Origin of the sequence: Mycobacterium sp. IEC1808 (genome assembly GCF_002101935.1) — a bacterium.
Classification (GTDB): domain Bacteria; phylum Actinomycetota; class Actinomycetes; order Mycobacteriales; family Mycobacteriaceae; genus Mycobacterium.
Genome location: NZ_LQPV01000009.1, coordinates 1 through 57,671, shown reverse-complemented (window position 1 = coordinate 57,671; position 57,671 = coordinate 1). Strand labels below are relative to the sequence as shown.

Here is a 57,671-nt window from a genome sequence, read left to right as displayed (position 1 = left end):
CACGGGCCCGATTTCGGCGATCTTTCCCGACTCGAGCACCAGCACCCGATCGGCCAGGGTGAACACGTCCAGCAGCTCGTGGGTGATCAGGATGACCGCGCAGCCGGATCGAGTGGCGACGTCGCGCAGCGCCGCACGGATGCCTGCGGCCGCGGCGACGTCGAGCCCGGCCAGTGGCTCGTCGAGCAGCAACACGTCGGGTTCGGCTGCCAGTGCGCGGGCGATCGCAACCCGCTGGGCCTGGCCCCCGGACAGCTCTCGGGGTTTGCGGTCGGCGAAGCGCTCGGCGTCCACCTCGCGCAGCCAGCGCAGCGCCGTCGCCTTCTTGTCGGCACGGGCGAGACGGAACCGGCCCCGGCGGCTGTGTGGCCCGAATGCCACGTTGGCGGCGACGCTCAGGTGCGGGAACAGCAGCGGGTCCTGCAGCAGCAACCCGACTCGGCGATCGTGGGTCGCCACGTGCACGCCGGCCGCGGTGTCGGTCAGCACCCGATCCCCCAGCCGCACGACGCCCTCGTCGGGCCGAAGCAGCCCGGCGATGACGTGCAGGGCGGTCGACTTGCCGGCGCCGTTGGGTCCGAGGACCGCGAGCACCTCGCCCGCGGACACCGAGAACTCCACATCCAGGCCGCGTTCGGCGACGACGGCGCGCAGTAGCAACTCGCTCATGCGGATACCCCGGTCAGCCGGCGCGCACCCAGGCCCAGCACCACCACCGCGGCCACCGCCACCAGCAGGATGGACAGCGCCACGGCCGCGTTTTCGTCGCTCACCCGCTGCAGGTAGATCTCCAGCGGCAGGGTTCGGGTGACCCCCTGACGGGACCCGGCGAATGTCAGCGTCGCCCCGAACTCCCCCAGCGACCGGGCGAACGCGAGCACCGCCCCCGACGTCAACCCGGGCAGCAAGAGCGGCAGGGTCACCCGCCACCAGATCGTGCTCGGTCGCGCCCCCAGCGTCGCGGCGACCACCTCGTAGTCGGCGCCCGCGGTGCGCGCGGCGCCCTCGAGGGAAATCACCAGGAACGGCAGCGAGACGAAGGTCTGCGCCAGCACCACCGCGGTCGTGCTGAAGGCGATGCTCATCCCGGCGGCCTCGAGGTATCGCCCGATCAGTCCGAGCCGGCCGAACGCATAGAGCAACGCGATGCCCCCCACCACCGGCGGCAGCACCAAGGGCAGCAGGATCAGCGGCCGCAGCAGCCGGACGACGCGCGCCGTGCTGCGGGCCAGCACCAGCGCCATCGGGACGCCCAGCAGCACGCACAGTGCGGTGCTGGCGGCGGCGGTCTTGAGGCTCAGCAGCAGCGCCGTCCGCGACGACGGGCTGGTGATCAGCGACCAGAAGTTCGGCCAGTCCACCTTGATCGCGATCGCGATCAGCGGCACCACCACGAACGCGGTCCCCGCGGCGGCGGGGATGTACACCCACCGGGGCAGAGCCGTAGGCCGGTGCACGGCTCAGGGTTTGGCGAAGCCCGACTGGGCCAGGATGTTCTGACCGATGTCACCGATCACCATGGCCACGAACTTTTGCGCGAGCGTCGCCTGCGCGGCGTTCTTCAACACCGCGATCGGATAGACATTGACCGCGCCGGCGGCCTCCGGAAAGTTCACCGTCGCGACCTTGTTCCCGGCGCTGTGGGCATCGGTGACGTAGACCAGTCCGGCGTCGGCCTGTCCGGTGGTGACCTTGTTGAGGACGTCAGTCACGTTGAGTTCCTCGCTGACCGGGTTGAGGCGCACGCCGGTGCTGTCCTCGACGCGCTGGGTCGCCGATCCGCACGGCACCGGCTTTTGGCAGATCACCACGCTCAGCCCCGGCTTGGCAAGGTCCGCGAAGGATCCGACCTGCTTCGGGTTTCCCGGCGCCGTCACGATGACGAGCGTGTTCGACGCGAAGTTCGTCGGGCTGCCCGCCAGCAGCCCCGCCTTGGCGACCGTGTCCATCTGCGCGGTGTCCGCCGACGCGAAGACGTCGGCCGTCGCGCCCTGAGTCAGCTGCTTGGCGAGCTCGGACGAACCCGCGAACTCGAAATCCACGGTGCTGCCGGGGTTTTGGGCCTTGAACTGGTCACTGATCTGGCCGAACACCGGCTTCAGCGACGCCGCGGCGAAGACGACGACCTTCCCGGCGGGCTGGGCCGGCTGAGGGGATGATGACGACGGCGTTTTCGAGCTGCACCCGATCAGGCCCCCCAGCAAGATCGTCGAAACCAGCCCGGCCAAGATTCCGATCCGCCGCATGGGTGCACCGTAGTCCGCCGACGATGCGGTCGCGCGGCGGCCAAATCGTCGCAAACACGTGGCGACCGAATAGTTATGCAAATGATCCCGCGCGTCGCGGCGCCCGGAGTTTCGCGTACTAGCTACCGTCCAGTAACATCTTCTTAGATTTATGCCATAAACGCGCTGAGGTCCCAGGCAGCTTCTGGGTTCAACGTTGAACACGAGGAGGTCATGGCAGTGGAGGTTCTGGTCACCGGGGGCGACACGGACTTGGGACGCACAGTGGCCGAGGGCTTCCGCGACGGCGGTCACAAGGTGACCCTCGTGGGCGCGCGCCGCAGCGATCTCGAGGTCGCCGCGAAGGAACTGGACGTCGACGCCATCGTCTGCGACACCTGCGACCCGGCCAGCCTGGCCGAGGCGCGCGGGCTGTTCCCCCATCACCTCGACACCATCGTCAACGTGCCGGCGCCGGCCTGGGACCCGGGCGACCCGCGCACCTACTCGCTGGCCGACACGGCCAAAGCCTGGCGTAACGCCCTCGACGCGACGGTGTTGTCCGCGGCGCTGACCGTGCAGGCGGTGGGCGATCACCTGCGCTCGGGCGGCTCGATCATCAGCGTGGTGGCGGAGAACCCGCCCGCCGGAAGCATCGACGCAGCGATCAAGGCGACGCTGTCGAATTGGACCGCGGGACAGGCGGAAGCCTTCGGCACCCGCGGGATCACCGTCAACACGGTCGCCAGCGGGCGCAGCGCCCAGGCCGGCTACGACGGGCTGTCGCGCACCCCGCCGACGGTCGCCGCGGAGGTCGCCCGCCTGGCGCTGTTTCTCACTACCCCGGCGGCTCGCCACATCACCGGCCAGACGCTGCACGTGAGCCACGGCGCGCTGGCGAGTTTCGCCTGAGGCTGAATCGCGAACCCTGGTTCTGATACCAGGCCGGTGGCTACGGTGAATGACGTGGCTATCCGACTTGGTTTGCAGATTCCCAACTTTTCCTACAACACCGGGGTGGACAAGCTCTTCCCCACGGTTATCGCGCAGGCTCAAGAAGCCGAAGCGGCCGGATTCGACTCGGTCTTCGTCATGGACCACTTCTACCAACTGCCCATGCTGGGCGATCCCGACCAGCCGATGCTGGAGGCCTACACGGCGCTGGGCGCCCTGGCCACCGCGACCGAACGGGTGCAGCTGGGCACCCTGGTGACCGGCAACACCTACCGCAACCCGACGCTGCTCGCCAAGATCATCACGACGCTGGACGTGGTGAGCCAGGGCCGGGCGATCCTCGGCATCGGCACCGGCTGGTTCGAGCTCGAGCACGACCAGCTGGGCTTCGAATTCGGCACCTTCACCGACAGGTTCAACCGGCTCGAGGAGGCGCTGCAGATCATCCTCCCGATGATCAAGGGCGAGCGGCCGACCTTCTCCGGTAAGTGGTATCAGGCCAAGGAGGCGGTGGCGAATCCCCGCTTCCGCGACCACATTCCGCTGATGATCGGCGGCAGCGGCGAGAAGAAGACGATCCCGCTCGCCGCGCGCCACTTCGACCACCTCAACGTCATCGCCGGGTTCGACGAGCTGCCCGCCAAGCTGAAGGTCGTGCGGGAGCGGTGCGAGGAGATCGGCCGCGACCCGGCCACGCTGGAGACCAGCACGCTGACCACCGCGGTCGTCGACGAGAACTTCAACGCCGACCAGATCCCCGCCGAGATGACCCAGCGCGCGGTGGTCGGCAGCGCCGAGTCGGTCGCCGACCAGCTCAAGACGAAGGTGCTCGACGCCGGGATCGATGGGGTGATCATCAACATGCCGTTCTACACACCCGGCACCATCGCCGCGGTCGGCGAAGCCCTGCGCCCGATCGTGGGGCTGTAACGGAAAACGCATCGCGCATCGGGCATGACGAGTATCACGTCCACTCGACCAGCCCCGATGCGTGATGTGGTTCATTACACATGCTTACGATCTGGGTTTCGGGGTATCGCGTTCACTAGCGTGGTAGCTAACTGGAATCGCGCGTCCAGCGACCCCGATCAGGAGCAACCCGAACATGAGCACGCAGGCAGAAACCACTGCTGCACCCGACCGTCGTCATCAAGTCGTCATCATCGGATCGGGATTCGGCGGGCTCAACGCGGCAAAGAAGCTCAAGCACGCCAACGTTGACATCAAACTGATCGCGCGCACCACTCACCACCTGTTCCAGCCGCTGCTGTACCAGGTGGCCACCGGCATCGTGTCCGAAGGCGACATCGCCCCGCCCACCCGCGTGATCCTGCGCCGGCAGCGCAACGTTCAGGTGCTGCTCGGCGACGTCACGCACATCGACCTCGAGGGGCAGTTCGTCGTTTCGGATCTGCTCGGCCACACCTACGAAACCCCTTACGACACACTGATTGTCGCGGCCGGCGCCGGCCAGTCCTATTTCGGCAATGACCAGTTCGCCGAGTTCGCGCCGGGCATGAAATCGATCGACGACGCGCTGGAGGTGCGGGGGCGAATCCTGAGCGCCTTCGAGCAGGCCGAACGGTCCCGCGACCCGGAGCGACGGGCCAAGCTGTTGACGTTCACCGTCATCGGCGCCGGTCCCACCGGTGTCGAAATGGCCGGGCAGATCGCCGAATTGGCCAATCACACCCTCAAGGGGTCGTTCCGGGGCATCGATTCCACCCGGGCGCGGGTGATCCTGCTCGACGCCGCCCCCGCGGTGCTGCCGCCGTTCGGCGAGAAGCTCGGGGAACGCGCGGCCGCGCGGCTGGAGAAGATGGGCGTGGAGATCCAGCTGGGGGCGATGGTCACCGACGTCGACCGCAACGGCATCACGGTCAAGGATTCCGACGGCACCACTCGGCGCATCGAATCCGCCTGCAAGGTGTGGTCGGCCGGGGTTCAGGCCAGCGGGCTGGGCATGGACCTCGCCGAGCAGTCGTCGGTCGAAGTCGACCGCGCCGGACGGGTCAAGGTGCTGCCCGACCTGTCCATCCCCGGGCACCCGAACGTGTTTGTCATCGGCGACATGGCCGCCGTCGAGGGCGTGCCGGGGGTTGCGCAGGGAGCCATCCAGGGCGCCAAGTACGTCGCCTCCACGCTGAAGGCGGAACTCAACGGCGCCGACCCGGCCGAGCGCGAGCCGTTCCAATACTTCGACAAGGGCTCGATGGCCACGGTGTCGCGGTTTTCCGCGGTGGCCAAGATCGGCCCGCTGGAGTTCAGCGGCTTCATCGCCTGGCTGATGTGGCTGGTGCTGCACCTGGTGTACCTGGTCGGGTTCAAGACCAAGATCAGCACGCTGCTGTCGTGGACGGTCACCTTCCTGAGCACCCGGCGTGGCCAGCTCACCATCACCGAACAGCAGGCGTTCGCCCGCACCCGCCTCGAACAACTGGCGGTGGCGGCTGCCGAGGCCAAGCGCCCGGCCAGGCGGGCCAGCTAACCGTCCGGCCGGTCGGATCGAGGGGTGCCGACCGGCTCGGCAAGGGGATTCTTTTGCGGCACAGCGGCTTTCGGTCCGAATTGGGCCTGTCTGGGCTAGGCGCAGTATTCGAACGTTGGGTGTGAATCGTCGGCGTTGCGAGTGCGCCCTGGGCGGGAAAAACGCCGAAACCCCGCCCTGCACACACATTGAAAACCGCCACTGCACACTCAAAGCCCTGGGCGGGCGTCCGGCTCAACTAAGCCTCGAGGTTCTGCAGCCGCACCTGACCCCGGGCCACCACCCGATCGTCGTCGTCGGTGATGGTGACCAGCCACAGCTGCTGGCGCCGGCCGCGGTGGATCGGCTCGCCAGTGCCGTACACCATCCCGGAGCTGATCGAGCGCAGAAAATCGGTGTTGTTGTTGACGCCGACCACGTTGCCGCCGTCGCCCTTGGCGTTCAGCCAGGTGTAGGCAGCCACGCTGGCCATGCTCTCGATCACCGAGCAGTAGACGCCGCCGTGCACGAGGCCCATGGGCTGCAACAGCTTCGGCGTGACCTCTAGCTGCGCCCGGACGCGGTCCGGGGTGAGTTCGGTGTACTGCAGCCCCAGTTCGCCGTCAAACGGCGCGGTGAAGTTCGGGGGCAACGGCGCATCGGGTGGCGGTGGCACGCTCATTTGTCTACACCATCGGCGATCCGGGCCGTCGGCGCGCGAGCGCCTTGGCCCCGCAAAACGGGCGAGCCCCGCGCTGGGCGCGGGGCTCGCCGATCGAGTAGACCGGGGGTCGCTGCAGCCCTCAGGACTCGCCGCGGTCATGTCGCTCGACCGCCATCAGCATAGGCAAGGCTGCCCTAATTTCGCAAGGTATGGTTTCGCTGTGTACGGGGGGCGTCGTGCCCAGATAGATACGACGGCCAGTAGTAAGCGAGTACGCTGGCTTTGACGCTCAGGAGATGAACGCACTATGGCCAAGTTGACCCGGCTAGGGGATCTGGAACGCGCGGTGATGGACCATCTGTGGTCCACGCCGGAGCCCCAGACCGTCCGTCAAGTCCACGACGCGTTGTCGGCGCGGCGCGACCTCGCCTACACCACGATCATGACCGTGCTGCAGCGGCTGGCCAAGAAGAACCTGGTCTCCCAGATCCGCGACGACCGCGCCCACCGCTACGCGCCGGTGCACGGCCGCGACGAGCTCGTTGCCGGGCTGATGGTGGACGCGCTGGCTCAGGCCGAGGACTCAGGGGGCCGGCAGGCCGCCCTGGTGCATTTCGTCGAGCGCGTCGGCGCCGACGAGGCGGAGGCGCTGCGGCGCGCGCTGGCCGAACTGGAAGCCAATCCGCGCAACCAAGCGCCGTCGGCTGGCGCGCCAGCGCAGGACTGAGGGAGACTGGCAGCGTGTCCGCGCTGGCCTTCTCCATCCTCGCGGTGCTGTTGGTTGGTCCGGCACCCGCTTTGTTGGCACGCGCGACGTGGCCGCTGCGCGCCCCGCGTGCCGCGATGGTGTTGTGGCAGGCCGTCGCCCTCGCCGCCGTCCTCTCGGCGTTCAGCGCCGGCATCGCGATCGCCAGCCGGGTGCTGGTGCCCGGCCCCGACGGGCGGCCGACCGCCAGCGTCATGGGCGCCCCGGACCGGCTGGGCTGGCCGCTGTGGGCGGCATACATCGCCGTCTTCGCGCTGACCGTCTCGGTCGGCGTCCGGTTGATGGTCGCGGTCGCGCGGGTGGCCATCGCCAATCGGCGGCGGCGGGCCCACCACCGCATGGTCGTCGACCTGGTCGGGGTCGGCCACGGCGCGGCCCTCGCCCAGCCCTGCGCCAACACCCGCGATCTGCGCGTCCTGGACGTCGCGCAACCGCTCGCCTACTGCCTGCCGGGCGTGCGCAGCCGCGTGGTGGTCAGCGAGGGAACGCTGAAGACGCTCGGCGACGCGGAGGTCTCGGCCATCCTCACCCACGAGCGCGCCCATCTGCGCGCCCGCCATGATTTGGTGCTGGAGGCTTTCACCGCGGCGCATGCAGCCTTCCCGCGGTTCGTCCGCAGCGCCAACGCGTTACGAGCGGTGCAACTGCTCGTCGAGCTTCTGGCCGACGACGCCGCGGTGCGCGCCACCGGGCGCACTCCCCTGGCCCGGGCCTTGGTCGCCTGCGCCTCGGGTCGGGCGCCGTCGGGCGCGCTGGCGATGGGCGGTACCAGCACGGTGGTGCGGGTACGCCGGCTGTCGGGCCGCGGCAACAGCCTGATGCTGGCGGCCACCGCGTACCTGGCCGCGGCCGCGGTATTCGTGGTACCCACCGTGGCGCTGGTGGTGCCATGGCTCATCGAGCTGCGCCGGCTGTTCAACGTCTAGCGTCGGAGTGGGCCAACACCCTGGGATGCCGCTCGGAGTCGGCTGTGCCACAGTGTGATCCGACAGCTTGTCGGAAGAGTTCTGCGACCTGAGAGGCCAAGCCATGAGTTCGTCGAGTCCACAGACTGGTACCGCGCAGATCGGCGTCACCGGCCTCGCCGTGATGGGTTCGAACATCGCCCGCAATTTCGCCCACCACGGCTACACCGTGGCGCTGCACAACCGGTCCGTCGCCAAGACCGACGCTCTGCTGAAAGAGCACGGCGACGAGGGCAAGTTCGTGCGCTCGGAGACCATCGAAGAATTCCTCGACGCGCTGGAGAAGCCCCGGCGGGTGCTGATCATGGTCAAGGCCGGCGACCCGACCGACGCCGTCATAAACGAGCTCGCCGACGCCATGGAGGAAGGCGACATCATCATCGACGGCGGCAACGCCCTCTACACCGACACCATCCGCCGGGAGAAGGCGATGCGCGAGCGCGGCCTGCACTTCGTCGGCGCCGGCATCTCCGGCGGTGAGGAGGGGGCGCTCAACGGGCCGTCGATCATGCCGGGCGGCCCGGCCGAGTCCTACACGTCGCTGGGCCCGCTGCTCGAGGAGATCTCCGCACACGTCGACGGCGTCCCGTGCTGCACCCACATCGGCCCCGACGGCGCCGGTCACTTCGTCAAGATGGTGCACAACGGCATCGAGTACTCCGACATGCAGCTGATCGGCGAGGCCTACCAGCTGCTGCGCGACGGGCTCGGCAAGACCGCCGACGAGATCGCCGACGTCTTCGACGAGTGGAACAAGGGCGACCTGGACAGCTTCCTCGTCGAGATCACCGCGAAGGTCCTGCGCCAGAAGGACGCCAAGACCGGCAAGCCGCTCGTCGACGTGATCCTCGACGAGGCCGAGCAGAAGGGCACCGGGCGCTGGACGGTGAAGTCGGCGCTGGACCTGGGGGTCCCCGTCACCGGCATCGCCGAGGCGGTGTTCGCCCGCGCCCTGTCGGGGTCCGTCACCCAGCGCAAGGCCACCACCGGGCTGGCGTCCGGTCAGCTGGGTGAAAAGCCAACCGACGCAACGCAATTCGTCGAAGACGTTCGGCAGGCCCTGTACGCGTCGAAGATCATCGCGTACGCCCAGGGGTTCAACCAGATTCAGGCCGGCAGCGCCGAATACGACTGGAGCATCACGCCGGGCGACCTGGCCACCATCTGGCGCGGCGGCTGCATCATCCGGGCGAAGTTCCTCAACCGCATCAAGGAGGCGTTCGACGAGGACGCCGACCTGCCGACGCTGATCGTCGCGCCGTACTTCCGCGCCGCGATCGAGGCCGCGATCGACGGCTGGCGCCGCGTCGTGGTGACCGCCACCCAGCTGGGCATCCCGATCCCGGGCTTCTCCTCGGCGCTGTCCTACTACGACGCGCTGCGCACCGAGCGCCTGCCGGCGGCGCTCACCCAGGGGCTGCGGGACTTCTTCGGCGCGCACACCTACGGCCGCATCGACGACGACCCGGACAAGCGCTTCCACACCCTGTGGAGCGGGGACCGCAGCGAAGTGCCCGCGTAGCGGCCTGCGTGTAGAAGGGACCAAAGGGGGCAAGCCCAATCACATGAGGTTTCTCGACGGGCATCGACCCGGGTACGACCTGACGTACAACGACGTCTTCATTGTGCCGAACCGCTCCGATGTGGCGTCGCGCTTCGACGTCGACCTGTCCACCACGGACGGCTCCGGCACCACCATCCCGGTCGTCGTCGCCAATATGACCGCGGTGGCCGGGCGGCGCATGGCCGAGACGGTCGCGCGGCGCGGCGGCCTGGTGATCCTGCCCCAGGATCTGCCGATCCCGGCGGTGCAGCAGACGGTGGATTTCGTCAAGAGCCGCGACATGGTCCTCGACACCCCGGTGGTACTCGAGCCCGAGGACTCGGTGTCCGACGCGATCGCGCTGATTCACAAACGCGCCCACGGCGTCGCCGTCGTGGTTTTCGAGGGCCGCCCGATCGGCTTGGTCACCGAGGCGTCGTGTATTGGCGTCGACCGCTTCACCCGGGTGCGCGACGTGGCCGTGACCGACTTCGTGACGGCCCCGGTGGGCGCCGAGCCGCGCAAGATCTTCGACCTGCTCGAGCACGCTCCCATCGGTGTCGCGGTGGTGACCGGCGCCGACGGCACGCTGGCGGGCGTGCTCACCCGCACCGGAGCGGTCCGCGCCGGGCTGTACACGCCGGCCACCGACGCGCGCGGGCGGTTGCGCGTCGGCGCGGCGGTCGGCATCAGCGGCGACGTGGGGGCGCGGGCGCGGTCCCTGGCCGAGGTCGGGGTGGACGTGCTCGTCATCGACACCGCGCACGGGCATCAGGTCAAGACGCTGGAGGCGATCAACGTGGTCGCGTCGTTGGATCTCGGCCTGCCGCTGGCCGCGGGCAACGTGGTGTCGGCGGAGGGCACCCGGGACCTGCTGGGCGCGGGGGCGACCATCGTCAAGGTCGGCGTCGGGCCCGGCGCGATGTGCACGACCCGGATGATGACCGGCGTCGGGCGCCCACAATTCTCCGCCGTCCTCGAATGCGCTTCCGCTGCAAGGAAACTCGGCGGCCACGTGTGGGCCGACGGGGGCATCCGGCATCCGCGGGACGTCGCGCTGGCACTGGCCGCGGGCGCGTCGAACGTCATGATCGGGTCGTGGTTCGCCGGCACCTACGAGTCGCCCGGCGACCTGATGCGCGACCGTGACGACCAGCCGTACAAGGAGAGCTACGGCATGGCCTCCAAGCGCGCCGTCGTCGCCCGCAGCGGCGCCGAGACCGCGTTCGACCGCGCCCGCAAGGCGTTGTTCGAGGAGGGCATCTCGACGGCCCGGATGGGCCTGGACCCCGACCGCGGCGGCGTCGAGGACCTGATCGACCACATCACCTCCGGGGTGCGCAGCACCTGCACCTACGTCGGCGCCTCCACCCTGGAGGAGCTGCACGAGCGGGCCGTCGTCGGGGTGCAGTCGGCCGCGGGGTTCGCCGAGGGCCATCCGCTGCCGTTGGGTTGGTGAGCGCGCCGCGGTCGTGCTGCCGTCCGCACGCGTTGGCTACCATGTGAATTCATGTGAGTCGCGGCCGGCAGCAAAGCGCTGCGCCGCATCGAGGGAAAGGCATGACGTGCCGCAGGCACGCGTCGGGGCCCGCATATTGATCCGGGCATCGTCCCCGGGGTCTGGGTCATGAACGTCGCCGTCACCCTGATCAGCCTCGTCGCCATCGCGTTGCTGATCTTCGCCAACGGGGTGTTCGTCGCGGCCGAGTTCTCGCTGACCGCCCTGGACCGCAGCGTCGTCGACTCCAACGCGCGCCTCGGGGGCCGGCGCGACCGATTCATCCAGCGCGCCCAGCAGCGGTTGTCGTTTCAGCTCTCCGGCGCCCAACTGGGCATCTCGATCTCCACGCTGGCGACCGGGTATCTGACCGAGCCGTTGATGGCCGACCTGCCGCATCCGGCGCTGAGCGCGATCGGCATACCGAACCGGCTGGCCGACGCCGTCCTCGCGTTCCTGGCGCTGGTGATCGTGACGTCGGTGTCGATGGTGTTCGGCGAGCTGGTTCCGAAATATCTCGCCGTGGCGCGCCCGCTGTCGACCGCCCGCGCCGTCGCGGGCGTCCAGTTGCTGTTCTCGACGATCTTCACTCCGGCCATCCGGTTGACGAACGGCGCGGCCAACTGGATCGTGCGCGAGCTGGGCATCGAGCCGGCCGAGGAGCTGCGCTCGGCCCGCTCGCCGCAGGAGCTGGCGTCCCTGGTGCGCAACTCGGCCCGCAGCGGCACGATGGACGCCGCCACCGCCGCCCTGGTGCGGCGATCGCTGCAGTTCGGCGAGCTGACCGCCGAGGAGCTGATGACACCGAGGTCGAAGATCGTCGCGCTGGAAACCGACGAGACGGTCGCCGACCTGATCGCCGCGGCCGCCGAGTCCGGCTTCTCCCGCTTCCCCATCGTCGACGGTGACCTCGACGAGACCGTCGGCATCGTGCACGTCAAGCAGGTGTTCGCGGTGCCGGCCGCCGAGCGTGCGACCACCCTGCTGACCACGCTCGCGCAGCACGTGCCGGTGGTCCCGTCGACCCTGGACGGCGACGCGGTGATGGCCGAGATCCGCGCCAACAGCCTGCAAACCGCGATGGTCGTCGACGAGTACGGCGGCACCGCGGGCATGGTGACCGTCGAGGACCTGATCGAGGAGATCGTGGGCGACGTCCGCGACGAGCACGACGACGCCACCCCGGACGTGGTGGCGGCCGGCGCCGGCTGGCGGGTGAACGGGCTGCTGCGCATCGACGAGGTGGCCGCCGCCACCGGATTCAGGGCCCCGGAAGGGCCCTACGAAACGATCGGCGGCCTGGTGCTGCGCGAGCTCGGCCACATCCCCGTGGCCGGGGAAACCGTGGAGCTGACCGCGCTGGACCCCGACGGCCTGCTGGACACTTCGATCCGCTGGCAGGCGACGGTGGTTCGGATGGACGGTCGCCGCATCGACGTGCTCGAGCTGCAGGAGCTGGGCAGCCGGGCCGAGACGCCCGCGGGACGGGGCCCGTCGTGAACGACGCACTGGGAGTCCTGCTGGCGATCCTGCTGATCGGCGTCAACGCGTTTTTCGTCGGCGCGGAGTTCTCGCTGATCTCGGCGCGCCGCGATCGCCTCGAGGCGCTGGCCGAGCAGGGCAAGGCGAGGGCCGTGGTGGTGATCCGCGCCGGCGAGCAACTGTCGTCCATGCTGGCCGGGGTGCAGCTGGGGGTGACGGTCGCGTCGCTGCTGCTCGGCCGCATCGGAGAGGCCGCGGTGGCCAGCCTGCTGCGCTCGGCGTTGGGCCTCACCGGCTGGCCCCCGGCGCTGCTGCACACGCTCTCGCTGGCGATCGCGCTGGCGATCGTCGTGACCCTGCACGTGCTGCTGGGCGAGATGGTGCCGAAGAACATCGCGCTGGCCGGCCCCGAGCGCGCCGCGATGCTGCTGGTGCCGCCCTACCTGGCGTACGTGCGTGCGGCCCGGCCGTTGATCGCGTTCTACGACAAGTGCGCCAACGTGGTGCTGCGCGCGCTGCGGGTCGAGCCCAAGTCGCAACTCGACGTGGCGGTTTCCACCACGGAGCTGCGGGTGATGATCACCGAATCCGTGTCCGAGGGGCTGTTGGACGCCGAGGAGCACGGCAGGCTGACCCGGGCGCTGCAGCTGCGCTACCGCCGCGTCGGCGACGTGGCGCGGCCGCTCGCCGAGATCCGGGCGGTGCCGGTGGCCGCGGCGGGCTCCGGGCCGACCGTGGGGGCGGTCGAGGAGGCCCTGGCCCAGAGCGGTTATTCGCGGTTTCCCGTCGTCGACCCCGACGGGAAGTACATCGGTTACCTGCACATCAAGGACGTCCTGACGCTCGACGACGACCCGAACACGGTCATCGACCGGGCCTGGGTGCGACCGCTGCCGCAGGTCCCGACGTCGCTGCCGCTGGCCGACGCCCTGTCGCGGATGCGCCGCAGCAACAGCCATCTCGCTTTGGTCACTGACGACAGCGGCGCGGTGGTCGCGATGGTGGCGATGGAAGATCTGGTCGAGGACCTGGTCGGCACCATGCGCGACGCGTAGTGCCGCTGCCCGCGAATCGGGCCGCAGCCCGTATGATCTCCAAGGCTGCCGGGCCGGATAGCGATCGTCGCGGTTCGCCGCGGCGCCACCGTTGGAGCTCTTAGCGCGCGCCTGACCTGCTGTTGAAGGTCGGGCGGATGACGTCCGGCAAGCCGCCGGTCGGTACGCTGAAGGCAATGCGTGTTGAGGGCCAGTGAGGTGTTACTCGGCCCACTATGGAGGAGAAAAATGACTGATCGCGTGTCGGTGGGGAACCTGCGCGTCGCCCGAGTGCTCTACGACTTCGTGAACAACGAGGCCCTGCCCGGCACCGACATCGACCCGGACAGCTTCTGGGCCGGCGTCGACAAGGTCGTGGCCGACCTGACCCCGCAGAACCAGGATTTGCTGAACCGCCGCGACGAGCTGCAGGCCCAGATCGACAAGTGGCACCGGCACCGCGTGATCGAGCCGATCGATGCCGAGGCCTACCGCGAGTTCCTCGTCGAAATCGGCTACCTGCAGCCCGAACCCGACGACTTCACCATCACCACCTCGGGTGTCGACGACGAGATCACGACGACCGCCGGCCCGCAGCTGGTGGTGCCGGTGCTCAACGCGCGGTTCGCGCTGAACGCGGCGAACGCTCGCTGGGGTTCCCTCTACGACGCCCTTTACGGCACCGACGTCATCCCCGAGAGCGACGGTGCGGAAAAGGGATCGAGCTACAACCGGGTTCGCGGCGACAAGGTGATCGCCTACGCGCGCTTATTCCTCGACCAGGCCGTCCCCCTGGCGTCGGGCTCCTGGGCCGACGCGACGGGCATCAGCATCGCCGACGGCCAGCTGCAGATCACCCTCGATTCCGAGGCGGAGCCCGTCGGGCTCGCGAGCCCAGAGAAGTTCGTCGGGTACAGCGGCGAGCTCGGGTCCCCCAGCTGGTCGGTGCTGCTGGTCAACCACGGACTGCACATCGAGATCCTGATCGACCCCGAGTCGCCCGTCGGCGCCACCGACCGGGCCGGCGTCAAGGACGTCGTCCTGGAATCCGCGGTCACCACGATCATGGACTTCGAGGACTCGGTGACCGCCGTCGACGCCGACGACAAGGTGCTGGGCTACCGCAACTGGCTGGGCCTGAACAAGGGCGACCTGGTCGAGGAGGTCAGCAAGGGCGGCAAGACCTTCACCCGCGCGCTCAACGCCGACCGCACCTACAGCACGCCCGAAGGCGGGGAGCTCACCCTGCCCGGCCGCAGCCTGTTGTTCGTCCGCAACGTGGGGCACCTGATGACGAACGACGCCATCATCGACGCGGACGGCAACGAGGTTTTCGAGGGCATCATGGACGGGCTGTTCACCGGCCTGACCGCGATCCACGGGCTGCGGACCGGTGACGCCAACGGCCCCCTGACGAACAGCCGCACCGGTTCCATCTACATCGTCAAGCCCAAGATGCACGGGCCCGCCGAGGTCGCGTTCACCTGCGAACTGTTCAGCCGCGTCGAGGACGTGCTGGGACTGCCGCAGGGCACCCTCAAGGTCGGCATCATGGACGAGGAACGCCGCACCACGGTCAACCTCAAGGCGTGCATCAAGGCCGCCGCCGACCGGGTGGTGTTCATCAACACCGGATTCCTCGACCGCACCGGCGACGAGATCCACACCTCGATGGAGGCCGGCCCGATGATCCGCAAGGGCGCGATGAAGAACAGCACCTGGATCAAGGCATACGAGGACGCCAACGTCGACATCGGGCTCGCCGCCGGGTTCAAGGGCAAGGCCCAGATCGGCAAGGGCATGTGGGCGATGACCGAGCTGATGGCCGACATGGTCGAGCAGAAGATTGGCCAGCCCAAGGCCGGCGCCACCACCGCGTGGGTGCCGTCGCCGACGGCGGCCACCCTGCACGCGATGCACTACCACTACGTGGACGTGGGCGCCGTGCAGGAGGAGCTCGCGGGCAAGAAGCGCACCACCATCGAGGAGCTGCTGACCATTCCGCTGGCCAAGGAATTGGCTTGGGCGCCAGAGGAAATCCGCGAGGAGCTCGACAACAACTGCCAGTCCATCCTCGGCTACGTGGTGCGCTGGGTGGAGCAGGGCGTCGGCTGCTCGAAGGTGCCCGACATCCACAACACGGCGCTCATGGAGGACCGTGCCACCCTGCGGATCTCCAGCCAGCTGCTGGCCAACTGGCTGCGCCACGGCGTGATCACCAGCGAGGACGTTCGCGCCAGCCTGGAGCGGATGGCGCCGCTGGTGGACCGGCAGAACGAAGGGGACCCGGTTTATCGGCCGATGGCGCCCAACTTCGACGAGAGCATCGCCTTCCTGGCGGCTCAGGAACTGATTCTGTCCGGGACGCAGCAGCCCAACGGCTACACCGAGCCGATCCTGCACCGGCGCAGGCGCGAGTTCAAAGCTCGCGCCGCGGGTGCGTGAAAACGGCCCGACATGCGGTAGGTAATGCGGTCCGATGACTAGAATCTGCGCCGAGTTCACAAGTCACGCGACGAGTCGACGGGAAGGCGGCGGGCAGCGGTATGGGTAGGCACAGCATGCCCGACCCCGAGGATTCCGTCGACGAGCCGGCGGACGAATATCTCGCCGACGATGCGTACCCGGCCGACGACACGGGTCAGCACCACCGCGAGGCCGGACTCCCGGACTATCCGAGCGGGGACGACTACGGCGCGGTGGACTACTCGGGCGTGGACTACTCGCACGAGGACCCCTATGCCACCGACGACACGTTCGCGTCGGGCCCCGACGACGCGTATCCGGAATTCGCGGCCGGCCCGGCGAGCGCGCCGCCGCCGGCCGCCCCGTCGTCCCGCTTCGGGGGCGGCCACCGCGGGCTCGGTGAACGCCTCGGCGGCCACCGCAGCGACGGCGGGCGCCGCGGCGTCAGCATCGGGGTGATCGTCGCGCTCGTCGCCGTCGTCGTCGTGGTGGGCACGGTGATCCTGTGGACCTTCTTCGGTGACGCGCTGTCGCACCGCTCGCACACCGCCGCCGCGCGGTGCGTGGGGGGCAAGGAGACGGTCGCCGTCATCGCCGACCCGTCGATCGCCGACCCGGTGCAGCAGCTTGCCGAGAGCTACAACGCCACGTCCGGCCCGGTCGGCGATCACTGCATGGTGGTGAGCGTCAAACAGGCCGGCTCCGACGCCGTCCTGGGCGGGTTCGCCGGCAAGTGGCCGGCCGACCTGGGCGGCCAGCCGGCGTTGTGGATCCCGGGCAGCTCGATCTCGGCCGCGCGGCTCGCCGCGTCGGGTCAGAAGATCACCGAAAGCCATTCCCTGGTCACCTCGCCGGTCATGCTCGCCGTGCGCCCGGAACTCGGCCAGGCGCTGGGCAATCAGGGTTGGGCGGCGCTGCCCGGCCTGCAAACCAACCCGAATTCGCTGGCTGCGCTGAACCTGCCGGCGTGGGGGTCGCTGCGGCTGGCGCTGCCGATGACCGGCAACGCCGACGCCTCGTTGCTGGCCGGCGAGGCCGTGGCGGCCGGGGCGGTCCCGCCGGGTGCGCCGCCGACCCAGGGCGTCGGCGCCGTGCGCACGCTGTTGGGCGCCCAGCCCAAGCTCGCGGACAACTCCCTGACCGAGGCGCTGAACGCGCTGCTCAAGCCCGGTGACGCGGCGACCGCGCCAGTGCACGCCGTGGTCACCACCGAGCAGCAGCTGTACCTGCGGGGCCAGTCGCTGTCCGATGCCAAGAGCACGCTGGCCTCCTGGCTGCCGCCCGGCGCGGTGCCGGTCGCCGACTATCCCGCGGTGCTGCTGGGCGGCTCCTGGGTAAACCAGGAGCAGGCCTCCGCGGCCAACGGGTTCGCCCGCTACATGCAGAAGCCCGAGCAACTCGCGAAGCTGGCCAAGGCCGGCTTCCGGGTCAGCGGCGTCAAGCCGCCGAGCAGCCCGGTCACCAGCTTCGCGGCGCTGCCGTCCACCCTGTCGGTGGGTGACGACGCGCTGCGCGCCACGCTGGCCGAGGCGATGACCGCGCCGTCCAGCGGGCTGGCCGCGACCATCATGCTCGACCAGTCGATGCCCGCCGACGAAGGCGGAAAGTCGCGGCTGGCCAACGTGATCGGGGCGCTGCAGGACAAGATCAAGTCGTTGCCGGCCAACGCCGCCGTCGGGCTGTGGACCTTCGACGGCCACGAGGGGCGCTCGGAGGTGACGAGCGGACCGCTGGGCGACCCGGTTAACGGCCAGCCACGCTCGGCGGCGCTGACCGCCGCGCTGGACAAGCAGTATTCGTCGGCCGGCGGCGCGGTGTCGTTCACCACGCTGCGCCTGCTCTACCAAGAGGTGCAGGCCAATTACCGCGCCGGCCAACCGAATTCGATACTGGTGATCACGTCGGGGCCGCACACCGACCAGACGTTGGACGGGCCCGGGCTGCAGGACTTCATCCGCAAGAGCGCCGACCCGGCCAAGCCGATCGCGGTCAACGTCATCGACTTCGGCGCCGACCCCGACAAGGCCACCTGGGAGGCCGTCGCTCAGCTCAGCGGCGGCGGCTATCAGAACCTCACCACGTCGGCGTCCCCCGATCTCGCCGCGGCCCTGAGCACCTTCTTGAGCTGACGGCGTCCGACTCGCCGCGAGCGTAACCTGGCCGCGAAAAACCGGGCCGAGATTCGCCGTGCGGTTACGTTCGCGAACGCGAGCTTGTCACCCCTCCGGCATACGATCGTCGCGTTGCCCGAAGGGAGCGTCATGAAGATCGATTTCACCCCGGATCCTCGCCTTTATCCGTTCGAGTCGCGCTGGTTCGACAGCTCACGCGGGCGGATGCACTACGTCGACGAGGGGGACGGCCCGCCGATCCTGCTCTGCCACGGCAATCCCACGTGGAGCTTTCTGTACCGTGACATCATCGTCGCGCTGCGCGGCCAATTCCGTTGCATCGCACCCGATTACCTCGGCTTCGGGCTGTCCGAGCGACCCGCCGGATTCGGATACAAGATCGACGAGCATGCCCACGTGGTCGGCGAGTTCGTCGATCACCTGGGCCTCGACGGCTATCTGACGATGGGCCAGGACTGGGGCGGGCCCATCAGCATGGCGGTCGCCGTCGAGCGCGCCGCCAGGGTCCGTGGCGTCGTGCTGGGCAACACCTGGTTCTGGAAGACGGACGAGCTGACGACGAAGATCTTCAGCCGCGTGATGGGCAGCCCGCCGATGCAGTGGGCGATCTTGCAGCGCAATTTCTTTGTGGAGCGCCTGATTCCGGCGGGGACTCAGCACCGCCCGAGCGCGGCGGTGATGGAACACTATCGGGCCGTGCAGCCCAGCGCCGAGGCGCGAAAAGGTGTGGCCGAGATGCCCAAACAGATCTTGGCGGCCGAACCCTTGCTGTCGCGGCTCGGGCGGGAGGTGCCCGCCCGGCTCGGTGCCAAACCCGCGCTATTCGTCTGGGGGATGAAGGACTTCGCGTTCAGGCCGGGCCCTACGCTCCCGCGGATGCGGGCGGCGTTCCCGGATCACGTCGTGGTCGAGCTGCCCGAAGCAAAGCACTTCATCCAGGAGGACGCGCCCGACCGGATCGCGGCGGCGATCATCGAGCGCTTCGGCTAGTGGCCGATCGCGAGCGCGGCGAAGCCGGGTGAAGCGGGTCGCCACCGTCGGGCTAGTGGCGATCGCGAGCGCGGCGAAGCCGGGTGAAGCGGGTCGCCACCGTCGGGCTCCTAGGCGAACGCCTCCACCGGCGGGCACGAGCAGACCAGGTTGCGGTCGCCGTAGGCGCCGTCGATGCGGCGCACCGGCGGCCAGACCTTCGGCCGGAACCCCTTGCCAAGCGGGTAGGCCGCCTCCTCCCGCGTGTACGGGTGCTTCCAGTCGGAGACGAGCAGGCACTCCGCGGTGTGCGGCGCCCCGCGCAGCGGGTTGTCTTCAACGGACCACTCTCCCGCGCCGACGCGTTCGATCTCGCCGCGGATGGCGATCATGGCCTCGCAGAAGTCGTCGACCTCGGTCAGGCTCTCGCTTTCGGTCGGCTCCACCATCAGCGTGCCGGCGACCGGGAAGCTCATGGTTGGCGCGTGAAAACCGTAGTCCGCCAACCGCTTTGCGACGTCGTCGACGGTCACCCCGGTCGCCTTGGTGATGCCGCGCAGGTCCAGGATGCACTCGTGCGCGACCATGCCGTTCTCGCCCGCGTACAGCACCGGGAAGTACTCGTCGAGGCGCCGGGCGATGTAGTTGGCCGAGGCGATCGCGGTGAGCGACGCCGCCCGCAGTCCCTCCGCGCCCATCATCCGAATGTAGGCCCACGTGATCGGCAGGATCGACGCCGACCCGTAGGGTGCCGACGACACCGGATGCCCTCCGGGCAGTTCGGGGGCGTAGGGGTGGCCGGGCAGGAACGGCGCCAGGTGCGAGCGCACCGCCACCGGCCCGACGCCCGGGCCGCCGCCGCCGTGCGGGATGCAGAACGTCTTGTGCAGGTTCAGGTGGCTGACGTCGCCGCCGAACCTGCCCGGGCGGGCCAGCCCGACCAGCGCGTTGAGGTTGGCGCCGTCGATGTAGACCTGACCGCCCGCGTCGTGCACGGCCGCGCAGATCTCGGCGATGTCGTGCTCGTACACGCCGTGGGTGGACGGGTAGGTGATCATCAGCGCGGCCAGCCGGTCTGCGTGCTCGGCCACCTTGGCCCGCAGGTCGTCGAGGTCGACGTCGCCGTTGTCGCGACACGCGACCACGGCCACCCGTAGCCCGGCCAGCGCGGCCGACGCGGCATTGGTCCCGTGCGCGCTGGACGGGATGAGGCAGATGTCGCGGTGCGGTTCGCCGCGGCTGGCGTGGTAGTCGTGGATGGCCAGCAGCCCGGCGTACTCGCCCTGCGAGCCGGCGTTGGGCTGCAGCGAGACGGCGTCGTAGCCGGTGATCTGCACCAGCCAGGACTCCACGTCGGCGATGAGCCGGCGGATCCCCTCGGTGTCGGAGGCCGGCGCGAACGGGTGCAGGCGCGCGAACTCCGGCCAGGTGATCGGTTCCATCTCGGCGGCGGCGTTGAGCTTCATCGTGCACGAGCCGAGCGGAATCATGCTGCGGTCCAAGGCGATATCCTTGTCCGCCAGCGTGCGCAGGTAGCGCATCATCGCCGTCTCGGTGCGGTATTGCGTGAAGGCCGGGTGCGTCAGGAACTCCGAGGTGCGGGTCGCGATGTCGACGGCGACGGGTTCGGCGGCCGGCAACCCGAAGGCGTCGATCACCGCGGCGACATGCGCGTCGGTGGTGGCCTCGTCGCAGGCCACCGAGACGTGGTCGTCGTCGACGCGCCACAGGTTGACGCCGTGGGCCTTGGCCGCGGCCAGCACCTCGTCGGCGCGGCCCGGCACCCTGGCCAGCACGGTGTCGAAGAACGTGTCGTGCACCAGCGCATCACCCAGCGCGGCGGCGACGGTTTCGGCGTGGCCATGCACGCGGCGGGCGATCGCGGTCAGCCCGCCGGCGCCGTGGTAGCTGGCGTACATCGCGGCCATCACCGCCAGCAGCACCTGCGCGGTGCAGATGTTGCTGGTCGCCTTGTCGCGGCGGATGTGCTGTTCGCGGGTCTGCAGCGCCAGACGAAACGCCGGCGCGCCATCACTGTCCACGGACACCCCGACCAGCCGCCCCGGCAACTGGCGGGCGTGCTTGGCGTGCACGGCCAGGTAGCCGGCGTGCGGTCCGCCGAATCCCATTGGGACACCGAACCTTTGGGTGGTGCCGAACACGACGTCGGCGCCGATGTCGCCGGGCGGGGTGATCAGCGTGAGGGCCAGCAGGTCGGCGCCGACGGCGACCAGCGCGCCCCGTTCGTGGGCCGCCGAGACCAGGGCCGCCCAGTCGGTGATCCGGCCGCTGGCGCCCGGCAGCTGGGTGACGACGCCGAAGAAGTCCCCGTCGGGCAGGCCGTCACGCAGGTCGGCGGTGACGATCTCGATGCCCAACGGCCTGGCCCGCGTGGCCAGCACGGCTGCGGTTTGCGCGAAGACGTCGACGTCCACGACGAGCCTGTTCGACGCGCCGCGAGTCGCCCGGTGCATCAGGGTCATGGCCTCGGCCGCCGCGGTTCCCTCGTCGAGCATCGACGCGTTGGCGACCTCCAGCCCGGTCAGGTCGGCCACCATCGTCTGGAAGTTCAGCAGCGCCTCCAGCCGGCCCTGGCTGATCTCCGGCTGATAGGGCGTGTACGCGGTGTACCAGGCCGGGTTCTCCATGATGTTGCGCAGCAACACCGGCGGCGTGAGCGTGTCGTAGTAGCCCTGCCCGATCATCGACACGGCCACGGTGTTGGCGTCGGCCAGGGCGCGCAGCTCGGCCAGCGTCTCGGCCTCGCTGGCGGGGGGCGGCAACTGGTCCAGGCCCGGCGCGGCGCCGCCGTCGGGGCGGGTGTCGAGGATGCCGGCCGGAACCGCCTTCGACGCCAGCTCGTCTAACGAGTCGACGCCGATGACGTCGAGCATGGCGGCGATGGCCGGGCCGTCCGGGCCGATGTGCCGCGCTGCGAAGGTTGATTGATCGGCCACGGCGAACTCCTGAGGTCGAGGGACTAACGGCCCTCTCCCTCTGTCTTCACCCGTTCGCCGGGCGCCTGAGAGATTCGGCGCCGGCTGCTGCCGGGGCGCCTTTCCCCATCGGCGGGTGGGACCGCTACCGGTCCGCACCGCTTTCCAGAGGCGTCGTTAACTCGCGCGGTCCGGGTGCCTGAGAGGTTGACGGAGAGGTGTTGCTCCTTCGGCGCCCGTGACTGGCAGCCACGAGACTCTCCCGCCCGAGTGCGACGCGCGGACCAGTTTACCCGGGGTCAGCCGATCTTGCGGTCGCGGTGCTTGCGCCGCGACGCCAGCTCGTCCTCCGGGGCCGCGATCGACTCGCCGCCGTCGGCGCGCTCGCCGTGGAAGTCGGCGATCACGCCGGTCAGCTCGCGCATCGCGCCCGACACCGCGATGCCGAACACGCCCTGCCCGCCCTGCAGCAGGTCGACGACCTCTTCGGCCGAGGTGCACTCGTAGACGGTGGTGCCGTCGGAGAAGAGCGTGATGTTGGCCAGGTCCTGGACGCCGCGCTGGCGCAGGTGGTCGACGGCGACGCGGATGTTGTGCAGCGAGATGCCGGTGTCGAGCAGTCGCTTGACGATCTTGAGGACCAGGATGTCCTTGAACGAGTAGAGCCGCTGGCTGCCGGAGCCCGCCGCGCTGCGGATCGACGGGACCACCAGCGACGTGCGCGCCCAGTAGTCCAGCTGGCGGTAGGTGATGCCGGCGATCTGGCACGCGCTCGGGCCGCGGTAGCCCACCAGCTCGTCGGGCACGGAATCGTCGGGGAACAGCCCGGGCTGCACCGGTGCGCTCGCTGCAGAGACGGGTTGGTCGCTGCTCGCGGCGTTCGCTTGGTCAGCTAGGTCCAGCTGCTCTTGACGTGGCTGCTCGCTCACGGGGGTTCCTCTCGCCGATCGCGCTGTCATCGTTAGCTGCGTCTCTGGCTGCACCGCAGCCACGTTTGCTCAGGCCCGAGTGCTAGTGAGCTTACGCTTTTCGATAGCCGCCGCGCCCTAAGTCGTGATCAAAGTATGGCGGCCGCGGGCCCAACTGGCAGCACTATCGGCCAGCGTGTCGAGATCGCGGCGCCAGATGAGATGGATCCGTGATGTCGGCGCCCAGCCTAGTACTCGCGGGACGGCCCTTTCCGGGCGGCTAGGTGGCCTTGAAATCGTCGGGCGACACGCTGTCGAGGAACTCCTTGAACTTCTCCACCTCGTCCTCGCGCACGGCGGTGTTGGCCTCTTCGTCGCTCTCGTCCGGGATGAGCAGACCGGCCTGGGCGAGCACGGCCTCCTCGACGTAGATCGGGACGCCGACCCGCAGGGCGATCGCCACCGAGTCCGACGGGCGCGCCGAGACAGTGATGTTGCGGTCGAAGACCAGGTCGGCGTAGAACGTGCCCTCCTGCAGGTCGACGATCCGCACCTCTTTCAGCGAATGCCCAAGTGCGGCAATGAGATCCCTGATCAGGTCATGCGTCAGCGGCCGGGGCGGTTCGACGCCCTGCTGCTCCAGCGCGATGGCGGCGGCTTCGGACTGACCGATCCAGATTGGCAGGTAGCGGTCACCGTTGGCCTCGCGCAGCAACAGCACCGGCTGGTTCTGCGGTTGCTCGACGCGAATGCCGACAACACGAACTTCACCCATCTGTGTCTGCCCTCCGCAACTCTTCAGCCCGCCGAACACCAAGCTGTCCAACGAAGTCTAATCCTCAGCGATGCAGAACGTCGCGAACGGCAGACTTGATCAGCGAGGTGTGCAATGTGATCGCGAGCGCGGCCACCTCCCGCGCCAGGTCGTCGGCGCGGTCCCGGGCGCCGGCCTTGCCGGCCTTGACGAGCGGCCCCGCGATCTGGGCGATCAGATCGGACTGCCGGTCGGCCGCGGAACGGAAGGCGCGCAGGTGCCTCGGTTCGACCCCGTATTCGGCCAGGGCCCGCGCGCATTGGAGAATGACCACGGCGTGTTCGTCGAACAACCGGCCCGGGCCGGTGGTGATCACCCCGGCCCGGAGCAACGCCGTCAGCAGTTCGTCGTCCACCCCGGAACGTTCCAGGAGATCCTCTCGGCTCAGCCGGACCCGCGGCGGGGCCACCGCCGCCGCGTCTGGCTTGGCGCCCGGGGCGGCTTCGGCCGCGGCGCCGGCGTCTCCGCCGTTCGGAACCGACACCAATCGCGGTACCCCGTAAGGCGATCCGATCGGGGGCAGCTCGCCGTCGGGCAGCGCGTCCAGCTGCGCCCGGATGACCTTCAGCGGGAGGTAGTGGTCGCGCTGCGCGGTGAGGATGAACCGCAGCCGCGCGCAGTCGTACGCGGTGAACCTGCGATATCCCGACGCGGCGCGCTGCGGCGTCACCAGTCCCTCGGCCTCCAGGAATCGAATCTTGGAGATCGTGACATCGGGGAAATCCGGCCTCAACAGGTCGAGGACCGCCCCAATCGACATCCCGGCCAGTGCCGGGCTATCGGGTGCGCTCACTACCCTCCTTCACTACCCTCCGGAATCTCCGTCGTCGCCCTGCTTGGGTCCGGTCAAGAACACCAACCGGAACTTGCCGATCTGCACTTCGTCGCCGTTGGCCAGCACCGCCGAATCGACGGGTTCGCGGTTGACGTACGTGCCATTCAGGCTACCGACATCGACGACGTGAAACTCGTTATTTTCCAACCGGAATTCGGCGTGGCGACGGCTGACGGTGACGTCGTCGAGGAAGATGTCGCTGTCGGGATGCCGACCGGCGGACGTGATGGCCTGGTCGAGCAGGAACCGCGACCCGGCGTTAGGTCCGCGTTTGACGACCAGCAACGCCGAGCCGGCCGGGAGTCCTTCAACGCCCGACACCGCGCTCTCGGTCCCCGCCTGGGCGGGCGCGTCGAGTTCGTTGAGAAAGTCGGCACGAAAGACCGAAGTCGTTTCCACCGTCACTTCATCAGAGGTCTGGTCGTTATCCATGTCCGTCACGCGCTGCTCCTCACTGGCCGCTGTGGCGTTATCCGAACCGGGCCGTTGGCCCGGCTCCCTCTAGGTTTGTCGAGGTTTCCTGAGTTTCTCTAGCCCCGCACTGCTGATTACTTGACCGTCTCGTGTCTATCAAGTGTCGATCTGTTGACCGTACCGCGCACCGGTTCGCAATGTGCCCCCCACCGGACGATCGGAAGCCCGACCGACGTGAACCGCGTGCGCCGCCCGCAGCACCGAGCGGGGCTGGCAGGCACATTAGCAATCGTCATTCGGTCAGCGTCCCGCGGTAGGCCTCCGGGTCGAGCAGCGCCGAGATCGCCGACTCGAGCTCGGCGGCGTCCGAGACCTGGACGTCGACCAGCCAGCCCGACCCGTAGGGGTCGGAGTTGACCAGCTGCGGACTGCCCTCCAGGTCGGCGTTGACCGCCAAGACCGTGCCCGAGACCGGTGCGAACAGGTCCGACACCGACTTCGTCGATTCCACCTCGCCGAAGGATTCGCCCGCGCTCACCTGGCTGCCTACGTCCGGCAGCTGGACGAAGACGACGTCGCCGAGCGCCGACTGCGCGAAGTCGGTGATACCGACCCGCACGGTGTCCTCACCGCTGCGTCGAACCCATTCATGTTCGGCGGTGTAGTGCAGATCGGACGGGATATCGCTCACGGGTGATCCTGTTCTGGTCGCTGCCGACGAGGCACGTTCACTTGACGGGCTGAGCGTATTGGTGCGGTTTTGGTTGCCGCAAGGTGGTCACGTCGACCCGGTCGGCCTGCTGGACCGACATGCGCGCGCCGACGCGCTTGATGCTGTCCTCGGCCCCGCCGGGGATATTCATCGCCGCGGCCAGCGTGGGCGGATCGCCAATCGCCAGAATCGAATACGGGGACGACAGGGTCTTGTTGTCAACGGTCAACGAGCCCGGCGTACCCACTATCCAGGTATCGACACCTACCCGGACGGATTGGTGCGCGTCGTTGATCTCGATCGCTTCCGCGCCGGCGGCACGCAGCTCGTTGATCACGTCGAGCATCGCCTCCGGTGACACCCCCGGGCCCGGGTCGTCGATGGTGATCGTGACGCCGGGGCCGGTGGCGCCCACCGCGCCGACCAAGATGGACAGCGCCGCGAGCCGGGCCTGGGCGCTCTGGATGGCCGCCTGATCGTTGTTGCCGGACGCCTGCAACGCATTCAGGGTGTTTTGCAGCTCGCCGACTTCGGTGTTCAGCGTCGCCTCCCGCTGCCGCAGCGAGTCCAGCAGCACCAACAGGTCGGCGGGGCGGGCGGTGTCCAGCGAGTCGCCCGACTTGGTCTGGCGGACCTGGGTGACGATGGCGATCCCCAGGACGAGGCACAGCACGACCGCCAGCGCCCCGAAGGCCAGCCGCGAGCGACCGGCCCGCAGCATTGCGGACAGCCCCGTGCGGTGCACCGGGCCGATCTCGGGCCGCGGGCGGTGTGGCGGCAGTTCGTGCCGGCCGCGATGCGCACCCGCGCCCGCGGTGGGCTCGGGTGGCGCGTCGCGAGTTTCCCTTTCTTCGGGCGGGTCTTGGCTCACGGCCGTTATGCCCCGAACAGCCGGCGCCGCAGCGCGGCGGCGTTGCCGAAGATGCGGATGCCCAGTACGACGATGATCGCGGTGGACAGCTGGGTGCCGACGCCCAGTTGGTCGCCGACGTAGACGATGAGCGCGGCCACAAAGACGTTGAACACGAACGAGATCACGAAGACCTTGGGGTCGAAGATCCGCTCGAGGTAGGCGCGCAGCCCACCGAACACCGCGTCCAGCGCGGCCACCACCGCGATCGGCAGATAGGGCTGGACGACCTCCGGGACGGCGGGGTGGAAGACCAAACCCAGCACGATGCCGACCGCGAGCGCCGCGATGCCGATCATGCTCGGTTTCCTCTCGGCATGTCTCTCACTGGGGCCCAATCTGTTTGGCGAACTTGACATCCCGCATCGGTCCGGCCGGCAGCGACAGGCCGTCGGCGACGTTCACGGTGACGACGACACCGTAGGAAGATTCCAGCAGCCTAAGCCGCTGCAGGCCGGTGCTGTTGTCGAAGACGTCGCGCATCGAGTGCGGCGGCCCGACCGCCAGGATCTGGTAGGGGCTGCTGGTGGGGTTGTTGTCGACGAGGATCGCCCCGCCGGCCTGCCGGATGGTGACGTTGGGTCCGATCCGGACGCCGCCGACGGAGATGGCTTCGGCGCCGCTGGCCCACAGCGAGTTGACGACCAGCTGCAGGTCGCGGTCCAGGATGATCTGCCTGCTGCCGTTGATGCGCTGCTTGGAGACGTCGGAAAGGTTCGGGCCGGCACCGGGATCCGTCACGGTCACCGCGAGGCCGGGACCGATGACCGCCGTGCTCGCCGCCGCCAGGCCCAGCGCGTCGAGCCTGGCCAGCAGCCGCTGCCCCTGGGCGTTTTCGGCCAGTGCGTGGCGCTGCACGTCGTCCACTCGGCTCGAGAGCGCGCTGCGCTGTTGACCCAACTTGGCCGCGGCGGCCTCCGAGGAACGCACGCTTTCCAGCAGCAGCTGCTGCGCGGTGCGCACGCCGGGCGCCACCGACCGCGCCTGCGCGACCGCGGCGGCGAACACCGTCGCGATCAGGAGCGCGGCAAGGGCCTGCCACAGCCAGCCGAAGGCGCGGTCGCGGCCGCTCGGCGCCGCGGCGTCACCGTCGCGTTTGGCCGCGGCCGCGGCGTAGCCGGGGTCCAGGTGCTCCGAGAGCAGGGCGCGCAGCAGCGAGGGCACCGGGATCAGCTGGGGCCGCGCGGCGGCGTGGGCGCTGCGGCCGGCGTTGGGGTCATATCCGCCGAGCAGCCGGTCCGCGTCAGTCATGTCCACCCGCCTTGCGGGTAACCGGCTGGCGGTCGGACTGTTTCACCTTGGGCATGCGGCGCACCACCAACGTCATCTGCACCGCATACAGCACGAACGCCCACAGGTATGTGTACAAGCCCCAGCCCAAAAAGCCCCAGCCACAGGCCCTCAGCACGCGGCTCCACTCCGCGCCGCCGGTGCCCAGCAGGACCAACGGAAACCCGGCCATCAACGCGAAGGTGGCGCCCTTTCCGACGTAGGTCACCGGCAGCGCCGACAGGCCGCGGCTGCGCAGCAGCGGGAGGGTGGCGGCCAGCAGCCCGTCACGCACCAGCAGCGTGATGACGAACCACCACGGCACGATCCCATCGATCGCCAGAACGATCGGGACGGTCAGCATGTAGAGCCGATCCACCGCCGGGTCCAGCAGAACGCCCAGCCGCGAGGACTGGTTGAGCGTGCGGGCGATCTTGCCGTCGGCCCAGTCCGAGGCCCCGCTGAACATCAGGATCGCCACCGCCCAACCGTTGGCGTGGGCGAACAGCAGGACGTAGACGAAAACCGGGATGAGCAGCAGGCGGATCGCGCTGAGTGCGTTGGGCACCGTCAGCACCCGATCGGGCGGAAGCGCGGGCTCCATGAGCCGTGACATTAGCCGAACATGGAGCCCGAATGCCGAGTGCGCGGCTGGCCGCATGCTCGCCGGCTCAGCTCAGCGGAACACCCCGGGCAGGCTCAGGGTCGACAGCGTGTCGTCGGACAGCGGGTTGTCGTTGACCATGTAGGTCCACGTCGACGTCGGCCGCGCCAGCTTGGACAGGTCCAGCCCCGGCTCCTCTTCGAGCACGTTCGCGGTTTCGAACGTCTGCTGGGCCGCCTCGATGGCGTCGGCGGCCAGCGACGCGAACGCGTCGACCGCCATCCTGTGAAACTCGTCCAGCGGATTCTGCCGCCCCAGCGCGCGCAGGTGGATGCTTTCGCGGATGTCGGCGAGGTAGGCCAGATGGTCGGCCCAGCCCCGGTCGAGGTGATACAGCATGATGAGCCGGCAGATCTTCTCCAGGCGGTCTTCGGAGATGTCCTCGGCGAGTTCCTCGTAGCGGTCCGGCGCCAGCTCGGCGAGCTCCTCGCGCGCGGTCGCGGTGCGCAGCAACGTGTTTCGGCGATCGACGATGATCGCGCGCTGCTGCGCGATCAGCTGGTTGTAACGCCAGGTGTTCGCGTGCACGTCGAGCATCCGGCCCTCGGCGACCCGCTGCGCGTGGTCGAGCATCCCGGCCGCCTTGGGGCTGACGATCCGGCCGTCCTCGTCGGTTTGCATCGGGAGCTTGTTGTGGTCGAGGTTGGCCGCGACGACGTCGTCCTCCCAACTCGAGAAGAACACCGACGACCCCGGGTCGCCCTGCCGCCCGGCGCGGCCGCGCAGCTGGTTGTCGAGGCGCTCGGTGTGGTGGCGGCCGGTGCCGACGACGTGCAGCCCGCCCAGTTCGGCGACGCGGTCGTGGTCGGCCTCGTCGGATCCGCCGAGGCGGATGTCGGTGCCCCGCCCGGCCATCTGGGTCGACACGGTGACCGTGCCGTACTCGCCGGCCTCGGCGATGACCTTCGCCTCTTCGGCGTCGTTCTTCGCGTTGAGCACCACCGCGGGAACGCCGCGGCGCAGCAGCCGCTCGTGCAGTTCCTCGGACTCGGCCACGTCGCGGGTGCCGACCAGCACCGGCTGCCCGGTCTCGTGAACCTCGGCGATGTGCGCGACGATCGCGTCGTTCTTGGCGGCGGCGGTGATGTAGACCCGGTCGGCCTCGTCCTCGCGAATGTTGGGCTCGTTCGGCGGGATTGGCGACACGCCGAGCTTGTAGAACTGGCGCAGCTGCTCGCCGGCCGCCAGCGCGGTGCCGGTCATGCCGCAGACGGTGGCGTAGCGGTTGATCAGCGCCTGCACGGTGATGGTGTCGAGCACCTCGCCGGTCTCGGTGGTCTCGATGCCCTCCTTCGCCTCGACGGCGGCCTGCAGGCCGTCGGGCCAGCGCTGCAGTTGCGCGATGCGGCCGCGGGCGGAGTTGATCAGGTGCACCGCGTCGTCGCGCACGATGTAGTGCACGTCGCGCTGCAGCAGCACGTGCGCGTGTAGCGCCACGTTCACCTCGGTGAGGGTGGTGCCGACGTGCTCCTCGGAGTACAGGTCGATGCCGCCGAGCGCCTTCTCGACCTTGCGCGCGCCGACGTCGGTCAAATGCACGTTGCGGCTGTCGGCGTCGGTCTCATAATCGGTGCCGGCGTCCAGCGTGCCGACCAGCTTGATGATCTCCAGCCGCGGCGTCTCCCGGTGGGTGGTGCCGGCCAGCACCAACGGCACCAACGCCTCGTCGACCAGCACCGAGTCGGCTTCGTCGATGAGGGCCACGTCGGGATTGGGCGAGACCAGGTCGTCGACGTCGGTCGCCAGCTGGTCGCGCAGCACGTCGAAGCCGATCTCGTTGACCGAGGCGTAGGTGACGTCGCAACCGTAGGCGGCGCGGCGTTCCTCGCTCGTCGAGTCCGCGGTGATCCAGCCGACCGTCAGGCCCAGGGCTTCCAACAGCGGGCCCATCCACTCCGCGTCGCGCCGGGCCAGGTAGTCGTTGATGGTCACGACGTGGACGTGCCGTCCCGCAAGGGCGTATCCGGCGGCCGCGATCGCCCCTGACAGGGTCTTGCCCTCCCCGGTGGCCATCTCGATCACGTCGCCGGCGAGCATGCGCAACGCCCCCAGCAGCTGGACATCGAAGGGGCGAAGCCCGGTCGCCCGCTCCGCCGCCTCCCGCGCGATCGCGAGGAACTGTGGGATGTCGGCGGACTCCGCGAGGTCCTCGAGCTTGAGCAGCCCCGTTGCCTCGCGTAGCTTCTCGTCGCTGAGGCCGGCCGCCTTCTCGTCGTACTCCGACGAGGCGGTGACCTCGGCGAGGGACCGCGTCTGGTTCTTCTCCGTGCTGGCGCCCAGCAGCCGCCAGAATCGGCTAGTCAGGCGGCCGGGCTGCGTCCGGGTGGTCTTTGGCACAGGTCAACGGTACGCGAGCGGTCGGGTCAGGCGAGGTTCGAGCGGCGCGGGTAGGCGACGGCCGGGTCGGTGAGCACGTTGACGACGGCGGGCAGCCCGCTGGCGAAGGCGCGTTCCAGTGCGGGCCGCAACTCGGCGGGCGCGGCCACCAACTCGCCGTGGGCGCCCAGGGCGCGGGCCACCTCGTCGTAGCGGGTGCCCGGACGCAATTCCGCCACCACCGAGTAGCCGTACAGCGCCTCCATGGGGTGTTTTTCGAGACCCCAGATTCCGTTGTTGCCGATGATCGACACGACCGGCACGCCGTGGCGGACCAGGGTGTCCCACTCCATGCCGCTGAAGCCGAACGCGCCGTCGCCCTGCAGCAGCACGACCTGGCGGTCCGGCCGGGCCAGCTTGGCGGCCAACGCGTAGCCGGGGCCCGACCCGAGGCAGCCGAACGGGCCGCTGTCCAGCCAGCAACCCGGCAGATAGCTATCGATCACCCGCCCGGCATAGGACCCGAAGTCGCCCGCGTCGATGACGACGATGGCGTCGCGGTCCAGCAGCGGCGCCAGCTCCGCGTACACCCGCATCGGATGCAGCGGGATCCGGTCGTCGGCCAGCTCGGCCTTCTCCTGGGCGCGCGCCGCGGTCTCGGCGGTTCGTAGCTCGGCGACCCAATCCGGGTGTGCGGTGCCACGCGTGGCGGCGAGGGCCGAAAGGATCGAGCTGAGGTCGCCGTACAGGCCGGCGGCGATGGGCCGGGGATGCTCGCGGACGGGTTCGCCGCGGTCGGCCACGATCAGCTGCGTTTCGGGTCCGAACACCTTGCCGAAGCCCAACCTGAAATCCATTGGCACACCTACGATCAGCGCGACGTCGGCCTCGCCCAGCGCCTTGCCGCGCACCCGCGAGAAGGCCATCGGATGGTCGGCCGGCACCACGCCGCGGGCCATCCCGTTCATCAGCACCGGAATCTGAAGTTCCTCCGCGAGGCGCAGCAGCGCCGCCTCGCCGTGTCCCCACCAGACGTTGGTGCCCGCCATGATCACCGGCCGCTGCGCCGCTGCCAGCAGGTCGACGGCGCGGTCGAGGGCCTGGGCATCCGGGGCCGGAGCGGGCGGCACCGCGCTCAAGGCGCCGGGCCGGCCGTCATCCTCCGACATCGAAAAGGCGTGGTCCATCGGAAAGTCGACGAACCCCACCCCGGACGGGGCGCCGACGGCCGCGCGCAACGCCTCGTCCACCAGCCGGCCGGCGTCGTCGGCCGACTGCGCGGTGGCGGCGAATCGGGCCAGCGGCGCCACGAACGGCACATGGTCGATCTCCTGCAGCGAACCCATGCCCCAGCGCCCCGCGGGGGCCCGGCCACCCAGCACCACCAGCGGCGACTGGTTCTGCTGCGCCGCGGCCATCGCGCTCATCCCGTTGGTCACGCCCGGCCCCGCGGTCAATGCGGCCACGCCGGGCAGCCTCGTCACCTTCGACCAGCCCTCGGCGGCGAACGTCGCGGTCTGTTCGTGGCGGGTGTCGATCAGCCGGATCCCCTCGTCGCGGCACCCGTCGTAGATGGAGAACAGGTGGCCGCCCGATAGGGTGAACACGGTGTCGATGCCGCTGGCCTTGAGCCGGCGTGCGATGAGTCGGCCGGCATGTACGGTCTGGCTGGACGGAGCGTCGATGCTCATCCAGGCAGCCTATCGGCAATCACTCGGGTACCTTCGCCGAAGGATTTTGTGTCAGGCCTCGACCTTAAGGAGACATCGACCATGGGCCCGAAGCCGTTTACGCCGTCGATCAATTGGTCGGCGGCACCCATGGATTCCCTGCGCTGGATCGCCATCGCCTGGGCGATCGGAGCCGTCTGTCTTCTCGCCGTACTGGTGGCGTTCCGGTACCTGACCCCGTGGGGCCGGCAGTTCTGGCGGATCACCCGCGGCTACTTCGTCGGCCCGTCAAGCGTCAAGGTGTGGGCGATGCTGGGGGTGCTGTTGCTGTCGGTGCTGTGTTCGGTGCGGCTCACCGTTCTGCTGAGCTACCAGGGCAACGACCTGTACACGGCGGTGCAGAAGGCCGTGCAGGGCATCGCGGCTGACGATGCCAACGTGAAACAGTCCGGTATTCACGGCTTTTGGATGTCGATCGGGATCTTTTCCGTGCTCGCCACGCTGTATGTCATCCGGTTCATGATCGACATCTATCTGACCCAGCGATTCATCATCGCCTGGCGCGTCTGGCTGACCGCCCACCTCACCGACGACTGGCTGGAGGGCAAGGCCTACTACCGGGACCTGTTCATCGACAACACCATCGACAACCCGGACCAGCGCATCCAGCAGGACATCGACATCTTCACCGCCAACGCTGGGGGCACCCCGAACATCCCGTCCAACGGGACGGGCAGCACCCTGCTGTTCGGGGCCGTCAACGCGGTGGCCTCGGTGATCTCCTTTGCCGCGATCCTGTGGCAGCTCTCCGGGAATCTGGAACTTTTCGGCTTCGAGTTGCCGCGCGCGATGTTCGTCACCGTCCTGGTCTACGTTCTGGTCGCGACCGTGGTCGCGGTCTGGCTGGGCCATCCGCTGATTTGGCTGAGCTTCAACAACGAAAAGCTCAACGCCGCATTCCGTTACGCGCTGGTGCGGTTGCGCGACGCGGCCGAGGCGGTGGGCTTCTATCGCGGTGAACGAGTCGAGCGGGCGCAACTGTGGCGGCGCTTCACCCCGATCATCGCCAACTACCGCAAGTTCGTGCGCCGGACGATCATCTTCAACGGGTGGAACTGGTCGATGTCGCAGATCATCGTCCCGCTGCCGTGGGTGATCCAGGCACCGCGACTGTTCGCCGGGCGGATCGACTTCGGCGACGTCGGCCAGAGCGCGACGGCCTTCGGCAACATCCAGGATTCGCTGTCGTTCTTCCGCAACAACTACGACGCCTTTGCCGCGTTTCGCGCGGCGATCATCCGGTTACACGGGCTCGTCGACGCGAACAGCCAGGGCCGCGCGCTGCCGACGATCCTGGTCAAGCCGAGCGACGAGGCAACCGTCGAGCTTCGCGGTGTCGAGGTGCGCACGCCGGCGGGCGACCAGTTGATCGACCCGCTCGATGTGGCGCTCGACGACGGCGACTCGCTGGTGATCACCGGGCGATCGGGCGCCGGCAAGACCACCTTGCTGCGCAGCCTGGCCGAGTTGTGGCCGTACGCGTCCGGGACCCTTTGCCGCCCCGACGGCGACAACGCGACGATGTTCCTGTCGCAGTTGCCCTACGTGCCGCTCGGCAGCCTGCGCGGCGTGATCTGCTACCCGAACGAGCCGGCGAACGTCTCCGACGGCGAATTGCAGGACGTGCTGACGAAGGTGGCCTTGGCGCCGCTGATCGGCCGCCTCGACGAGGAGCAGGACTGGGCAAAGGTGCTCTCCCCCGGGGAGCAGCAGCGCGTCGCGTTCGCCCGCATCCTGCTCACCAAGCCGAAGGCGGTGTTCCTCGACGAGGCCACCTCGGCGCTCGACGAGGGGCTGGAGTTCGCGCTGTATCAGCTGGTGCGCACCGAGTTGCCGGACACCGTGTTGGTCAGCGTCAGCCACCGGCCCACCGTCGAGCAGCATCACCGCCAACAGCTCCAGTTGCTGGGCGGCGGCCAGTGGCGGCTGGGCCCGGTAGAGAAGGAACCCGCCGGGGTCTAGGCGTTTGCGTTGCGGGCCAAGGCGCGGCGAGCCTGCAAATTCGCAGGGGTTTACTCGCACTTTCGCTGCGAAATTACAGCCTCGATGCCGTGCGCCGATTACGACTGCGCGCCCGCGGCCACCCGGGCCGCGTGTGCTCCGGCGCGGCGCCCGAAGAACGAGCCCTCCCCCAGCTGCGTTCCACTGGCGTAGCCCTTGCCGTCCTGGGCGATGTTGGACGCGCACGCGCCCACCGCGTACAGGCCGGGAACCACGGTGCCGTCCTCGCGTTGCACCTGCCCGTCGACCGACACCGCCAGCCCACCGACGGTGAATCCCGCGTACATCGCCTTGCCCAACGACATATCGAACGCGCCCCAGGGCCCTTTGTCTTGCGCGGCAAGGAATTCCGGCTGCTTGTGGAAATCGGGATCCTCGCCGCGGGCCGCGTGTGTGTTGTAGCGGTCCAGGGTCGCGACCAGATTGCCCTGCGGGATGCCCAGCGCGGCTTCCATCTCGGGCACCGTCTCCCAGCCGTCGATGAGCGGCACCAGCGGCATCTTGGGATGCTCCAGGTGCGCCTCGTCGACGATCAGGAACGCCGCGCTGTCCGGCTGATCCATGATGAAGCCCGCCGTGCGCGAGTGGTAGGAGTCTTCGGCGACGAACCGCTGCCCGAGCTTGTTCACAATGATCCCGGTGAGCAGGATCGACGGCGGGTAGGGCGGCGCCGTGATGAAGATCTGATCCATGTGCTGGGTGGCGCCGCCCGCGGAGACGCCCATCCGGATGCCCAGGCCGTCGTCGTAAGTGTTGCCGAGGACGAACGGCTTCTCGCCCAGCTTCGGGGTGTACCTGGCTACCATTTCCGGGTTCATCACGAATCCCCCGGCAGCGATGATCACCGACTTTGCCTTGATCGCACCGGTTTCGGAGAATTGCTTCCACAGCACGCCGGTCACCGCGCCGGCGTCGTCCACGATCAGCTGGCTAGCGCCGGTCTCGTATCGCACCTGCACGCCGAGGCTGGCGGCCCGCTTGAGGAGCAGGTCGATCACCATGCTGGCGCCACCGGTGTCGCCGGGCACGGGCACCTTATGACCGCGCGGCGCCGGGACCGCCTTCTCCAGGAAGGGCCACACCTTCTCGTTGCCGGTGAACATCAACCCCTCGGTGTTGGGCTGGATCACGGCCTTGCCCGGGAAGTAGCTGCGCTCGAATTGAAAGCCCAAGTCTTCCAACCAATTAAAGTGTTCGACGCTGCCCTCGCAGTAGGCGCGAATCTTCGCGTGGTCCGGCTGCCTCGACACCGCGACGAGGTATTTGTACATCTCCTCGGCCGAGTCGGGGTGGCCGGTCGCCTCCTGCACGGCGGTCCCGCCGCCGAGGTAAAAGTGGCCTCCCGCAAGGGAAGTCGTGCCGCCCGCCGCGGCGGCGCGCTCGAGCACCAGCACCTTCGCGCCCGCGGCCGCCGCGCTGACCGCCGCGCACCCGCCGCCGATGCCGAAACCGATCACCACCACGTCGACCTCGTCCGACCACGAACTCACCGTGTCCGCGTTGACGGTTGCCGGAATCTCGGTGCTCATTGGCGCCACTCCTCTTCGTCACTGCGTTCCGCATCGTCGTCGGCGCGGCTCATTGGCGCCACTCCTCTTCGTCACTGCGTTCCGCATCGTCGTCGGCGCGGCTCATCGGCGCCGCTCCTCTTCGTCACTGCGTTCCGCATCGTCGTCGGCGCGGCTCACTGCTGCTCCCGTTTGATGTAGTCGTAGAACGCCCTCATCTCGGGTGGGACGTAGGCGATTTCCAGATACGGCACCCCCGCCTGCGGCGCCGACACGTAGGCGAACTTGATGCCGCCGGGCATCACGCCCTGCTGCACGACCGGCGCGCCCTTTGCCGCGGCCTCCGCCAGGAAGGCGTCGAATCCCTCGGGGCTCGGCGCTTCGGTGCAGATGTGGTGCAGGCCGGGCGGGGATTCGCGCAGAAAGTCACTATAGATGTTCTCCCCTCGGACCGGTGAGATCAGCTCCAGCTGCATGTCCCCGAGATAGCTCAGCGAGATGCTGGCGACGAAATCGGCGGGCCGGCCGAGGTAGCTGCAGCTGTCCGGGGCAAAGTGCACCTCGGGTATCCGCACCCACTTCCGAACGCCTAACAGGCCGGTGAGGGCGGTTTCGGTGGCATCCAGGTCGGGGGTGACCCAGGCGATCTGCGTCGGCGATTGGGTGGGAAGGGTCATCGTCTCGCAGGATAGCCCAGCCGGTCGGCCGCCAGAAGGGGCGCGGTAGGACTTTGCCGTACGCGGCCCCGTCGGCCACCCGGCGACGCGATGAACACGTTCTAATTCTGCGGTTCAGTGCTGGGTCAGCACGTCCACCAGCAGCCGCATCTGAGTGTCGAACACCGCCGCCGGGTCGGTCAGGGTGTCGGTGCCGTATTGCCCGAACACCTCCAAACTGATGGCGCCCAGGACGCCCGCCCACAGCAGGAAGCACTTGGCGATCACCAGGTCGTCTCCCGGAAATCCGAACTCGTCGCGAATGCGTCCGAAATCCGACGACATCGGTTGCGGTGCAAGATCATTCGTCAAACGGATGTCTCCGGTCGCGATGCCCGCCGCCACCGCGTCGAAGAGGGCGCCCACCACGCGGGTGCCGGCCGGGACGGTGCGCTCGGCGGGCGCGTGATACCCGGGCACTGGGCTGCCGTACAGCAGCGCCCAGCGGGCGGGATCGGCCACGGCCCACTCCCGCGCCGCCCGTGCGATGGCGATGACGTCGTCGCTCCACGCCTCGCCCGCTGTCTCCCGGGCCCGGTCCACGGTGTCGGCCAGGTCCGTATAGGCGTCCACCACCAGCAGGGTCAGCAGCTCGTCGCGGCTGGACACGTATCGATACACCGCCGAGGACACCATGCCGAGGTCACGGGCGATGGCGCGCACCGAGAGCCCGGCGGCGCCGCCCTCCACCAGTTGGCGGCGGCCCAGTTCGATGATTCGCGCCTCGATCTGCTCCCGCGATTCCTGGCGTTTGCCCACGCGGCCAGTCTGACACAACCGAGAACACCGCTCTTGCTTTTTGGCGGCGACTGTGGCAGCGTGTGCCGCACAGAGAGCACCGCTCTCGGATCCCGTTAGAGAGGACGCACCATGGCCACGCGCTACGAAGAACCGAATCGGGTGGCCCGCGCCGCCAATGCGGTGATCCGCTGGCTCGCCGAGCTGGGGATCAGCATCGCCGGGACCCGTGCCCTGCGCGTCCAGGGCCGCAAGAGCGGAAAACCGCGCGCGGTGGTGATCAACCTGCTCACGATCGACGGCGTGGACTATCTGGTCTCACCGCGCGGCAACACGCAGTGGGCCCGCAACGTGCGGGCGGCGGGCGTCGTCGAGGTGGGTCCGCGCTGGCACCGGCGACGCGCTCGAGTCAGCGAGGTGGGCGATGCAGCCAAGCCCGAAGTCCTGAGGCGCTATCTGGGCCGCTGGTACTGGCAGGTCAAGGATTACGTAGGCGGGTTGACGCCGGATTCCACCGATGAGCAGCTGCTCGCTGGGGCGCCCTCGATTCCGGTGTTCGTGCTCGATCCCGCCGGCTGACTTATCGGGGGTTGGGCGGCGTCGCCCCGAGATCTTGGCGGACCTGGTCCGAGGTGGCCCGCCACGACACCGCCGCGGGCAGATCGCCCCAGACGCTGTTGAAGATCCCCACGATCTCCCCCGGGCCGCCGGCGGGTGCCAGGTACACCGGTCCCCCGGAATCGCCCCGCTGGCTCTGGACACCGTGCGACATGGTGAACCATCCGTTGTTGACGCTCTCGACGGTCCCGCAGGTCTCACCCGTGACCACGCCGAAGTGGCACACGGCCTGGCCCGGCTGAAGCGCCAGGGAGGGGTTGGATTCCAGCGGCCGCCCGCCCGGCAGGACGTTGTTGGCCGTGACCCCGCTGTCCAGCACGATCGCTTCGTAGTCGTTGATCGTCTGATCGGTGGCCACGGTGGTGCCGCTGGGCGTGTTGTCGCGGAACGTGGCCTGACGCCCGATGACGTTGTGTTCGCGGTCGTAGACGACGCCGCTGCCGCGGCAATGCCCCGCGGTGAACGCGATCTTCAGGGCAGGGTCGACGTAGGCCAGGGTGCACAGGCGATTGTCCTGGTGGATTTCCATCCCGGGAAAGACGACCGGGGGGTCCGCCTTGGCGGGCAGGGGCGGCAGCCACGATGCGACTGCCACGACGGAAGCCGAGGCGGCGAATGCGTGCAGTGCCAGGCGGCGCATGTTGAGCTCCGATCCCTCCGTGAAATGCCGGCCCGAAGGGTGACGTTACGGCTTGATCTCACCCCTCGCTCATCTTTTCGCACTTGAGAGCGCCGGCGTTACCCCGGCGTGACCAGCGGCACGGCGTCGGCGGCCAGCCCCGCCGCGCGCGGCGCCCACCCCGGCGGGCCGAAGACGTAACCCAGCCGATCCCGCAGGCGCTTTGCCGATCGCCAGTCGCGGGCGATGGCGACGTATTCGCGGGTTTGCAGCTTCCAGATGTTGAAGGTGTCGACCTGCTTGGTGAGCCCGTAATGGGGGCGGAACAGCTCGGGCTGGAAGCTGCCGAACATCCGGTCCCAGAGGATGAGGATGCCGCCGTAGTTCTTGTCCAGATAGAGCTGGTCCATCCCGTGGTGCACCCGATGGTGCGACGGGGTGTTGAAGACGAATTCGAACGGGCGCGGCAGCTTGTCGATGCGCTCGGTGTGGATCCAGAACTGGTAGATCAGATTCAGCGACCAGCTGAAGTACACCATCCAGGGCGGAAGTCCCAAGAGCGGCAACGGAACCCACATCAAGACCTCGCCGCTGTTGTTCCACTTCTGGCGCACCGCCGTGGCGAGGTTGTAGTACTGGCTGGAGTGGTGGGCCTGGTGCGTCGCCCAGACCAGCCGGACCCGGTGCGCCATCCGGTGGTAGCCGTAGTACAGCAGGTCGACGCCGACGAGCGCGACGATCCACGTGTACCACTTGGCCGGCGACAGGTGCCACGGCGCCAGATACGCATAGATCGCGGTGTAACCCAAAAGCGCCAGCGCCTTCCAGCCGGCGCTGGTGGCGATCGAGACCAGGCCCATCGAGATGCTCGCCCAGGAATCGCGGGTGAGGTAGGCGCCGGATCCTGGCCGCGCTTCTGCCTCGGTGTGTTGCAGCTTGCGGCCCGCGGTCCATTCGATCGTCAACAGCAGCAGGAAGAACGGGATGGCGAACAGCACCGGATCCCGCAGCTGCGGGGGCAGCGAGAACCAGAACCCGGTGACAGCATGCACAGGGATAGATTACGACCATCGGCCAACGCCGGTAACGGCCCGTACCAATGAGGTGTTGAGCACTTGACCGCTGTCGTGGTGATCGGGTCGGGGTTCGCCGGGCTGTGGGCGGCGCTCGGCGCCGCGCGGCGGCTGGACGAGCTGGCCGTGCCGGCCGGCGCCGTCGACATCACCGTGGTGAGCGCCAAGCCGTTCCACGACATCCGGGTGCGCAACTACGAAGCGGACCTGACGCCCTGCCGGATCCCGCTCGCCGACCTGCTCGACCCGGTCGGCGTCGCCCACGCCGCCGCCGAGGTGACCGCCATCGACACCGGCGCCCGCACGATCACCACGTCGACCGGCGCCAGGTACGGCTACGACCGACTGGTGCTGGCGTCGGGCAGTCACGTGGTGAAGCCGGACATCCCGGGGCTGCGGGAGTTCGGTTTCGACGTCGACACCTACGACGGCGCCCTTGCGCTGCAGCGGCACCTGCGCGAGCTTGCCGACGAGCCGCCGACGCCGGCGGCGGCCACCGTCGTCGTGGTCGGTGCCGGACTCACCGGCATCGAGGCGGCCAGCGAGATGCCAATGCGGCTGCGCGCCTTGTTCTCTCGGCGAGGCGTTGTCCCCCGGGTGGTTCTGGTCGATCGCAATCAGGCGGTGGGCTCCGACATGGGGGCGTCGGCGCGTCCGGTGATCGAACGGGCCCTGTCGGACAACGGCATCGAGATCAGAACGGGCGCAGGCGTCGTCGAGGTGACCGAGCGGGAGGTGACGCTGGCCTCGGGTGAGCGGCTGCCGGCTGCCACCGTGGTGTGGTGCGCGGGCATGCGGGCGAGTTCGCTGACCGAGCAACTCGGGGTGCCCCTCGATCGGTTCGGCCGGGTACGGGTCGACGACTACCTCCGGATCGCCGACGTGCCCGGAGTTTTCGCCGCCGGCGACGTGGCCGCCGCCCGCATGGACGACGAGCACCTGTCGGTGATGTCCTGCCAACACGGGCGCCCGATGGGCCGCTATGCCGGCTACAACGTCATCAGCGAGCTGTTCGATGAGCCGATGCTTGCCCTTCGAATCCCTTGGTATGTCACGGTTCTCGACCTCGGACCCGCCGGAGCGGTCTACACCGAGGGATGGGATCGGGCGGTGGCGTCGACCGGGCCCCGGGCCAAGGCGACCAAGCAGACCATCAACAGCCGGCGCATCTATCCCCCGCTGACCCGTAGCCGCGCCGAACTGTTGGCCGCCGCCGCGCCGGAGCTGCAGGCACGCCCTTGACCGCTCCCGGTCGGCTCAGTCCGCCTGCGCCTTCTCCCCCGCGTACCACTGCACCGCCCGGACCCCCGGCTGCAGCGAGAGCTCGGCGACCAGCCGCTCGAGCTTGGCCGGTGTGTGGCCGTCCATCAGCAGGTGCGCGGTCAGGGTGATTTCGTCGTCGGCGGCATGCCCGGTATGGATGCCGCGCAGCGTGATGTCGTTGCCACTGGCGTGCTGCACGATCTCGGAGCGGGCGTACTTCTCCGATTTCGGGCGGCAGACGACTTGGACGAGGTAGGGCTGCACGCCCTCGTCTTCTTCGACGACGTCGTCGCGGTCGATCAGCCTCCCGAGCGGGCGCCCGAACAGGTGGATGGCGACGACGGTCGCGGTGGCGATCGCGGCGAACACCAGGTGACCCGAAGCGGCCAGCACGCCCACCGCCGCCGAGCACCACAGCGTCGCGGCGGTGTTGAGGCCGCGGACGTTGAACCCGTCGCGCAGGATCACGCCTCCGCCGAGGAACCCGATCCCCGACACCACGTAGGACGCGACGCGGGTGGGGCTGCTGTCCTCGGTGACGACGGCATAGAGCACGAACAGGGTCGCTCCGCCGGCGACCAGCGCGTTGGTGCGCAACCCGGCCATGCGGGCCCGCCACTGGCGCTCTAGCCCGATCAAGGCGCCACAGCCCACGCCGACGCCGAGTCGGAGGGCGAATTCGGCGACGCTCAACGTCTGCATGCACCCCACCTCCTTCCCCCAGCGGTCGGCGGCAGCTAAGCACGCTTAGGTGAACGGCAGGTGGATCGCACCCGATCGGGTCGCCTCGTGGTCACGCCGCGGACACCAGCGGGCAACTTGGTGCTAGGCCTTGGAAAGCTGGTGCGGGCAATAGAATTTCGCGGCGATCATCGCGAAGTTGGATGCGTTCTCCATGTCCATGCCGGGGTTGTGGGTCTTGACATCGTGGACCAGCTCGAGGCCCGATTCGCCGTTGTTCAGGCACGTGCACACCGCTTTGCCGGACGCGACGGCGGCATCCGGGCTGGAATAGCTGATGCCGACCTGGTGCAGCGCGGCGAGGAAGCCCGCGTCGTCGCCTTGCGGTGGCGGCGGCGGGTCGGCGTGCGCGGGCACGGCGAGGCCGATCATCATGGTCGCGGCGCCGGCGAGCGTTAGCAGTCTTTTCATTCGTCACTCTCCCAATTCGGTTGCGCCTTAACCCGACTGCGCATCGGACGGTACGACCTGGGGCCGGTCGCCCTTCCTGAGATGCACGGCGTGAATGCCGGGCTTCTTGGCCAGCTGTTCGAGCAGCGCGTCGAGGCCGTCTTGATCGACGTTGTGGTGCTGCACGCTTTCGGGTTTTTCGGATATCTGCGCGACCAGCCGCTTGAGGTTTTCCGGCGAGTGGGCGTCTTTGAGGTCCTTGAGCGGTTTGATCCGGCCGCGCACGCCGGTGCCGCTCAGCGCGCTGGGCGCCCCCGCGCCGAACGCGCTGCCCAGCATCCCGGCCACCGACATCGCACTGAGCAGTCCGCCCTCGCCGAGCGCGGCGGCCGGCACCGCGTCGGGTCCGGCGGCCGACAGCGCGGCGGCCACCGTCCTGATGGCCGGAGTGGACGTGGCCCAGCTCGGCGGGACCGACAAGTGACCGACCAGCGTGCCGGCGTTCCCCATGCCCGCCGAGACGGCGTTGTAGAGCGTGCCCCGGCCGAAGCCCAACGCTCCCAGCCCGGCGCCCAGCGCGTCCTTGGGCAGCGCGGCGTACGCAGCCGGAGGGGCGAACTTGAGCCACTGCGAGACCGGAAAGTTGATCAGCAGCCCGATGTCGTTGAACTGCGTGGTGAAGCCCAGCGGGACTTTCACCGCGTTGTACAGCGCCATGATCGTCGTGGCCCCGGTCGGCCCGAACAGGCCGTTCAGCAGGCCATTGACGGTCGTGGTGTAGGAGGTGCTCAGGTTGGCGCCGGTCTGTAGCAGCCAGGAGAGTGGACCACCCGCGGTCGTCAGCGACGACGACAGGGACGAGACGATCGACGAAGCGTTGCCGGCCGAGGTGCCGGCGGCCTGGGTCAGCGCCGCCGCCTGGCCGGCCAGCCCGCCGGCGTTGGTGATCTGCGGCGCCTCGGTGAACGGCGTGACGTCGGATGCGGCCGCCGAGGAGCTGGCGTAGGTGTCCATGGCCACGGCGTCTTGGACCCACATCTCGGCGTACTGGATCTCGGTCGCCGCGATCGCCGGGGTGTTCTGGCCGAAGACGTTGGTCGCCACCAGCTGGGCCAGTTGAGTGCGGTTGGCCGCGATCTCCGCCGGGGGCACGTGGGCGGCGAACGCCGTCTCGTAGGCGCTGGCCGCCGCGGTGGCCTGGGCGGCGGCTTCGGCGGCCTGCGCGGCGGTGCCCTGCATCCAGGCCAGATAGGGCGTGACCGCGGCGGCCATGCTGACCGATGACGGGCCCACCCAGGCGCCGCTGGTCAGGCCGTCGATCACCGACGTATAGGAGGACACGGTGGACTGCAATTCGCTGGCCAGGCCCTCCCAGGCGGCGGCGGCCTCGCGCAGCGAGCCCGAGCCGGGGCCGGCGTACATCCTTCCCGAGTTGAACTCGGGCGGAAATGCTGCGTAGAACATGTCTATTCCCCTTGCCTGGTTTCGGTCATGGCCGTCAGTCCTCCAGCGCGGGGATGACGATGATGGTGGCCGCCGCCGGGTCGGCCGCGACGACACCGCCCAACGAGGCGGCGGCGGCACCGCCGCTGCCGGCGGATTGGAAGGCGGCGGCCCCGATTGCGCGTCCGGCCAGGCTGGACAGGGCCATCTGACTGAAGACGCCCTCCTCACCCGCAAGCGCGGCCGGCGCGGCCGCGACATTGGCGGGTAGCACCTGGGCAAGCGTTTTGATGGCGGGCGCGGCCTCGGTCCAGCCCTGCGGCACCGACAAGCCGCTGACCAGGGCCGCCTTGCCCATGGCGCCCTGGGCGCCGACGGCGGAGCTGAGCATCGGCTTCACCGCGCTGGCACCTTGCGTGAGCGGCGCCAATGCCCCGCTGATGGCTTTCGGGCCGGCCAGGTAGGCGGCGGCCCCCTGCCCGTTCTGACCCCAGGCGTAGGCCTGCCCGAACGACAGGAACGGTCCGCCCGGTATGGCTGTCCATCCCTGCAGGGAATAGGGCCCGGTGAGGGCCGACCAGATGGTGTTCCAGTTCGCCAGGTCGGTGCCCAGGCCGGCCGGCCACGACGACGTCGGCGGCAGATTGACCAACTGCGGCAGGGCGAGCCCCGACAGCAGGTTGGTCGATCCGGTCGTCGGCGAATTCAAAAGGCCGCTGCCGAGGCTTTGCAGCGCGGTTGGAAGGGAGTTGATCAGTTGGGACAGCTGCGTGCCGATGTTCAAGCCGCTCGCGCCGCTGGCCTGGGACACGGCCGCCGCCTGCGCGGGCGCGGCCGCGGCGTTGGTGGTCTGCGGCGGCTCGATAAACGGGGTGAGCTGAGACGCCGTCGCCGACGAGGCGGCGTAGGCGTACATGGCGGCGGCGTCCTGGGCCCACATTTCGGCGTATTGGGCTTCGGTGGCCGCAATTGCCGGGGTGTTCTGACCCAGGAAGTTGGTGGCGATCAGCGCCATCAGCAGGGCACGATTGGCGGCGATCACCGGTGGCGGCACCGTGGCCGCGAAGGCGGTTTCGTAGGCGCCGGCGGCGATCTTGGCCTGGCTGGCAGCCTCCTCTGCCCGCGCGCCGGTCGCGCTCATCCACGCCACGTAGGGAGCCGCCGCGGCCGCCATGGCGATCGAGGAAGGCCCCGTCCACGGCCCGGTGGCGAGGCTCTCGATCGTCGCGCCGTACGAGGCGGCCGTCGACTGCAGTTCCGTCGCCAACTCGTCCCAGGCCGCCGAGGCCGCCAGCATGGGCCCCGACCCCGCGCCGACATACATCCGCCCCGAGTTGATCTCCGGTGGTAGCGCCCCGAAATCCAACATCTATTTACTCCGCTCCCCTTGAGTGGCCGCCATGGTAGGCGCGGCTTTCCGGCCCGTCCGCAACCGCGCGGCAGCTCTAATGGAATCCATGGAATCCGCTGCTGAATTCACGCATTGATTGGACGTGTATGAGGACGACAGGGTTCCACGCTCCTAATCAAAATGTGTCAGCGGCGGCGATCCGCTCGGCGTTCAGGCGGCGCTGCCTAATGTAGCGATCATCGTGATCGGAACGTATTCGTGGTGCGTTCCAGGGATGTAATAGTAAAGTAAACGATAAGTGTCACCGCTCGAATATGCCTGTGAGAATGCTGCTGGTCAGCTAACACATGTCGCCGCAAAAGGCGTTGTCCAGGTGATCAGTAGCCGATTCCCAGCAACCGGCCAGAAATGGGACTGAGGTTTGCGGTGTTTTTGGCAGAATAAACTAGCCGACCGTCGACTGCCGGCCGTTAATCGTTGCTAACGGGGCTCCAAATAATTAGGCGCCCGCATCCGCCGCTATTCCACACAGTTAAGCAATTAACATATTCGACAACTATGAATTGTCTTAATGCCAATAGTTCTCGAGTTCGCCAGCGCTTGTCGCGGGGGTTGGCTCGAGCGCCCACCGTGATTCTTGTGAAATTCAATTAATCCCAGGTCGGGCCGACAGCGCCGTCGACGTTCGCCAGGTTGCTCTGGGCCGTCCGCATCCTTTGCTCGCGCGCGCTCGCCTTGGCCCTGGCATCCTCGGCGGTTCCTTCGCCGAGTGGATAGTTTTTCGTCATCTGGTGCTCCCCTGAATTTCACCTAGCGTACGCATTTGCCGCTGGCGGAACGCTGATTTGCTGCTGGAAGTTTGCTGTGAGCGGGATGCGGCCGTTTGCGCTGTTCATCGCCCCGGACAAGGCCCACGAGGCATGATCGCGAGGTTGCGGAAAGCTCAATCCGCGCGAGTAACCCTTGTGAGCTGAGCCCTAGCCGGCCGCCGGGGGTCGCGCGACGAAGGTAGGACGGAAGCCGTATTGCGGCACGGCGCGCCCGTAGGGTTGCGCACCCGTGGCCCCGATCGGCATTCCGGGCATGCCGGCCGCCATGGCCGGGGGCGCCACCATGGGCGTTCCGCCGAGCGACGAGGCCAGGGGGCCGGCCAGCGGCGCGGGCGCGGTCCAGCTCGGCGGCACCGACAGCGCACCGATCATCGGCGCGTGGCCGATTCCGGCCGCGACGGCATTGCCGACGCCCTCGACGGCAGGACCCGCCGCCGCCGCACCGATCGCGTCGCCGACCGCTTGGCCCGCCGCGTCGGCCGCGTCGCCCGCGGCGGCCCCCTGGCCCAGCAGGCCCAGGAATGGGGCAAGCGTGTTGCTGGGCATGTAGAACCCGGACGAGAAGGCGGTGTTCCAGATGTTGGCGTTGGGTCCCCACTGTGCCCAAAGGCCGTCCAGCGTGGCGGATCCCGACCCGGATCCCGTCAACAGTCCCACGATCTCCGACGCAGGCGTCTGCGACGATGCCGGCGACGCCAACCCCTGCAGCGCGGAGGGCAGCGCGGACATCAGCTGTGCCAGCGTGCCCTGTTGAGCCCCGGCCGGAGTGGAAATGGCCTGGGCCACCGCGGCCGACTGCGCTTCAGGCCCACCGGGGCTGGTCGTCTGTAGCGGCTCGCTGAACTGGCTCAGCTGGGCGGCGACCGCCGACGAGGCGGCGTAGCCGTACATCGCGGCCGCGTCTTGGGCCCACATTTCGGCGTACTGGGCCTCCGTCGCCGCAATCGCCGGGGTGTTCTGACCGAGGATGTTGGTGGCGATCAGCGCCATCAGCTGGGCGCGGTTGGCCGCGATGACGGGCGGCGGCACCGTCTCGGCGAAGGCGGCCTCGTAGGCCGCCGCGGCGCCCTCGGCCTGTGCGGCGGTCTGCTCGGCCTGCTCGGCCGTCGTGCCCAGCCAGGCCGCGTATGGAGCGGCGGCGGCGGCCATCGCCACCGATGCCGGGCCGTGCCATTCTTCACCGGTCAGCGCGGTCAGCACCGCGCCGTAAGACATTGCGGTGGAGCGCAATTCGGCGGCGAGCCCATGCCAGGCCGACGCGGCGGCCAGCATCGGGCCCGAGCCCGCCCCGGAGTACATCCGGCCGGAGTTCACTTCCGGTGGGAGCAGTGAGAAATCGAGTGCAGCGGTCATCGTTGGCCCCTTCCCCTAATGGGCCGCGCGGGTGGCGTGGGTGCTGAATTGTGTTGTGGCTACGGCGAAGTCCGCCGGACGTGCGAAGACAAGCGACATCGGACTACTCCTCGCGGAAAGTAGGGTGACCCGTGCCGGCCGGCAATTGTGGCTGGTTTCAGCGCAATTCGAGAGACGCGGTCCGCTAGGCGGACGCGCCTGTATGAGGTCTGGCGGGGTTAGCCGTTCAGACGGTCAGAAAGGGGCCGGGGCCGGATCGAACCGAAATGGTCGATTTGGAATACGGACTATCGTCGAGACTCATTTCGCTCTCACCTCCTCACAGCCTGGGCACACGGGGATGCCGTTATCTCGCACACCGGGGAGAAGGGCCCGGGCTGAAACTCCCGGAGACCGCACCCCTCTCGACAGAGCTTTGGCACCACACGGCGTATCCGATCTGAGCCGGAAGCCACTTGGGCTCAACCCTTAATCCGGGAGGAGCTGTCCTGACCCTGGGCGTCTTTCGACGTTCGAGGTCAGTGGCCTGTATCCGTGCAGACGCCTCACCTAGCGAGGTGCTTGCACAGGCCATCGTGGCACCCGGACGGTAGATCAGTCAAACCAACTGCCACACGCTCGCAACAAGCCCGTTGTCACCCGGCGGCCGGGGGACGCGGCATCACCGTCACGCGGAAGCCGTATCGCGGGCCGTGGCCGTAGCCACCTCCGGCCGTGGCGGCGGGCATGCCCGGCATACCGGGAATCGGCCCCGGGCCGGCCTGCACCGCACCGGCGCCCGGGCCGACGGCGTTGGTCCAGCCACCCCCGGCGAACGTCGCCCCCGCGTGGTTCTCCACCTGGGCGGCCGCCGTCCAGGCCTGCGGCACCGACAGACGCCCGACCAGATTCGCCTGGTTGGTGCCGGCCGAAACCGCTCCGCTCAAGTCGCCCGCTACACCTGCCGGGGCGGCCCCGGGCGTCAACAGCGGCAACCATCCCGGATTCCCGGCGCCGGCGCCCATCGGTGGCAGCGCGGTGGCCCCGGGTGTCGCGGAGACCGCCACCGCGTTGATGTCCGACATCCCGGCCGTAACTGCCGGTTCGATGATGGCGGGGCTCACGTACCCGGCCGAGACGAACCCGTTGACGAACGAAGAGTTCAAGAAGGTGCCGATCGCGTTGCCGTCCGCCCCGTCCAGGAAATTCAGGATGGCGTCGAGAAATCCCGCCCCGGGGATGCTGGCCGCGGGGTTCGCTGCGGCCGAGACCGGTGACGAGATTCCTTGCAGCGCAGTCGGTATCGCGGACAGGAGCTGGTCCATCGTCTGAGAGCCGGTGTCCGCCGCGGTGCCGGTGGCTTGGGTGACCGCCGAGGCCTGGGCGGCCTGCCCGGCCGGATTGGTGGTCTGGACCGGTGGGTCGAACGGCGTCAGCGTGGAGGCCGCCGCCGAGCTACCCGCATAGCCGTACATCGCCGCCGCATCCTGGGCCCACATCTCGCCGTACTGGGCCTCGGTGGCCGCGATCGCCGGGGTGTTCTGCCCGAGGAAGTTGGTCGCAACCAGCGCCGCGAGCAGGGCCCGGTTAGCCGCCACCTCCGCCGGCGGCACCGTCATCGCGAACGCCGCTTCGTAGGCGGCCGCCGCGGCCGCCGCCTGGGCGGACGCCTGCTGGGCGAGTGCCCCGGTGCTGGTCATCCACTGGACATACGGCTCCGCGGCGGCGCCCATCGACGCGGAGGCCGGCCCCATCCACGCCTCGCTCGTCAGCCCGGTGATGACCGAGTCGTACGAGGCCGCCGTCGAACCGAGCTCCGCACCGAGCGCGGCCCAGGCTGTCGCGGCGGCCATCATCGGCGCCGAGCCCGGTCCGGCATACATCCGGGCGGAGTTGACTTCTGGTGGCAGTGCTCCGAAATCCATTGCCGCCACCCCCTTAACCGGCCGTCACGGTTTCGGCGGCCAGCATGGTCGCGTTGCGCAGTGATTTCCGTTGTGTTACAAAGAAATACATCGGACTTCTCCTTTGAAAAGCGGATAGTCCGACCCGGCTACGGGCAGGCGGGCGCCGAGCTATGTCGGGTGTTGCCGATTCAAACGGCGGCCAGCGCGCCACGACCGGATCGGAAAGAAACGGTCGTTGTTCTCATGCGTTAACGGTCAATTCGGCCGGTACGCCCACCTCCCGTCGTGGCCAGGGCGCTCACGGAAGTGCGCCATGGTTGCCCGAATCGGGACGAGACCCCCGGCGAGACCATGCGTGGGGCAAAAGCCGCCTGATTTCTAGGCGTCTTGCGACGATAGACCTAAATCCCCTTCTTAAGACCCATTTCCGCGGGGAAACTGTGCTCGGCGATGAGCATTGAGGATCATGGTGGCACCGGTGCCGACGCCCGGCAATGCGAACCGCTCATCCACTGAAAATTAATAGAAAGCTCATAGAACCCGACGGTGGTCCCGGACCGCAGCGGGAATCGAAATCGGCGCGTAGGCCACCGAAAGCAATTGCGGCCGTTTGCCAGTCGGAACTGCTGAGCGGTTTAGGACGGCTTCTTCTCGGCCACGGCCGTGCGAATGCCCTCGAGGAGATCCTCGGCGGTCAACTCCTTGAACCGGAGCAGCTGGGCCTCGCTGAACTCACTGAGATCGCTCGACAGGACGGCATCGAGGTCTTCGTCATCGAGCCGGAAACTCCGGTGGTCGCGCGCCTTTTCCACCACGTTGCGCACGAAGCCGGCGTTGCCGAGCGTATCGATGCCCCGAATCAGATCGCCGTCTTCGGAGTAACTCTCGTCGAGGTAGAACTTGGTGTACGACGGCAACAGCGCGTCGGCGGCCTCGTCGGTGATGACGTCCTCGTTCTCCCGGCCCATCAGCTTGGTCAGCGCAACGAGCTCGTCCGGGGTGTAGCTGAAGAACTCGATCACGGTCGAAAAGCGCCGCCGCAGACCCTGATTCACCTCGAGCATCTTGTCCATCGCCTTGGCGTAACCCGCGCCGAACACCACCAGCTCGTCGCGATGGTTCTCCATGTACAGCAGCAGCGTGTTGATGATCGCGTTGCCGTAGGGGTCGCCCTGGTGGTACCCGCTCTCGTGCAGCGTGTGCATCTCGTCGAAGAAGACGGCGCCGCCCAACGCTCCCTCGAGCATCTCCTCGGTGTTCTTCTCGGCGTCGGCCATGTACCGCCCCAGCAACTTGGTGCGGCTCGTCTCCACCACCAGCGGCTTGCGCAACACGGTGAGCCCGCAGAGCTGCTTGGTGAAGGCCCGCGCGACCGACGTCTTGCCGGTTCCGGGGGGCCCCAGGAGCAGGGTGTGGCGCGAGGTCACCGGAACCGGGAGACCCATCTTCTCCCGGGCCAAGTTGACCTTGGTGGTCGACTTGATGAGTTTGATTTCCCGCTTCGCGCGTTCCATGCCCAGCATCGCGTTGAGCTCGGCGTCCCCCTCGGCCAGATACTTGGCGGCCTCCTGCGCGTGGCGGAGGGCCTCCGTCTGCGCCCGCGTCGGCGCGCTGTCCGGATCCCATGGGTCGGTGCGGGCCTCGATCGTCTCCGGATCGGTCAGCACCAGCCGATAATTCGGGTTGTCCAACGCTTCTCGGGCCGGGGCGAACTTCGGGTCGCGGGAGTACACCCGGCGCAACAGCTCGACGGCCTCCTCCTCGCGGCCGACGTGCCGCAGGCACATGCCCTGGGTGTACAGCGCGATGTTGGCCGCCCCCGGCACCCGGTCGCCCTCGACGGCGTCCTGGCCGCGCCGGAACGCCTCCTCGAACACGCCTAACGAGGCCAGCGCGGTGGTCGCCATCGCGGCACCCGCGGCCTTCAGCTCGGGGTGCCGCCAGGTCTTGCCTTCGGGAAATTGGACGAGCACGTCGGGCCAGCGCCCGGTGCGGAAGTACAGCACACCCCGCACGTAGTCGACGACTTCCTCGTCAAACGGATGGCGGGGCTCGACGCCGTCGAGCAGCTTCGCGGCTTCCTCGTAGCGTTTCGCCTCGGCGAGCACGGCCGCGTATGCGCACGCCAGCGACTCCACGCTGGTAACGGCCAGTCGCAGAAACAGCCCGTCGGAGACCTCAGGCCGGAACTGTAGGTCGGTCACGCCGAGGCGGCGCGTCTCCCAACCGAACGTCCGGACCGCCGCCCACGCGCCGGCGAGCACCTCGAGGCTCTGCTCGCCGGCCAGCATCCGCGCCAGCCAGGCGTCGCACATGCCCGGGTCGAGCGTGGTGGCCGTGTTGAACATCTGCGCAGCCACCTGCGGGTTGTGGCTGGGCTGTAGCCCGTTGACCGAAATACCGGACGCCAAAAGCCCGGCGACCATTGCATTGCGGGCGTCTTCGGCGGTGGATTGCGAGCGCGTCATTGCGCCGCAGACACGCTCGCTGCGCTCTCCCGCTCCTGACCGACCGACAGCACCAGATCGTCGTCGTCGAGCAACGGACGGCTGGGGACGATTAAGAGTGGGCGGGCCGCCGGGGCGGGCAGGCTGGCGCGTACCGCCGCCAATTGGCGGCCGGTGAGCCGGTTGAGTCCCGACCACACGCTCCTGGGCAGGCGGCGCTCGCTGTGGTAGCGCACCCAGGCCGACAGCTGCGGGCGGCCGGCGCTGGTGTTCAGACGGATCGTGACGACGGCGGCGCCGACGTCGGGCAGCAGCAGGTCTTCCAGTGCCACGGTGGTGATGTCCGACGGCGTCAACCAGAAGCTCGCGGCGAACCCGTTGAAGTGCTTGAGGTGCCGCCAGCCGGGGCGACTCCACGTCGGTTCGAGGTCGGCCAGCACCGCGCTGTCGACCTCGGCGAGCTCATCGGCGGTCAACGGCCGGGCCACGCAGTTTTGCCCGTCGAGGTCTTGGGCAAGCCGCTCGGTGGCCGCCACCAGGGTCGACGCGAGCGAGTCGCGGGCGGCCACGGCGGCGACATTGCGCTGCGGGTTCATCCGCAGCACCAGCCAGGTGCGGCGCACGTAGGAGGTGGGCTGGTCGCTGACCACGCCCCACTCCTCGGGTCCCCAGTCGTCCAGCTTGGACTTCTCGGCCGCCCTGGATTCGGGGCCGCCGCGGCGCACCTTCATCGTGACGATGTCGATGCCGTCGAGGTGGATGTCGAACTGGCGCAGGCCCTCGGCGACCGCGTGCACCGGCAGGATGGCCGCCGTGTTCCGGTGCCGATGACGGCCGGACGCGTCGTCCTCCCCGCCGTCCACCGAAATCACGCTCACCAGATGGCCGTCGTACTGGCGTACGCCGACCTTGTCGCGGCCGAACCGGCGCTGGTGGTCGATCGCCGGCGTGCAGCCCGCCGTGAGCGCGGTGCCCGGGTCGGCGGACCAGTCCCACAGCCAGGTGGCCAGGCCCGAGGTGACCGTGAGGCCGTGGTGAGTGACCAGGGACAGCAGCGTGACCACCACCGCCAGGCCAACTCCGACCCAGAACGCGATGTGGTGCTCGCCCTGCCAGGAGGCCGGGCAGTGGCTGGCCACCAACAGGATCAAGATGTCGACGACAAACACCGCGGTGACCCGCGGCCACGACAAAGACAATCCGAAACTTCGCTGCGCCTTCATACCTATTGCTGCTCCGACCTCATTGCTGCTTCCGTGTCCGCTTCATGAACACTGCTATACCGAACACGGCGCCGCCGATCAGTAATGCGGCGGTCAACCCTCCGGCTGCCACCCATACTGGCACCATATCCCGGTGCGGGGCCGCCTTAGGAATGTTCAGCGGTGCCGACAGCTGCTGTGGCGGCTTTGCCGGACCTTCCGGTACATCCCAGGTCAACGCAGCCACCGGATCGATGACACCGTAGCCGACCTGGTTGTCCACCCCGCGCGCCGGCGCCCGGGCGGTGCGCTCCAACCGGTTGATGACCTGATACGCCGATAGCTGCGGATATTTGGCGCGGACCAAGGCGGCCACCCCGGAAACGATCGCGGTCGAGAAGCTGGTGCCGGCCGGAACCAGCAGCGAGTTGTCCGGACCGTCGATCGCGTTGATCAAGCCGTCGTCGCGCGGCGAGAGGCCGATGACGTCGGTCCCGGGTGCGGCGATTCCCACCCACGGTCCCGCGACGCTCGTCGTCCCCTGGCCCTGACCGCCCTGGGTGAGCGGTCGGCCGTCGTTGTCTACCGCGCCCACCGTCAGGACGTAGTCGCTGAACCAGGACGGCGTCACCACGGTGCCCACCCCGCTCCAGTCGCGGGGATCCTTGGGCTGCATGGGGTCGAAGGCCGGGTTCTGCTTGCAGTCCTTCTTGCTGGTGTCGCCGGCCGCCGCCACGATGACGACGTTCTTGTCGACCGCCGCGTAGCGCACGGCGGCGCCCAAGGAGCGCTGATCGATGATGTTGCGCGAGCTCATGCAGGTCACGTCGGAGATGTTGATGACCGTGGCGCCCAGGTTGGCGGCGTGCACGATCGCCCGCGCCATGGTCTCGACGTCGTCGATCTTCGCCCGCGTCTGCGGGTCCTCGTCGCCGGTGTATGCGTCCTTGAGGCCGAAGGCCTGGCTGGACTGGCGGATCGCGATGATGTCGACGTCCGGGGCGATCCCGCTGTACGCGTCAGGCGCCGACGCCGGTGCCGGGGGCGCCGGCGGTGGGGGCGGCGGCTTGGGCGGGTCGAGTGGGAGCGGGTTGACCGGGTGGTCGACACCCACCACGCGCCCGCCACCGGAATAGCTGGGTATCGTGACCGTCCCGCCGCCGTGGTTCGCCGACGGCGCCTGACCGGGCCCGGCCTGGGGTCCCCCGGGCGGCACGCCCGGACCGGCCGGACCCGCCGGTGCGGGTGGACCCGCCGGTGCGGCCGGCGGCGGCGCCCCGAACGGCCCCGGCGGAGGTGATTCCGACGGGGGCGGCGCGGGGACCATCGTCACGGTCTGAGGCAACGGCGACAAGGTCACCGTCTGTGGCGGTGGCGCTTTCGGGGGCGGCTCCGTGGTGGGAATCGTGACCGGCTTGCGCGGTGCCGCCGGCGGCGTCGCCGCACCGCTGGCCGGGGCCGCACCGATCATCGACGCAACGATGGTGCCGTGCGCGTCGCAGTCCGACAGCCCGTCGCCCGACATGATGTAGTCGCCGCCCGGGATCAGGTGCGGAAACCGCGGGTGCGGGGTCACACCGGTGTCGATCACGGCGACCTTCTGACCAGCGCCGCGGCCGAACTGCCAGGCCTCCTGCAGGTTCAGCATGTCCATGTACTTGGGCTGCAGCCGGAAGTCGGTTCCGGGCAGGACGCCGACCTCGGTGCAGTAGGAGTTCTGCTTCATCGGCGCCGGCGGCCCGGGCGGACCGTCGGGCGGCACCGCCCCGGGATCGACCGTCGGCGGTGAGATCGCGTAGGCGGGTGGCAGACCGGCTAGTGCACCTGAAGTCAGCAGGAGTGCGGCGACGGTCGCGCGGGATGCGCGACCGCGCCACACCTTGCTGCTAGCGATAACGGATCGCGGCATAGACATTCATCAGCCACAATGCCAACGGGAAGATCGGCATCAGGCACAGGTACTCGATGTATTCCACGAACTTGCGGAACAGCGGGCTGTAGATGGTGTTGGGCACCACCGCCGCGGCCGTCATTCCCGCGGCCGGCAGCAGGACCAGGATCGCCACGCTGATCGACACCGCCAGCGGAGACTGCAACCCCAGCGCGTAGCGCACCACGATCGCGGTGACGATGAGCACCGACGTCGCGGCCAGGGTGATCGCCTGCCACCGGTCCACGTACGAGCGGCCGCGGAGCATCAGGAAGCCGGCGGTGAAGCCCGCCAGGATCAGCGGCAGCCAGCGCTGGAAGGTGTGCGGGTCCGACAGCGCGGTCAGCGACACGATCATCAGCACGCCGAGCCCCAACAGCAGGCCCGAGAGGAACGAGCGGGCGCGCTCGGCCTGCAGCACCACGTCCCGAACGGACGCCGGCCCCTCCAGGACCGGGGCGCCACCGTCGGCACGCGTTACGGTGGTCGGCAGGTCCGGTCGCGCCTCGAACACCCACCGGCTGGTGGCCGACGGGAAGACGGGCAGCCGGATGCCGGCCAACCGGCGGGACAGCGCGGGCGCGGACTGGTAGCCCAGTACGCAGACCAGCACCACACAGCTGAAGTTGGTCACCGCGCTGGTGTTCGCGACCATGCGCGCGAGGCTGGCGATCGCCGCCACGGCGCTGATGGTCACGATCGCGGTGTAGATGGCCAGCCGGCGACCGGTGAAGCGCAGGTTGAGCGACGCGCCAACCGCCAGCACACCGAAGCCCAACACCGCTTGCGGCGAACCGACGCCGCCGGGCGGGGCCGAGGCCGCGGCCACCGTGAGCGGCGCGAGGCCGCTCAGCAGCATGATGTCGGCGACCAGGCGGTCCGAATCGGTCTTCGCCCGCATCGCGAGCATGATGGCCACCGTCAACGCGATCGCGGCGATGATGGCCGAGTACACCGTGGGCAGCCACGAGTTGTGGTGCCAACGCCACCAGCCGAGCAGACCCGACGCCACGGTCACGCCGATCGCGACCATCGAGGCGCCCACCTGGACCGCGACGACCGGGTCGATCGCGGCGAACCGCTTGCTCAGGTTTGCCGAGACGGCAGTGGAGATGTGCTCGATGACTTGCGACCGGTGCTCGGTGTCCGGCAGGAACCGGATCCACAGCCGGTCGCCGTCGTAGATGTCTTGCTCGGTCAGCGACTGCGTGGCCCGCAACGGCGTGCCATCGACGAGGCACAGCGACCACCTGCCGCGGCCGGTGGCCTCCAGCGGGGTCTCGCCGAGTTCCCGCAGCCGGCTGTTGACAACCTTCAACAGCGGGTCGGTCATCACCGAGACCGGGGCGTTCGCGTCCAGCAGGACGCCGATCTGGACACCCTCGCCGGCCATGACGCCGACGACTACCGCCCGAGGCTGTGCAATTCCCTCGATGTCTGCCTGTAGGGCATCAGCTACGCCGACTGCGGTCATCGCCCTGCACCCCCTGCCATTGTGAATGTGTAACCCCGTGTCGCCAGGCGCTCGAACGCCCCGGACGCCTCACTAGCCGAGGCGCTAAGGCCCCCTGAGAGGTACAGCCTGACCATTTCGGATTTCATCTGCCTCGCCTTGCGCTAAGGAGTTGTGGTGACACTGCTTTGAAGATTTGCTGTGATGATTCTAGAGAAGTATGCCGTCTTCGCATCCCGACCGCATGTTGTCGGCAAAAGCGTTGGTAAAGTTTGTGTTTCGCGGCCATGTCACACCCTGCTGTGGGTTTTCCACTCGCCGTAGGGCAGCGTGTCCAGCACGGTCTTGATGCCCACCTGCACCAGTTGCGGGGTGGCCGGGCAGATCGCCAACCAGGCCTCCCCCGAACCCGCCGTACGCGCTTGCTGATACAGCGCGATGCGGCCGCCCGAACCGTCCTTCAGCGACAGGACCGAGGCGCTGGGGCCCTTGGCGTCGTCCCGGTATTGGCGCGCGTAGACGGCGACCTCGGCTGCGGGGTCCGACAGCGCTTGGCCCAGGGCGGCCACGGTCGCGGCGCTGATGCCCATCCGCCGCAGGTCTCCCCCGGAAAAGACGTTGAAGCCGGATTCCTGCCAGGACTTGGTCGCCTCGAGCATCTCCTCCAGCGGCACGTTGACCGCGTTGATCGCGGCGGGCTCCGCGTGGTGGATCGACTCCAACCCGTCGATCACCAACGACGCGATCGAGGCGCTATCGGCGACGGCGACGTCGTCGACGGTGATGTCACTGCCCACCCGGACGGCCGACACCCAGTGCTGGCCGCGGCGGGCGAGCACCACGCGGAACTCGTTGTCGGGGATGTCGCGCGAGCCGGGGGGCTGGTTCTCGTCGTCGACGACTCCGTAGAGCAGTTTCCCCCGCGACAGCAGGGCCACCACCTCGAGGTCGGGCGCGGCGAGGACCCGCATTCGAGCCGCGACTTGTTCGTGCACCTCGTCGCCGACCACGATGCCCTGCTCACGCATCACCGCCATTCCGGGGTGTTCGTTGAGCCAGTCGCTCGAGTCGGTGGACACGAACGGGCGGCAGCGCAATTCCGGCGCGACGTGGCGAATGTCGAGCAGCGCCTGAAGCATCCAGAAACCGTCGACGTTGACGGTGATGTCGGTGCGGGTGCTCTGTTGGTCCATCAATAGCCTCAGAAGTGGTCGAAGTTACGGAAACCGCAGGACGCGGCAGCACACCGAAACCTGGTGTGCTGCCGCGCCTGAAGTTGCGAGCTAGGCCCAGCTGGAGCCGACGGCGCTGTCCGTGCTGGACATGTTGCTGCCCGCCGTCTGCACCTTCTGGCCGTGAGCGTTGGCCTGCTCGTAGATCACCTGGAAGTTACGACCCAACTGGGTGATGAACTCCTGGCACGCCACCGAACCGGC

At 68.8% G+C, this 57,671-nt stretch carries 48 protein-coding genes, 1 pseudogene and 2 riboswitches (1 of these 51 running past the window's edge); of the genes and pseudogenes, 15 read left to right on the top strand and 34 right to left on the bottom strand.

The window, feature by feature from the left end; genetic code table 11:
- The 3 genes in view from AWB92_RS06105 to modA are tightly spaced (at most 3 nt apart) and all read right to left on the bottom strand, a layout consistent with a single transcriptional unit that may run on beyond the window.
- A protein-coding gene (locus AWB92_RS06105) for a sulfate/molybdate ABC transporter ATP-binding protein (protein WP_085184509.1) crosses the window boundary here: on the bottom strand, nt 1-669 show its 5' portion. The gene continues 429 nt to the left of window position 1, outside the view; only the first 669 of its 1,098 coding nucleotides appear in the window; the start codon lies at nt 667-669; its stop codon lies beyond the left edge, outside the window.
- Nucleotides 666-1,457: an ABC transporter permease gene (locus AWB92_RS06100; RefSeq protein ID WP_085184508.1), complete on the bottom strand. Its 792-nt coding sequence runs from the start codon at nt 1,455-1,457 to the stop codon at nt 666-668. The genes AWB92_RS06105 and AWB92_RS06100 overlap by 4 nt, the downstream gene beginning before the upstream one ends.
- Before the next feature lie 3 nt (nt 1,458-1,460).
- The gene (gene modA, locus AWB92_RS06095; protein ID WP_085184507.1) at nt 1,461-2,246 is read right to left on the bottom strand and encodes a molybdate ABC transporter substrate-binding protein; all 786 of its coding nucleotides are present in this window, start codon (nt 2,244-2,246) and stop codon (nt 1,461-1,463) included.
- 213 nt (nt 2,247-2,459) lie between these two features.
- On the opposite strand from modA, the gene AWB92_RS06090 reads away from it, so the two are divergent.
- The 3 genes from AWB92_RS06090 to AWB92_RS06080 all read left to right on the top strand — a co-directional run bounded on the left by AWB92_RS06090 (nt 2,460) and on the right by AWB92_RS06080 (nt 5,667).
- Nucleotides 2,460-3,137 carry an SDR family oxidoreductase gene (locus tag AWB92_RS06090; protein ID WP_085184506.1) on the top strand — a complete coding sequence of 226 codons (678 nt, stop codon included), beginning with the start codon at nt 2,460-2,462 and terminating at the stop codon, nt 3,135-3,137.
- A 54-nt stretch (nt 3,138-3,191) separates the two neighbouring features.
- Entirely contained in the window at nt 3,192-4,109 is a 918-nt protein-coding gene (locus AWB92_RS06085; protein WP_085184563.1) for an LLM class F420-dependent oxidoreductase, read from the top strand.
- Nucleotides 4,110-4,284: 175 nt separating this feature from the next.
- A complete protein-coding gene (locus AWB92_RS06080; protein WP_085184505.1) occupies nt 4,285-5,667 on the top strand; it encodes an NAD(P)/FAD-dependent oxidoreductase in 1,383 nt (460 codons plus the stop codon).
- 238 nt (nt 5,668-5,905) lie between these two features.
- Here AWB92_RS06080 and AWB92_RS06075 read toward each other — a convergent pair whose 3' ends face one another.
- Nucleotides 5,906-6,322, bottom strand: coding sequence for a PaaI family thioesterase (locus tag AWB92_RS06075; protein WP_085184562.1), 417 nt, complete (start codon nt 6,320-6,322; stop codon nt 5,906-5,908).
- A 295-nt stretch (nt 6,323-6,617) separates the two neighbouring features.
- Here AWB92_RS06075 and AWB92_RS06070 point away from each other — a divergent pair, with 295 nt between their 5' ends.
- The 9 genes from AWB92_RS06070 to AWB92_RS06030 all read left to right on the top strand — a co-directional run bounded on the left by AWB92_RS06070 (nt 6,618) and on the right by AWB92_RS06030 (nt 19,186).
- On the top strand, nt 6,618-7,037 hold the full coding sequence (locus AWB92_RS06070; RefSeq protein WP_085184504.1) for a BlaI/MecI/CopY family transcriptional regulator: 420 nt from the start codon (nt 6,618-6,620) through the stop codon (nt 7,035-7,037).
- A gap of 14 nt (nt 7,038-7,051) precedes the next feature.
- Nucleotides 7,052-8,002, top strand: a complete 951-nt coding sequence (locus tag AWB92_RS06065; RefSeq protein ID WP_068188773.1) for a M56 family metallopeptidase — start codon at nt 7,052-7,054, stop codon at nt 8,000-8,002.
- 103 nt (nt 8,003-8,105) lie between these two features.
- Nucleotides 8,106-9,563 carry an NADP-dependent phosphogluconate dehydrogenase gene (gndA, locus tag AWB92_RS06060; RefSeq protein WP_085184503.1) on the top strand — a complete coding sequence of 486 codons (1,458 nt, stop codon included), beginning with the start codon at nt 8,106-8,108 and terminating at the stop codon, nt 9,561-9,563.
- 43 nt (nt 9,564-9,606) lie between these two features.
- Entirely contained in the window at nt 9,607-11,043 is a 1,437-nt protein-coding gene (locus AWB92_RS06055) for a GuaB1 family IMP dehydrogenase-related protein (RefSeq protein WP_085184502.1), read from the top strand.
- 168 nt (nt 11,044-11,211) lie between these two features.
- Nucleotides 11,212-12,582, top strand: a complete 1,371-nt coding sequence (locus AWB92_RS06050) for a hemolysin family protein (protein WP_085184501.1) — start codon at nt 11,212-11,214, stop codon at nt 12,580-12,582.
- The gene (locus AWB92_RS06045) at nt 12,579-13,619 is read left to right on the top strand and encodes a hemolysin family protein (RefSeq protein WP_068188784.1); all 1,041 of its coding nucleotides are present in this window, start codon (nt 12,579-12,581) and stop codon (nt 13,617-13,619) included. Before AWB92_RS06050 ends, AWB92_RS06045 begins: the two co-directional genes overlap by 4 nt.
- A gap of 228 nt (nt 13,620-13,847) precedes the next feature.
- The gene (locus AWB92_RS06040) at nt 13,848-16,043 is read left to right on the top strand and encodes a malate synthase G (RefSeq protein ID WP_085184500.1); all 2,196 of its coding nucleotides are present in this window, start codon (nt 13,848-13,850) and stop codon (nt 16,041-16,043) included.
- A gap of 101 nt (nt 16,044-16,144) precedes the next feature.
- Entirely contained in the window at nt 16,145-18,193 is a 2,049-nt protein-coding gene (locus tag AWB92_RS06035; protein ID WP_085184499.1) for a substrate-binding domain-containing protein, read from the top strand.
- Between the two features lie 132 nt (nt 18,194-18,325).
- A complete protein-coding gene (locus AWB92_RS06030; RefSeq protein WP_085184498.1) occupies nt 18,326-19,186 on the top strand; it encodes a haloalkane dehalogenase in 861 nt (286 codons plus the stop codon).
- A 110-nt stretch (nt 19,187-19,296) separates the two neighbouring features.
- On the opposite strand, the gene gcvP is transcribed toward AWB92_RS06030, so the two are convergent.
- The 12 genes from gcvP to AWB92_RS05970 form a co-directional block, all read right to left on the bottom strand.
- Nucleotides 19,297-22,122, bottom strand: a complete 2,826-nt coding sequence (gene gcvP, locus AWB92_RS06025; protein ID WP_085184497.1) for an aminomethyl-transferring glycine dehydrogenase — start codon at nt 22,120-22,122, stop codon at nt 19,297-19,299.
- Between the two features lie 156 nt (nt 22,123-22,278).
- Nucleotides 22,279-22,376: riboswitch (glycine riboswitch) on the bottom strand.
- A 24-nt stretch (nt 22,377-22,400) separates the two neighbouring features.
- Nucleotides 22,401-23,030 (bottom strand): MerR family transcriptional regulator, encoded by a 630-nt coding sequence (locus tag AWB92_RS06020; protein ID WP_068101273.1) that lies wholly within the window; start codon nt 23,028-23,030, stop codon nt 22,401-22,403.
- Nucleotides 23,031-23,289: 259 nt separating this feature from the next.
- Nucleotides 23,290-23,784, bottom strand: a complete 495-nt coding sequence (locus tag AWB92_RS06015) for a bifunctional nuclease family protein (protein ID WP_066933175.1) — start codon at nt 23,782-23,784, stop codon at nt 23,290-23,292.
- A 64-nt stretch (nt 23,785-23,848) separates the two neighbouring features.
- Entirely contained in the window at nt 23,849-24,616 is a 768-nt protein-coding gene (locus AWB92_RS06010) for a MerR family transcriptional regulator (RefSeq protein WP_085184496.1), read from the bottom strand.
- A gap of 12 nt (nt 24,617-24,628) precedes the next feature.
- Nucleotides 24,629-25,099 carry a glycogen accumulation regulator GarA gene (gene garA, locus AWB92_RS06005; protein WP_068101271.1) on the bottom strand — a complete coding sequence of 157 codons (471 nt, stop codon included), beginning with the start codon at nt 25,097-25,099 and terminating at the stop codon, nt 24,629-24,631.
- A 265-nt stretch (nt 25,100-25,364) separates the two neighbouring features.
- Entirely contained in the window at nt 25,365-25,763 is a 399-nt protein-coding gene (gene gcvH, locus AWB92_RS06000) for a glycine cleavage system protein GcvH (protein ID WP_067149344.1), read from the bottom strand.
- 37 nt (nt 25,764-25,800) lie between these two features.
- Nucleotides 25,801-26,655 carry a DUF881 domain-containing protein gene (locus tag AWB92_RS05995; protein ID WP_085184495.1) on the bottom strand — a complete coding sequence of 285 codons (855 nt, stop codon included), beginning with the start codon at nt 26,653-26,655 and terminating at the stop codon, nt 25,801-25,803.
- A 5-nt stretch (nt 26,656-26,660) separates the two neighbouring features.
- Complete coding sequence (locus AWB92_RS05990; RefSeq protein ID WP_066933079.1) at nt 26,661-26,993, bottom strand: small basic family protein; 333 nt, start codon at nt 26,991-26,993, stop codon at nt 26,661-26,663.
- A 25-nt stretch (nt 26,994-27,018) separates the two neighbouring features.
- Nucleotides 27,019-27,945, bottom strand: a complete 927-nt coding sequence (locus AWB92_RS05985) for a DUF881 domain-containing protein (protein ID WP_085184494.1) — start codon at nt 27,943-27,945, stop codon at nt 27,019-27,021.
- Entirely contained in the window at nt 27,938-28,567 is a 630-nt protein-coding gene (locus AWB92_RS05980; RefSeq protein ID WP_085184493.1) for a CDP-alcohol phosphatidyltransferase family protein, read from the bottom strand. Before AWB92_RS05980 ends, AWB92_RS05985 begins: the two co-directional genes overlap by 8 nt.
- 72 nt (nt 28,568-28,639) lie before the next feature.
- Nucleotides 28,640-30,964 carry an accessory Sec system translocase SecA2 gene (gene secA2, locus AWB92_RS05975; RefSeq protein WP_085184492.1) on the bottom strand — a complete coding sequence of 775 codons (2,325 nt, stop codon included), beginning with the start codon at nt 30,962-30,964 and terminating at the stop codon, nt 28,640-28,642.
- Between the two features lie 26 nt (nt 30,965-30,990).
- The gene (locus tag AWB92_RS05970) at nt 30,991-32,634 is read right to left on the bottom strand and encodes an acetolactate synthase (protein ID WP_085184491.1); all 1,644 of its coding nucleotides are present in this window, start codon (nt 32,632-32,634) and stop codon (nt 30,991-30,993) included.
- Between the two features lie 81 nt (nt 32,635-32,715).
- On the opposite strand from AWB92_RS05970, the gene AWB92_RS05965 reads away from it, so the two are divergent.
- The gene (locus tag AWB92_RS05965; protein ID WP_085184490.1) at nt 32,716-34,635 is read left to right on the top strand and encodes an ABC transporter ATP-binding protein/permease; all 1,920 of its coding nucleotides are present in this window, start codon (nt 32,716-32,718) and stop codon (nt 34,633-34,635) included.
- A 98-nt stretch (nt 34,636-34,733) separates the two neighbouring features.
- Here the strand turns inward: AWB92_RS05965 and AWB92_RS05960 are convergent, their stop codons facing one another.
- The 3 genes from AWB92_RS05960 to AWB92_RS05950 all read right to left on the bottom strand — a co-directional run bounded on the left by AWB92_RS05960 (nt 34,734) and on the right by AWB92_RS05950 (nt 37,657).
- Entirely contained in the window at nt 34,734-36,203 is a 1,470-nt protein-coding gene (locus AWB92_RS05960; protein WP_085184489.1) for an FAD-binding protein, read from the bottom strand.
- A gap of 155 nt (nt 36,204-36,358) precedes the next feature.
- Nucleotides 36,359-36,859, bottom strand: a complete 501-nt coding sequence (locus AWB92_RS05955; protein ID WP_068187546.1) for a VOC family protein — start codon at nt 36,857-36,859, stop codon at nt 36,359-36,361.
- A 114-nt stretch (nt 36,860-36,973) separates the two neighbouring features.
- Complete coding sequence (locus tag AWB92_RS05950; protein WP_197517954.1) at nt 36,974-37,657, bottom strand: TetR/AcrR family transcriptional regulator; 684 nt, start codon at nt 37,655-37,657, stop codon at nt 36,974-36,976.
- A gap of 111 nt (nt 37,658-37,768) precedes the next feature.
- On the opposite strand from AWB92_RS05950, the gene AWB92_RS05945 reads away from it, so the two are divergent.
- Nucleotides 37,769-38,215, top strand: coding sequence for a nitroreductase family deazaflavin-dependent oxidoreductase (locus AWB92_RS05945; RefSeq protein WP_085184488.1), 447 nt, complete (start codon nt 37,769-37,771; stop codon nt 38,213-38,215).
- Nucleotide 38,216: 1 nt separating this feature from the next.
- Here the strand turns inward: AWB92_RS05945 and AWB92_RS05940 are convergent, their stop codons facing one another.
- Both AWB92_RS05940 and AWB92_RS05935 read right to left on the bottom strand, forming a co-directional pair.
- Nucleotides 38,217-38,894, bottom strand: a complete 678-nt coding sequence (locus AWB92_RS05940; protein WP_068101232.1) for a hypothetical protein — start codon at nt 38,892-38,894, stop codon at nt 38,217-38,219.
- A gap of 98 nt (nt 38,895-38,992) precedes the next feature.
- Nucleotides 38,993-39,925, bottom strand: a complete 933-nt coding sequence (locus tag AWB92_RS05935) for a sterol desaturase family protein (protein ID WP_085184487.1) — start codon at nt 39,923-39,925, stop codon at nt 38,993-38,995.
- 63 nt (nt 39,926-39,988) lie between these two features.
- Here AWB92_RS05935 and AWB92_RS05930 point away from each other — a divergent pair, with 63 nt between their 5' ends.
- On the top strand, nt 39,989-41,188 hold the full coding sequence (locus AWB92_RS05930; RefSeq protein WP_085184486.1) for an FAD-dependent oxidoreductase: 1,200 nt from the start codon (nt 39,989-39,991) through the stop codon (nt 41,186-41,188).
- 15 nt (nt 41,189-41,203) lie between these two features.
- On the opposite strand, the gene AWB92_RS05925 is transcribed toward AWB92_RS05930, so the two are convergent.
- The 13 genes and pseudogenes from AWB92_RS05925 to AWB92_RS05865 form a co-directional block, all read right to left on the bottom strand.
- Entirely contained in the window at nt 41,204-41,911 is a 708-nt protein-coding gene (locus AWB92_RS05925; RefSeq protein WP_085184485.1) for an MgtC/SapB family protein, read from the bottom strand.
- Between the two features lie 123 nt (nt 41,912-42,034).
- Entirely contained in the window at nt 42,035-42,361 is a 327-nt protein-coding gene (locus AWB92_RS05920; RefSeq protein ID WP_068136146.1) for a DUF732 domain-containing protein, read from the bottom strand.
- Between the two features lie 27 nt (nt 42,362-42,388).
- Nucleotides 42,389-43,804, bottom strand: a complete 1,416-nt coding sequence (locus AWB92_RS05915; RefSeq protein WP_085184484.1) for a PPE family protein — start codon at nt 43,802-43,804, stop codon at nt 42,389-42,391.
- Between the two features lie 34 nt (nt 43,805-43,838).
- Nucleotides 43,839-45,152: a PPE family protein gene (locus AWB92_RS05910; protein ID WP_085184483.1), complete on the bottom strand. Its 1,314-nt coding sequence runs from the start codon at nt 45,150-45,152 to the stop codon at nt 43,839-43,841.
- Nucleotides 45,153-45,784: 632 nt separating this feature from the next.
- On the bottom strand, nt 45,785-45,922 hold the full coding sequence (locus AWB92_RS29765) for a hypothetical protein (RefSeq protein WP_158090356.1): 138 nt from the start codon (nt 45,920-45,922) through the stop codon (nt 45,785-45,787).
- A gap of 189 nt (nt 45,923-46,111) precedes the next feature.
- Nucleotides 46,112-47,317, bottom strand: coding sequence for a PPE family protein (locus AWB92_RS05905; protein WP_085184482.1), 1,206 nt, complete (start codon nt 47,315-47,317; stop codon nt 46,112-46,114).
- Nucleotides 47,318-47,709: 392 nt separating this feature from the next.
- Nucleotides 47,710-47,881: riboswitch (M-box (ykoK) riboswitch) on the bottom strand.
- A gap of 71 nt (nt 47,882-47,952) precedes the next feature.
- Nucleotides 47,953-49,221 (bottom strand): PPE family protein, encoded by a 1,269-nt coding sequence (locus tag AWB92_RS05895; protein ID WP_085184481.1) that lies wholly within the window; start codon nt 49,219-49,221, stop codon nt 47,953-47,955.
- A gap of 617 nt (nt 49,222-49,838) precedes the next feature.
- A complete protein-coding gene (eccA, locus tag AWB92_RS05890; RefSeq protein ID WP_085184480.1) occupies nt 49,839-51,671 on the bottom strand; it encodes a type VII secretion AAA-ATPase EccA in 1,833 nt (610 codons plus the stop codon).
- A complete protein-coding gene (gene eccE / locus AWB92_RS05885) occupies nt 51,668-52,873 on the bottom strand; it encodes a type VII secretion protein EccE (RefSeq protein ID WP_085184479.1) in 1,206 nt (401 codons plus the stop codon). The genes eccA and eccE overlap by 4 nt, the downstream gene beginning before the upstream one ends.
- A 19-nt stretch (nt 52,874-52,892) precedes the next feature.
- Entirely contained in the window at nt 52,893-54,761 is a 1,869-nt protein-coding gene (locus tag AWB92_RS05880) for a S8 family serine peptidase (RefSeq protein WP_085184478.1), read from the bottom strand.
- Entirely contained in the window at nt 54,739-56,256 is a 1,518-nt protein-coding gene (gene eccD / locus AWB92_RS05875) for a type VII secretion integral membrane protein EccD (protein ID WP_085184477.1), read from the bottom strand. The genes AWB92_RS05880 and eccD overlap by 23 nt, the downstream gene beginning before the upstream one ends.
- 269 nt (nt 56,257-56,525) lie before the next feature.
- Nucleotides 56,526-57,428 carry an ESX secretion-associated protein EspG gene (locus AWB92_RS05870; protein WP_067012971.1) on the bottom strand — a complete coding sequence of 301 codons (903 nt, stop codon included), beginning with the start codon at nt 57,426-57,428 and terminating at the stop codon, nt 56,526-56,528.
- 90 nt (nt 57,429-57,518) lie between these two features.
- A pseudogene (locus tag AWB92_RS05865) lies at nt 57,519-57,671 on the bottom strand (type VII secretion protein EsxI); the annotation flags it as partial.

Excerpts from the sequence above, each read along its gene's own strand:
- AWB92_RS05925 (WP_085184485.1), bottom strand. The coding sequence starts at position 41,911 with ATGCAGACGTTGAGCGTCGCCGAATTCGCCCTCCGACTCGGCGTCGGC.
- AWB92_RS05970 (WP_085184491.1), bottom strand. The coding sequence starts at position 32,634 with ATGAGCATCGACGCTCCGTCCAGCCAGACCGTACATGCCGGCCGACTC.
- AWB92_RS06040 (WP_085184500.1), top strand. The coding sequence starts at position 13,848 with ATGACTGATCGCGTGTCGGTGGGGAACCTGCGCGTCGCCCGAGTGCTC.
- AWB92_RS05955 (WP_068187546.1), bottom strand. The coding sequence starts at position 36,859 with ATGACCCTTCCCACCCAATCGCCGACGCAGATCGCCTGGGTCACCCCC.
- AWB92_RS06015 (WP_066933175.1), bottom strand. The coding sequence starts at position 23,784 with ATGGGTGAAGTTCGTGTTGTCGGCATTCGCGTCGAGCAACCGCAGAAC.
- AWB92_RS05960 (WP_085184489.1), bottom strand. The coding sequence starts at position 36,203 with ATGAGCACCGAGATTCCGGCAACCGTCAACGCGGACACGGTGAGTTCG.
- AWB92_RS05895 (WP_085184481.1), bottom strand. The coding sequence starts at position 49,221 with ATGGATTTCGGAGCACTGCCACCAGAAGTCAACTCCGCCCGGATGTAT.
- AWB92_RS05870 (WP_067012971.1), bottom strand. The coding sequence starts at position 57,428 with ATGGACCAACAGAGCACCCGCACCGACATCACCGTCAACGTCGACGGT.
- eccA (WP_085184480.1), bottom strand. The coding sequence starts at position 51,671 with ATGACGCGCTCGCAATCCACCGCCGAAGACGCCCGCAATGCAATGGTC.
- AWB92_RS06055 (WP_085184502.1), top strand. The coding sequence starts at position 9,607 with ATGAGGTTTCTCGACGGGCATCGACCCGGGTACGACCTGACGTACAAC.
- AWB92_RS06090 (WP_085184506.1), top strand. The coding sequence starts at position 2,460 with ATGGCAGTGGAGGTTCTGGTCACCGGGGGCGACACGGACTTGGGACGC.
- gndA (WP_085184503.1), top strand. The coding sequence starts at position 8,106 with ATGAGTTCGTCGAGTCCACAGACTGGTACCGCGCAGATCGGCGTCACC.
- AWB92_RS05915 (WP_085184484.1), bottom strand. The coding sequence starts at position 43,804 with ATGTTCTACGCAGCATTTCCGCCCGAGTTCAACTCGGGAAGGATGTAC.
- AWB92_RS05940 (WP_068101232.1), bottom strand. The coding sequence starts at position 38,894 with ATGCGCCGCCTGGCACTGCACGCATTCGCCGCCTCGGCTTCCGTCGTG.
- eccD (WP_085184477.1), bottom strand. The coding sequence starts at position 56,256 with ATGACCGCAGTCGGCGTAGCTGATGCCCTACAGGCAGACATCGAGGGA.
- AWB92_RS05945 (WP_085184488.1), top strand. The coding sequence starts at position 37,769 with ATGGCCACGCGCTACGAAGAACCGAATCGGGTGGCCCGCGCCGCCAAT.
- AWB92_RS05920 (WP_068136146.1), bottom strand. The coding sequence starts at position 42,361 with ATGAAAAGACTGCTAACGCTCGCCGGCGCCGCGACCATGATGATCGGC.
- AWB92_RS05880 (WP_085184478.1), bottom strand. The coding sequence starts at position 54,761 with ATGCCGCGATCCGTTATCGCTAGCAGCAAGGTGTGGCGCGGTCGCGCA.
- AWB92_RS29765 (WP_158090356.1), bottom strand. The coding sequence starts at position 45,922 with ATGACGAAAAACTATCCACTCGGCGAAGGAACCGCCGAGGATGCCAGG.
- AWB92_RS05905 (WP_085184482.1), bottom strand. The coding sequence starts at position 47,317 with ATGACCGCTGCACTCGATTTCTCACTGCTCCCACCGGAAGTGAACTCC.
- AWB92_RS05980 (WP_085184493.1), bottom strand. The coding sequence starts at position 28,567 with ATGGAGCCCGCGCTTCCGCCCGATCGGGTGCTGACGGTGCCCAACGCA.
- AWB92_RS05965 (WP_085184490.1), top strand. The coding sequence starts at position 32,716 with ATGGGCCCGAAGCCGTTTACGCCGTCGATCAATTGGTCGGCGGCACCC.
- AWB92_RS05910 (WP_085184483.1), bottom strand. The coding sequence starts at position 45,152 with ATGTTGGATTTCGGGGCGCTACCACCGGAGATCAACTCGGGGCGGATG.
- eccE (WP_085184479.1), bottom strand. The coding sequence starts at position 52,873 with ATGAAGGCGCAGCGAAGTTTCGGATTGTCTTTGTCGTGGCCGCGGGTC.
- AWB92_RS05985 (WP_085184494.1), bottom strand. The coding sequence starts at position 27,945 with ATGACTGACGCGGACCGGCTGCTCGGCGGATATGACCCCAACGCCGGC.
- AWB92_RS06030 (WP_085184498.1), top strand. The coding sequence starts at position 18,326 with ATGAAGATCGATTTCACCCCGGATCCTCGCCTTTATCCGTTCGAGTCG.
- AWB92_RS05990 (WP_066933079.1), bottom strand. The coding sequence starts at position 26,993 with ATGATCGGCATCGCGGCGCTCGCGGTCGGCATCGTGCTGGGTTTGGTC.
- modA (WP_085184507.1), bottom strand. The coding sequence starts at position 2,246 with ATGCGGCGGATCGGAATCTTGGCCGGGCTGGTTTCGACGATCTTGCTG.
- AWB92_RS06070 (WP_085184504.1), top strand. The coding sequence starts at position 6,618 with ATGGCCAAGTTGACCCGGCTAGGGGATCTGGAACGCGCGGTGATGGAC.
- AWB92_RS06080 (WP_085184505.1), top strand. The coding sequence starts at position 4,285 with ATGAGCACGCAGGCAGAAACCACTGCTGCACCCGACCGTCGTCATCAA.
- AWB92_RS06035 (WP_085184499.1), top strand. The coding sequence starts at position 16,145 with ATGGGTAGGCACAGCATGCCCGACCCCGAGGATTCCGTCGACGAGCCG.
- AWB92_RS06050 (WP_085184501.1), top strand. The coding sequence starts at position 11,212 with ATGAACGTCGCCGTCACCCTGATCAGCCTCGTCGCCATCGCGTTGCTG.